Origin of the sequence: Rhizobium cauense, from assembly GCF_019511525.1 — a bacterium.
GTDB lineage: Bacteria > Pseudomonadota > Alphaproteobacteria > Rhizobiales > Rhizobiaceae > Rhizobium > Rhizobium cauense.
The window spans coordinates 1-54,550 of record NZ_JAEUAT010000016.1 but is presented as its reverse complement, the minus strand read 5'-3'; the positions used below and the strand labels follow the sequence as shown (position 1 = coordinate 54,550).

At 57.3% G+C, this 54,550-nt stretch carries 58 protein-coding genes and 10 pseudogenes (1 of these 68 cut by a window edge); 43 read left to right on the top strand and 25 right to left on the bottom strand.

Annotation, left to right across the window (positions count from 1 at the left end):
* Together JNB88_RS24675 and JNB88_RS24670 are read left to right on the top strand one after the other, a co-directional pair.
* Positions 1-650 carry the 3' portion of an ABC transporter ATP-binding protein gene (locus JNB88_RS24675; RefSeq protein WP_220357822.1) on the top strand. It extends 169 nt beyond the left edge of the window, so only the last 650 of its 819 coding nucleotides appear in the window; its start codon lies beyond the left edge, outside the window; it ends in the stop codon at positions 648-650.
* Positions 647-1,558, top strand: a complete 912-nt coding sequence (locus JNB88_RS24670; protein ID WP_220357737.1) for an ABC transporter ATP-binding protein — start codon at positions 647-649, stop codon at positions 1,556-1,558. Before JNB88_RS24675 ends, JNB88_RS24670 begins: the two co-directional genes overlap by 4 nt.
* 36 nt (positions 1,559-1,594) lie before the next feature.
* On the opposite strand, the gene JNB88_RS24665 is transcribed toward JNB88_RS24670, so the two are convergent.
* Both JNB88_RS24665 and JNB88_RS24660 read right to left on the bottom strand, forming a co-directional pair.
* On the bottom strand, positions 1,595-3,478 hold the full coding sequence (locus JNB88_RS24665; RefSeq protein ID WP_220357735.1) for a PAS domain-containing sensor histidine kinase: 1,884 nt from the start codon (positions 3,476-3,478) through the stop codon (positions 1,595-1,597).
* Positions 3,479-3,978: 500 nt separating this feature from the next.
* Complete coding sequence (locus JNB88_RS24660; RefSeq protein WP_220357734.1) at positions 3,979-4,251, bottom strand: hypothetical protein; 273 nt, start codon at positions 4,249-4,251, stop codon at positions 3,979-3,981.
* 166 nt (positions 4,252-4,417) lie between these two features.
* On the opposite strand from JNB88_RS24660, the gene JNB88_RS24655 reads away from it, so the two are divergent.
* Positions 4,418-4,810: a response regulator gene (locus JNB88_RS24655; RefSeq protein ID WP_220357821.1), complete on the top strand. Its 393-nt coding sequence runs from the start codon at positions 4,418-4,420 to the stop codon at positions 4,808-4,810.
* Positions 4,811-5,100: 290 nt separating this feature from the next.
* Here the strand turns inward: JNB88_RS24655 and JNB88_RS24650 are convergent, their stop codons facing one another.
* The 3 genes and pseudogenes from JNB88_RS24650 to JNB88_RS24640 all read right to left on the bottom strand — a co-directional run bounded on the left by JNB88_RS24650 (position 5,101) and on the right by JNB88_RS24640 (position 6,212).
* Positions 5,101-5,355 (bottom strand): hypothetical protein, encoded by a 255-nt coding sequence (locus tag JNB88_RS24650; protein ID WP_223217313.1) that lies wholly within the window; start codon positions 5,353-5,355, stop codon positions 5,101-5,103.
* Positions 5,356-5,381: 26 nt separating this feature from the next.
* Positions 5,382-5,584: pseudogene (locus JNB88_RS24645) on the bottom strand (trypsin-like serine protease); the annotation flags it as partial.
* The gene (locus tag JNB88_RS24640) at positions 5,535-6,212 is read right to left on the bottom strand and encodes an adenylate/guanylate cyclase domain-containing protein (RefSeq protein ID WP_220357733.1); all 678 of its coding nucleotides are present in this window, start codon (positions 6,210-6,212) and stop codon (positions 5,535-5,537) included. The gene JNB88_RS24640 and the pseudogene JNB88_RS24645, both read right to left, overlap by 50 nt.
* An 86-nt stretch (positions 6,213-6,298) precedes the next feature.
* On the opposite strand from JNB88_RS24640, the gene JNB88_RS24635 reads away from it, so the two are divergent.
* Positions 6,299-7,657 (top strand): FAD/NAD(P)-binding protein, encoded by a 1,359-nt coding sequence (locus JNB88_RS24635; protein WP_220357820.1) that lies wholly within the window; start codon positions 6,299-6,301, stop codon positions 7,655-7,657.
* 55 nt (positions 7,658-7,712) lie between these two features.
* Here JNB88_RS24635 and JNB88_RS34220 read toward each other — a convergent pair whose 3' ends face one another.
* Both JNB88_RS34220 and JNB88_RS24630 read right to left on the bottom strand, forming a co-directional pair.
* Positions 7,713-7,838, bottom strand: a complete 126-nt coding sequence (locus JNB88_RS34220) for a hypothetical protein (RefSeq protein WP_262928091.1) — start codon at positions 7,836-7,838, stop codon at positions 7,713-7,715.
* A 61-nt stretch (positions 7,839-7,899) separates the two neighbouring features.
* A complete protein-coding gene (locus tag JNB88_RS24630; protein WP_220357732.1) occupies positions 7,900-8,253 on the bottom strand; it encodes a cupin domain-containing protein in 354 nt (117 codons plus the stop codon).
* A 74-nt stretch (positions 8,254-8,327) separates the two neighbouring features.
* On the opposite strand from JNB88_RS24630, the gene JNB88_RS24625 reads away from it, so the two are divergent.
* Genes JNB88_RS24625 through JNB88_RS24615 form a run of 3 tightly spaced genes read left to right on the top strand, consistent with a single transcriptional unit; the run spans position 8,328 to position 10,305 of the window.
* Positions 8,328-8,600: a hypothetical protein gene (locus JNB88_RS24625; protein WP_220357731.1), complete on the top strand. Its 273-nt coding sequence runs from the start codon at positions 8,328-8,330 to the stop codon at positions 8,598-8,600.
* Positions 8,601-8,651: 51 nt separating this feature from the next.
* Positions 8,652-9,245 carry a DUF6088 family protein gene (locus tag JNB88_RS24620; protein ID WP_220357730.1) on the top strand — a complete coding sequence of 198 codons (594 nt, stop codon included), beginning with the start codon at positions 8,652-8,654 and terminating at the stop codon, positions 9,243-9,245.
* Complete coding sequence (locus JNB88_RS24615) at positions 9,238-10,305, top strand: nucleotidyl transferase AbiEii/AbiGii toxin family protein (protein WP_220357729.1); 1,068 nt, start codon at positions 9,238-9,240, stop codon at positions 10,303-10,305. Before JNB88_RS24620 ends, JNB88_RS24615 begins: the two co-directional genes overlap by 8 nt.
* 230 nt (positions 10,306-10,535) lie before the next feature.
* Here JNB88_RS24615 and JNB88_RS33810 read toward each other — a convergent pair.
* The 5 genes and pseudogenes from JNB88_RS33810 to JNB88_RS24595 form a co-directional block, all read right to left on the bottom strand.
* A pseudogene (locus JNB88_RS33810) lies at positions 10,536-11,091 on the bottom strand (hypothetical protein); the annotation flags it as partial.
* 311 nt (positions 11,092-11,402) lie between these two features.
* Complete coding sequence (locus JNB88_RS24610; protein WP_220357728.1) at positions 11,403-11,567, bottom strand: hypothetical protein; 165 nt, start codon at positions 11,565-11,567, stop codon at positions 11,403-11,405.
* A complete protein-coding gene (gene xth, locus JNB88_RS24605) occupies positions 11,564-12,364 on the bottom strand; it encodes an exodeoxyribonuclease III (protein WP_220357727.1) in 801 nt (266 codons plus the stop codon). The genes JNB88_RS24610 and xth overlap by 4 nt, the downstream gene beginning before the upstream one ends.
* 3 nt (positions 12,365-12,367) lie before the next feature.
* On the bottom strand, positions 12,368-12,541 hold the full coding sequence (locus JNB88_RS24600; RefSeq protein ID WP_220357726.1) for a DUF3606 domain-containing protein: 174 nt from the start codon (positions 12,539-12,541) through the stop codon (positions 12,368-12,370).
* Positions 12,542-12,604: 63 nt separating this feature from the next.
* On the bottom strand, positions 12,605-12,775 hold the full coding sequence (locus JNB88_RS24595) for a hypothetical protein (protein WP_220357725.1): 171 nt from the start codon (positions 12,773-12,775) through the stop codon (positions 12,605-12,607).
* A 90-nt stretch (positions 12,776-12,865) separates the two neighbouring features.
* Between JNB88_RS24595 and JNB88_RS24590 the strand changes: the two are divergent.
* From JNB88_RS24590 to JNB88_RS33805, 4 genes and pseudogenes are all read left to right on the top strand, one after another.
* A pseudogene (locus JNB88_RS24590) lies at positions 12,866-13,131 on the top strand (Lrp/AsnC ligand binding domain-containing protein); the annotation flags it as partial.
* Positions 13,132-13,279: 148 nt separating this feature from the next.
* Positions 13,280-13,558, top strand: a complete 279-nt coding sequence (locus JNB88_RS24585; RefSeq protein WP_220357723.1) for a hypothetical protein — start codon at positions 13,280-13,282, stop codon at positions 13,556-13,558.
* A 268-nt stretch (positions 13,559-13,826) separates the two neighbouring features.
* A complete protein-coding gene (locus JNB88_RS24580; RefSeq protein ID WP_220357722.1) occupies positions 13,827-14,144 on the top strand; it encodes a hypothetical protein in 318 nt (105 codons plus the stop codon).
* A 241-nt stretch (positions 14,145-14,385) separates the two neighbouring features.
* A pseudogene (locus tag JNB88_RS33805) lies at positions 14,386-14,516 on the top strand (amino acid ABC transporter permease); the annotation flags it as partial.
* Positions 14,517-14,927: 411 nt separating this feature from the next.
* Here JNB88_RS33805 and JNB88_RS24575 read toward each other — a convergent pair.
* The 6 genes from JNB88_RS24575 to JNB88_RS24550 all read right to left on the bottom strand — a co-directional run bounded on the left by JNB88_RS24575 (position 14,928) and on the right by JNB88_RS24550 (position 22,529).
* Positions 14,928-16,157 (bottom strand): GNAT family N-acetyltransferase, encoded by a 1,230-nt coding sequence (locus tag JNB88_RS24575; protein WP_220357720.1) that lies wholly within the window; start codon positions 16,155-16,157, stop codon positions 14,928-14,930.
* An 87-nt stretch (positions 16,158-16,244) separates the two neighbouring features.
* Positions 16,245-17,378 (bottom strand): LLM class flavin-dependent oxidoreductase, encoded by a 1,134-nt coding sequence (locus JNB88_RS24570; RefSeq protein ID WP_338111031.1) that lies wholly within the window; start codon positions 17,376-17,378, stop codon positions 16,245-16,247.
* A gap of 69 nt (positions 17,379-17,447) precedes the next feature.
* Positions 17,448-19,097 carry a dipeptide ABC transporter ATP-binding protein gene (locus JNB88_RS24565; protein WP_220357718.1) on the bottom strand — a complete coding sequence of 550 codons (1,650 nt, stop codon included), beginning with the start codon at positions 19,095-19,097 and terminating at the stop codon, positions 17,448-17,450.
* A complete protein-coding gene (locus JNB88_RS24560; protein ID WP_220357717.1) occupies positions 19,094-19,933 on the bottom strand; it encodes an ABC transporter permease in 840 nt (279 codons plus the stop codon). The genes JNB88_RS24565 and JNB88_RS24560 overlap by 4 nt, the downstream gene beginning before the upstream one ends.
* A complete protein-coding gene (locus JNB88_RS24555) occupies positions 19,930-20,943 on the bottom strand; it encodes an ABC transporter permease (protein WP_220357716.1) in 1,014 nt (337 codons plus the stop codon). The genes JNB88_RS24560 and JNB88_RS24555 overlap by 4 nt, the downstream gene beginning before the upstream one ends.
* Before the next feature lie 5 nt (positions 20,944-20,948).
* On the bottom strand, positions 20,949-22,529 hold the full coding sequence (locus JNB88_RS24550; RefSeq protein WP_338111030.1) for an ABC transporter substrate-binding protein: 1,581 nt from the start codon (positions 22,527-22,529) through the stop codon (positions 20,949-20,951).
* Between the two features lie 308 nt (positions 22,530-22,837).
* Between JNB88_RS24550 and JNB88_RS24545 the strand changes: the two genes are divergently transcribed.
* From JNB88_RS24545 to JNB88_RS24515, 7 genes are read left to right on the top strand one after another with little or no spacing between them, the layout of a single operon-like run.
* Entirely contained in the window at positions 22,838-24,592 is a 1,755-nt protein-coding gene (locus tag JNB88_RS24545) for an ABC transporter substrate-binding protein (protein WP_220357713.1), read from the top strand.
* Between the two features lie 4 nt (positions 24,593-24,596).
* Positions 24,597-26,210: a dipeptide ABC transporter ATP-binding protein gene (locus tag JNB88_RS24540; RefSeq protein WP_220357711.1), complete on the top strand. Its 1,614-nt coding sequence runs from the start codon at positions 24,597-24,599 to the stop codon at positions 26,208-26,210.
* Positions 26,200-27,132, top strand: a complete 933-nt coding sequence (locus JNB88_RS24535; RefSeq protein ID WP_223217312.1) for an ABC transporter permease — start codon at positions 26,200-26,202, stop codon at positions 27,130-27,132. Before JNB88_RS24540 ends, JNB88_RS24535 begins: the two co-directional genes overlap by 11 nt.
* A 3-nt stretch (positions 27,133-27,135) precedes the next feature.
* The gene (locus JNB88_RS34430; RefSeq protein WP_220357709.1) at positions 27,136-28,125 is read left to right on the top strand and encodes an ABC transporter permease; all 990 of its coding nucleotides are present in this window, start codon (positions 27,136-27,138) and stop codon (positions 28,123-28,125) included.
* Positions 28,126-28,168: 43 nt separating this feature from the next.
* The gene (locus JNB88_RS24525; protein ID WP_220357708.1) at positions 28,169-29,419 is read left to right on the top strand and encodes an acyl-CoA dehydrogenase family protein; all 1,251 of its coding nucleotides are present in this window, start codon (positions 28,169-28,171) and stop codon (positions 29,417-29,419) included.
* A gap of 11 nt (positions 29,420-29,430) precedes the next feature.
* Positions 29,431-30,351, top strand: a complete 921-nt coding sequence (locus JNB88_RS24520) for an LLM class oxidoreductase (RefSeq protein WP_220357707.1) — start codon at positions 29,431-29,433, stop codon at positions 30,349-30,351.
* Positions 30,352-30,371: 20 nt separating this feature from the next.
* A complete protein-coding gene (locus JNB88_RS24515; RefSeq protein WP_220357706.1) occupies positions 30,372-31,661 on the top strand; it encodes an NtaA/DmoA family FMN-dependent monooxygenase in 1,290 nt (429 codons plus the stop codon).
* 460 nt (positions 31,662-32,121) lie between these two features.
* Here the strand turns inward: JNB88_RS24515 and JNB88_RS24510 are convergent, their stop codons facing one another.
* Positions 32,122-32,445 (bottom strand): hypothetical protein, encoded by a 324-nt coding sequence (locus JNB88_RS24510; RefSeq protein WP_223217311.1) that lies wholly within the window; start codon positions 32,443-32,445, stop codon positions 32,122-32,124.
* Positions 32,446-33,062: 617 nt separating this feature from the next.
* On the opposite strand from JNB88_RS24510, the gene JNB88_RS24505 reads away from it, so the two are divergent.
* From JNB88_RS24505 to JNB88_RS24490, 4 genes and pseudogenes are all read left to right on the top strand, one after another.
* Positions 33,063-33,236 (top strand): hypothetical protein, encoded by a 174-nt coding sequence (locus JNB88_RS24505; RefSeq protein ID WP_220357704.1) that lies wholly within the window; start codon positions 33,063-33,065, stop codon positions 33,234-33,236.
* Positions 33,237-33,246: 10 nt separating this feature from the next.
* A complete protein-coding gene (locus JNB88_RS24500) occupies positions 33,247-33,864 on the top strand; it encodes an ATPase (protein WP_220357702.1) in 618 nt (205 codons plus the stop codon).
* Positions 33,865-34,222: 358 nt separating this feature from the next.
* Positions 34,223-34,531 carry a type II toxin-antitoxin system RelB/DinJ family antitoxin gene (locus JNB88_RS24495; protein ID WP_220357701.1) on the top strand — a complete coding sequence of 103 codons (309 nt, stop codon included), beginning with the start codon at positions 34,223-34,225 and terminating at the stop codon, positions 34,529-34,531.
* A pseudogene (locus JNB88_RS24490) lies at positions 34,528-34,822 on the top strand (type II toxin-antitoxin system RelE/ParE family toxin). Before JNB88_RS24495 ends, JNB88_RS24490 begins: the two are co-directional and overlap by 4 nt.
* 106 nt (positions 34,823-34,928) lie before the next feature.
* On the opposite strand, the gene JNB88_RS24485 reads toward JNB88_RS24490, so the two are convergent.
* Positions 34,929-35,546 (bottom strand): TetR/AcrR family transcriptional regulator, encoded by a 618-nt coding sequence (locus JNB88_RS24485; protein WP_220357700.1) that lies wholly within the window; start codon positions 35,544-35,546, stop codon positions 34,929-34,931.
* An 87-nt stretch (positions 35,547-35,633) separates the two neighbouring features.
* Between JNB88_RS24485 and JNB88_RS24480 the strand changes: the two genes are divergently transcribed.
* On the top strand, positions 35,634-36,407 hold the full coding sequence (locus JNB88_RS24480; protein WP_220357698.1) for an SDR family oxidoreductase: 774 nt from the start codon (positions 35,634-35,636) through the stop codon (positions 36,405-36,407).
* 329 nt (positions 36,408-36,736) lie between these two features.
* On the opposite strand, the gene JNB88_RS34670 is transcribed toward JNB88_RS24480, so the two are convergent.
* Complete coding sequence (locus tag JNB88_RS34670) at positions 36,737-37,102, bottom strand: LysR substrate-binding domain-containing protein (protein ID WP_420832214.1); 366 nt, start codon at positions 37,100-37,102, stop codon at positions 36,737-36,739.
* Here JNB88_RS34670 and JNB88_RS34665 point away from each other — a divergent pair.
* The 9 genes and pseudogenes from JNB88_RS34665 to JNB88_RS24440 all read left to right on the top strand — a co-directional run.
* Positions 37,086-37,298: pseudogene (locus JNB88_RS34665) on the top strand (UvrD-helicase domain-containing protein); the annotation flags it as partial. The gene JNB88_RS34670 and the pseudogene JNB88_RS34665 sit on opposite strands and share 17 nt — an antisense overlap.
* A gap of 40 nt (positions 37,299-37,338) precedes the next feature.
* Positions 37,339-37,434: pseudogene (locus JNB88_RS33795) on the top strand (short-chain dehydrogenase/reductase); the annotation flags it as partial.
* A gap of 276 nt (positions 37,435-37,710) precedes the next feature.
* Positions 37,711-38,301, top strand: coding sequence for a TetR/AcrR family transcriptional regulator (locus tag JNB88_RS24470; protein WP_220357695.1), 591 nt, complete (start codon positions 37,711-37,713; stop codon positions 38,299-38,301).
* Between the two features lie 66 nt (positions 38,302-38,367).
* Entirely contained in the window at positions 38,368-38,994 is a 627-nt protein-coding gene (locus JNB88_RS24465) for a hypothetical protein (protein WP_220357694.1), read from the top strand.
* A gap of 109 nt (positions 38,995-39,103) precedes the next feature.
* Complete coding sequence (locus tag JNB88_RS24460) at positions 39,104-39,958, top strand: cytochrome b/b6 domain-containing protein (RefSeq protein ID WP_220357692.1); 855 nt, start codon at positions 39,104-39,106, stop codon at positions 39,956-39,958.
* Positions 39,955-40,731, top strand: coding sequence for a molybdopterin-binding protein (locus JNB88_RS24455; RefSeq protein ID WP_220357691.1), 777 nt, complete (start codon positions 39,955-39,957; stop codon positions 40,729-40,731). Before JNB88_RS24460 ends, JNB88_RS24455 begins: the two co-directional genes overlap by 4 nt.
* 35 nt (positions 40,732-40,766) lie before the next feature.
* The gene (locus JNB88_RS24450) at positions 40,767-41,096 is read left to right on the top strand and encodes a hypothetical protein (RefSeq protein ID WP_220357690.1); all 330 of its coding nucleotides are present in this window, start codon (positions 40,767-40,769) and stop codon (positions 41,094-41,096) included.
* 51 nt (positions 41,097-41,147) lie between these two features.
* Positions 41,148-41,738: a DUF308 domain-containing protein gene (locus JNB88_RS24445; RefSeq protein WP_220357689.1), complete on the top strand. Its 591-nt coding sequence runs from the start codon at positions 41,148-41,150 to the stop codon at positions 41,736-41,738.
* A gap of 26 nt (positions 41,739-41,764) precedes the next feature.
* A complete protein-coding gene (locus JNB88_RS24440; protein WP_220357688.1) occupies positions 41,765-42,061 on the top strand; it encodes a chorismate mutase in 297 nt (98 codons plus the stop codon).
* Between the two features lie 61 nt (positions 42,062-42,122).
* Here the strand turns inward: JNB88_RS24440 and JNB88_RS24435 are convergent, their stop codons facing one another.
* Positions 42,123-42,986, bottom strand: coding sequence for a LysR family transcriptional regulator (locus JNB88_RS24435; RefSeq protein ID WP_220357687.1), 864 nt, complete (start codon positions 42,984-42,986; stop codon positions 42,123-42,125).
* Between the two features lie 109 nt (positions 42,987-43,095).
* On the opposite strand from JNB88_RS24435, the gene JNB88_RS24430 reads away from it, so the two are divergent.
* The 10 genes and pseudogenes from JNB88_RS24430 (at position 43,096) to JNB88_RS24390 (ending at position 49,342) form a co-directional block, all read left to right on the top strand.
* A complete protein-coding gene (locus tag JNB88_RS24430; RefSeq protein ID WP_220357685.1) occupies positions 43,096-43,920 on the top strand; it encodes an oxidoreductase in 825 nt (274 codons plus the stop codon).
* 48 nt (positions 43,921-43,968) lie between these two features.
* Entirely contained in the window at positions 43,969-44,817 is an 849-nt protein-coding gene (locus JNB88_RS24425; protein ID WP_220357684.1) for an alpha/beta fold hydrolase, read from the top strand.
* A gap of 65 nt (positions 44,818-44,882) precedes the next feature.
* Positions 44,883-45,407, top strand: a complete 525-nt coding sequence (locus tag JNB88_RS24420; protein WP_220357683.1) for a VOC family protein — start codon at positions 44,883-44,885, stop codon at positions 45,405-45,407.
* Positions 45,404-46,138, top strand: a complete 735-nt coding sequence (locus tag JNB88_RS24415) for a L,D-transpeptidase (RefSeq protein WP_220357681.1) — start codon at positions 45,404-45,406, stop codon at positions 46,136-46,138. The genes JNB88_RS24420 and JNB88_RS24415 overlap by 4 nt, the downstream gene beginning before the upstream one ends.
* A gap of 109 nt (positions 46,139-46,247) precedes the next feature.
* Positions 46,248-47,006 carry an alpha/beta fold hydrolase gene (locus JNB88_RS24410; protein WP_220357680.1) on the top strand — a complete coding sequence of 253 codons (759 nt, stop codon included), beginning with the start codon at positions 46,248-46,250 and terminating at the stop codon, positions 47,004-47,006.
* Positions 47,007-47,248: 242 nt separating this feature from the next.
* Positions 47,249-47,638, top strand: coding sequence for a RidA family protein (locus JNB88_RS24405; RefSeq protein ID WP_220357679.1), 390 nt, complete (start codon positions 47,249-47,251; stop codon positions 47,636-47,638).
* A 192-nt stretch (positions 47,639-47,830) separates the two neighbouring features.
* Positions 47,831-48,139 (top strand): type II toxin-antitoxin system RelB/DinJ family antitoxin, encoded by a 309-nt coding sequence (locus JNB88_RS24400; RefSeq protein ID WP_220357678.1) that lies wholly within the window; start codon positions 47,831-47,833, stop codon positions 48,137-48,139.
* On the top strand, positions 48,136-48,429 hold the full coding sequence (locus JNB88_RS24395) for a type II toxin-antitoxin system RelE/ParE family toxin (protein WP_220357676.1): 294 nt from the start codon (positions 48,136-48,138) through the stop codon (positions 48,427-48,429). The genes JNB88_RS24400 and JNB88_RS24395 overlap by 4 nt, the downstream gene beginning before the upstream one ends.
* A gap of 67 nt (positions 48,430-48,496) precedes the next feature.
* A pseudogene (locus JNB88_RS34425) lies at positions 48,497-48,623 on the top strand (short-chain dehydrogenase/reductase); the annotation flags it as partial.
* A 458-nt stretch (positions 48,624-49,081) separates the two neighbouring features.
* Positions 49,082-49,342 carry a YfjD family protein gene (locus tag JNB88_RS24390; protein ID WP_220357675.1) on the top strand — a complete coding sequence of 87 codons (261 nt, stop codon included), beginning with the start codon at positions 49,082-49,084 and terminating at the stop codon, positions 49,340-49,342.
* Between the two features lie 146 nt (positions 49,343-49,488).
* Here the strand turns inward: JNB88_RS24390 and JNB88_RS33790 are convergent.
* From JNB88_RS33790 to JNB88_RS24375, 3 genes and pseudogenes are all read right to left on the bottom strand, one after another.
* A pseudogene (locus tag JNB88_RS33790) lies at positions 49,489-49,815 on the bottom strand (N-6 DNA methylase); the annotation flags it as partial.
* A gap of 1 nt (position 49,816) precedes the next feature.
* Positions 49,817-50,041: pseudogene (locus tag JNB88_RS33785) on the bottom strand (DUF1419 domain-containing protein); the annotation flags it as partial.
* Between the two features lie 590 nt (positions 50,042-50,631).
* On the bottom strand, positions 50,632-53,142 hold the full coding sequence (locus JNB88_RS24375) for a glycogen/starch/alpha-glucan phosphorylase (RefSeq protein WP_220357672.1): 2,511 nt from the start codon (positions 53,140-53,142) through the stop codon (positions 50,632-50,634).
* Between the two features lie 930 nt (positions 53,143-54,072).
* Between JNB88_RS24375 and JNB88_RS24370 the strand changes: the two genes are divergently transcribed.
* Positions 54,073-54,550 (top strand): phosphoketolase family protein (locus JNB88_RS24370; protein WP_476705533.1); only part of this gene is annotated, 478 nt, incomplete at its 3' end.

Sequence of the window (54,550 nt, the reverse complement as noted above, 5' to 3'; positions counted from 1 at the left end):
AACTGCTGCCCAAGAACGCGCGCTCGGCCGGGCGGATATCGGTGAACGGTGCTGAAATATTGACCAATAGCAGGCGATCGATGGAGGACATTCGGGGCGCCAAGGTTGGAATGGTGTTCCAAGAGCCGATGTCATCACTTAATCCGGTTCTGACTGTGGCGCGGCAAATGACAGAGGGACTAAAGCGACATAGATCGCTGGGCGGAAAGGCGGCCACTAGAGCAGCGATAGCCGCATTGTCTGATGTGGGGGTCAAAGAACCCGATCGCATTATGCAGCTTTTTCCACATCAGCTCTCGGGCGGCTTGCGACAGCGTGTTTTGCTTGCCGCGGCGATCGCTTTGCGCCCAGCCATACTTTTGGCCGATGAGCCGACGACAGCCCTTGACGTGACAGTTCAAGCACAAGTCTTAGATCTTCTAGTCGAACTTAAAATGGCGTCGAATATGGGAATTCTTCTCATTTCGCATGACATCGGTGTAGTCGCTGAAGTAGCCGACCGCGTGGCCGTCATGAAGGGGGGACGCATTTTAGAGGTTGGACCTGTTGAAGATGTCCTGCGCACTCCTCAACATGAATACACAAGAACGTTGCTTGCCTCATATCTCACGCCAGAGAGAGCTCTTGCGTTACGCAGCGCCTCAAGATGACGCCATTAGCGGTTCCCTTGCAACCTGTACTTAGAACGACAACGATCACGAAGGTCTTCCAGCGCTTCGGCGGACCGTTCGTTGCTCTTCATAAAGTTTCTTTGGCGCTAAATGCTGGCGAAACCCTAGGAATCATAGGCGAGAGCGGCGCAGGAAAAACGACATTCGGCCGTATAGCTGTGGGTCTCGAGAATCCTACGAGCGGCGCTATCTACATTGGTGGCGAGCGAATGGACGCATTGCGCGCCGGTGAACGGCGCCGCCGCTTCCTTCAATGTCAAATGATTTTTCAGGACCCGTTCTCCTCCCTGAACCCTCGTTTGAAAATAGGCAGGCAAATTGGGGAGGCAATTTTCGTCCGCGGAGTCACCGATTGGCAGGAAATCGGCCATGAGGTAGGCAATCTCCTTGAAAGGGTAGGACTGAGGCGAGAGCACGCAGATCGGTACCCCAACGAATTTTCTGGTGGCCAGCGCCAACGCATTGCAATTGCTCGAGCTCTTGCCCCTTCGCCCATGCTCCTTGTCGCAGACGAACCAGTTTCCGCACTTGACGTCCGGATTCAAGGTCAAATCCTGGAGTTGATAGAGGATATAAGAAAAGCATTGTCGTTGTCTTGTATCCTCATATCACACGACCTGTCTGTCGTCGCGCGGCTTTGTGACCGAGTCGCCGTCATACACAAAGGTAGAATTGTCGAGCTAGGGCCAACCTCGTCCCTGATCGAGCGGCCGCAACATCCGCAAACAAAAAATATCATCGATGCAGTGCCCCGTTTAGGGCGCAGGCGGTTGGGAAGTAGAAGAACTCTCGAGATAGTACCCGAGTGCGATATTGAGGATGATTTGGTAGAGGCTTTTAACGGGCATTTCGTGTTAGAGAGTGTTGCAAAATCGCCGATGAAATAGCTGTGGTTTGCTCATGTAACACCCGAACTTTGTCTATCAGCCCCCTTCACTGAAGAGTTCGCTTTGATCGCCGGCGCCTTCGCTCATGCCATCCAAGCCGGGCAGAGTAAAACTGACTACAGTTCCCCTTGCACCCGTCAGTTCTGCCCAGAGGCGACCGCCATGCGCGTCTATGATCGAGCGACAAATAGCCAGTCCCAAGCCCTTTCCATCTGGCTTCGTGGTAAAAAACGCTTCGAAAATCCGATCAGGATTTGAGATGCCTTCGCCTACGTCGTGAACCTCGACGATTGCTCCATCTTTTCCGAACGGCCGCGAAGCGATCAGCAGCGATTTCGTCTGGCCTAGGAGTGGTTTCATCGCATCGATAGCATTCCGAATCAAATTGACCATCACTTGCTGGATCTGAACGCCGTCAACAAGAAGAGTTGGCAACGCCTCAAGACGAACCTCCAGGACGACGCCTTCGGATACTATCAGGTCGTTCATAAGCTCGAGCACCTCGGCAATAACCTCGTTTAGATTGGTGGGCGATCGAGGAATCGTATCTTGTGTGAAAAGCGCGTGGATCCGTCCGACGACCTCGGCGGCGCTTCGTGCATTTCGGACGACTCGATCAAGGGTAGCTCGCGCTCGCTCAATATTTGGCGGCTCGGTGAGCAGCCATCGCTGCGAAGCTTCGCTGCCGGTTACTGCCGCTGCAAGCGGTTGGTTAAGTTCATGAGCGATCGAGGCAGACAGTTCGGATACGGTAGCAAGTTGAGAGGCACGAGAAAGCCTTTCCCGCGCAGCGTTCAATGCCTCTTGAGCTCGGATTTCGTCGTCAATGTCGATGGTCGCTCCGTACCACCGCACGATACGACCATCCTCATCGCGTAGCGGCTCAGCTCTCACATCCACCCACCGATAGACGCCGCTATGTGTGTGCCTCCTGTATCGCATCGCGTACGGCTCTCCCGTCTGGAGCGAGTGAGCTAGGCTCTCCATTGCTGTCTGTTTCTCGTCCGGATGAACCTCGTTCCAGCCCATCGGCTGGAGCTCAGCACCATCGACAGTTCGCCCAAAATCGGCTTCGAAACGTCTGTTGAGGTAAGAAATGGAGCCGTCGGGGGTAAGGCTCCAAATCGGGGTCGGTACAGTGTCGATGAGAAGCTGCAACTCGCGCTCCCGAGCCGCCAGAGCCTCCTCGGCTTTTTTTCGATCATCGATGTCGATCGAAGTAAGATAACGTTTGACGACATTGCCTTCGTCGTCCTTGGCGACGGTTGTACGGGTCAGGAACCACCTAAAGAGACCGTCGGGTCTGCGGACCCGGTGCTCAAGGTAGTAGTTTGACCCTTCGGCGATCGAGGATTTTCGCCTCTCCAGCATTGTCACATAGTCTTCCGGATGGTGAAAAACTGATGGATCTGTGTTCAGTTGAGCGATCAGGCTCTCGGCGCTCTCGTAGCCATCCTGAATCCAATATCCGTTTGTGAATAAAACGCGTCCAGCTGGATCCATCATAAGGACCAGAACCGGGATGTTGCTAAGCATCGCCTCAAGGTCGCGACCAACTTGGCGGCCGGCGGCCTCGGCCTTGGTACGCTCCGCGGTCTCGCGTGCAAGCGTTTCGCTGAGGTCCGCCAGTTCTTGCTCCCGCGCCCTGAGAGTTTCTTCGGCTTTCTCCACATGATGGGTGTCGGCTGACATGACGCATCGCCTGTCGAGGCAATTGTCGGCGCCTGCACAACGTTTTCCAGTGTAATCGTAAAGGATGACCACGAACGCAAACGAAAATAGCTTCCACGCGTTTGCCGCAAATGCGGAGATCCAATGGTTCTGCGCTAAAGCGACATCAGCAACTGTGAAGATGGCCGCCATGAGTGCACTCAAGATCAGAATGCCCGTACCAAGATGATGAGAGATGTTATTCAGCATGGTCTGAGGTCGTGAGAACGATGCTTGGAACGAAGACGGCGTTTAGGCGTCCTTCGTTGGCCACTACGATGATATCCGAACACGAAGATGTCGAACTCGGTTCTTGAGGGGAATTACAATGGCCCACGCAGTGTCCGCCTGGTTCGCCGATCTGATGCAGCCACGCGGAAAAGAATTGCTCCTCATGCCGAACAGCGCGCAGACATTTTTAAATAATAGGATGCCTCGTCCTCGATCCCAGCGATCATCTCCTCGTACTCACGAATATGATCGGACTCCGGCGTCGAGCTCCTAAGCGTCTGGAGGTGTAATACTGCCAGGCTGTAAGACTCACACATCTCGGCAATGTTTTGTCGATGGGGTGCCAACCTTCGAAGTTGGGGAACCTGCATCGACAGGAGTGCCCAGCCGTGGGCAATGTGATCTATCTTGGCTTCCATTCTACACCCGGCAAAACGAAGAGACAGTATCGAAAAAGTTCGATCGATCCAACCTATCTCTTAGGTTGGTATCCCCGGTATCAACCGCTCGAGTTCGCCGGCATCGGTCGAGTCTGTTACTACGACATTGCGCGTCACCTCCCAGCATTCGAACGGCGGAAACTCGGGAAATGATCGGATCGGTTCGTTCCATGCCCCGTTCGCCGTCAGGATTGTCCGCGCTTCTTTCATCAGGAAAAGTTGACCTGCAAGCTCTGGAAAGATCTGGATCGCGAACAGGGGTACGACGTCGGCGAGCTCGTTCTCGACACGACAAGCTTGTAGTAGATGCATCAAGGACCGGGATCGGATCGACAACGATCATTTAAGCGATTATTGATAAGGATTATCGCCTGCCTATGTTCTTTTGCATCGAAAACGACTTGCAAAGGCCGCGAGACGGCGAAGAACGTGCGAATATTGAGGAAGGATGACGAAGTTGGCTCCAGTCAATGCTCTTATGGGGCCTGCCGATGACAATCCTGTCGAGCCTGCGGTCGTCGCAGTGGTAGATGACGATCCGCGGGTCCTCGAAGCGCTTCAAGACCTTTTGGAGGCTGTTGGACTGAACGTCAGACTCTATACATCCGCAGAGGCCTTGCTTGAATCTGATGGGTTGGTCGGCATCGACTGCCTGATCACGGATATTGGCTTGCCAATAATGGACGGTTCTGAACTCAAGCGCGTTGCAAAAAACGAGCGGCCGGAGCTACCGGTGTTGCTTATTACGGGACGACACGAATTGGCAAAAAGGCAACTGAGCCGCGGACAGCCTTCTGAAGAACTCTTTCGCAAGCCTTTCGCCAGCGAAGAGCTGCTAGCGGCGGTTTTTCGCTCAATTCGTCGAGCTTAAATCGCCCGTCTTTGCAACGAGCCAGAGTTCGAATAACCGTAGGATCGGAAGCCAAGGTAGGTCCGCTCGTAGCGCCTGCTGATCGGATGGGCGAGGAACTGCCCGCAGGCCTGCGAGAATGGGGTAACCGCGTTCGTCCATTATAACGAAGTCGAGCCTGACCATTGGCTTCAACGCAACCCGGCAAACCGCGCTTCCCACAGCCGTGGAAACCCGGTTTCGCGTTAAAAACGCAACAGCCAACAAACCGCCCAGACGTTCCATAATTGAACCTACGCCGCAATGTGGTGTTATAATACCGGCGGGATCAGCTGCATTGCGATGAGATGCTCAGAAGAAATCACCTCCGCCATCGAGAGTAATGCTCCCACTGCATCTTTAATCTTGCCGCCGCGCAGTATTTTGAGACCCGTTCGACCGCCCTCGCATTCCTGCAAAAGAAACCGGTAGACCGCCCAAGGGTGCCCCTCCAAAGCCTCAAATAGTTGCGGGAGGCCGCCAAGCAGTTGGCCGTCATTTCCAATCTGCCATTTCGGGAAACGCACCGCTCGCTTCGCTCCTTCGAGTCCAACCTTGCTCGGTACGGCGAAGCCGATATCAATGTTGCCGCCAGCCGGATCGCAGAGTTGATCCCTGCAAGCCTTCCGTCAAAACCAACGGGCTGCCCGAGTTGCCTGGATTAATCGAAGCGTCCGTCTGGATAAAATCTTCATAACCTTCGCGGCTAAGACCGCTTCGGCCAAGTGCGCTGACGATCCCCGATATAACAGTCTGCCGCCGTGATCCAGTCGGCGCTTTCTATTTGGCCGACCAGATTGGCAATGATCATCTTCACGATGTCGTCTTGGATGGCGAAGACGTCGTCCGCCGTTCGGCGGTACTTTTCCGACCACAGCAGCCGCTCGGTATCGGATTGGATCATGCGCACAGACACGGCCAAGTCGCTGCCGGACTGACGCATGTCTCCGGAAGCGAGGTAGTTGGCGCCGAGCCTACGTCCGAGGTCTCTTAGATCCTGGGACTTGTCCCGAATCGCAAATGCGGAAGATGCGGCAATCACAGAAAGACTTCTAAATCTTGCAAGTCCGGAGATGACGTCCTCCGTAAAACCGTCGACTCGTAGCTCGTCTGTGTCGGCACTTGCACAACGGAAGGGGAGGACGGCAACGACGCTTTGGAGCGAGCGCTCTCGTGCCGGTGCTTTGGGCCAGTGCCATACCCGAACGGGTTTTGGAATGTTCTTGAGCTGGACCGCACCTCCATCCACGAAATGCTCGCGCAGATCTGCCGGAGTTTCGGAATAGGTTGTGTCCGAGATGCAAATCCCGCCGGACAGTGCCTGAGCTTCCAATCGTGCCGCGATGTTAACTCCATCCCCGAAGACGTCATCGTCGATCGTCATCTGACCTCTGTAGCCTTGACTCCAAGTGACGCTTGCTCCAACTGCTTGATCAGGCAATCGTCTGGGTGGTGCAACTGGAGAACGCTTTGGTCTATGATGTCATTGTCGTCGGCTCCGGGTTTTCCGCAATCGCCGTCACGTGCAATCTCATTCAACGCCTTCCTGCTAAAGCAACTATTGCGATCGTTGGCGACGACCCCGGCTTTGGTCGTGGAACCGCATATAGAACAGAGCTCTATCTGCATCGGCTCAATGTTCCAGCCGGCCGTATGAGCCTGTTTCCTGACCGCCCGGAAAGTTTTGTCGAATGGCTGAATAGCCGTGGAAGCCCATTGTCGGAGGGAGATTTCGCGTCGCGCAACGACTATGGTCTCTATCTGCGCGATACGCTGGCCGCGCTGCTTCGAAAGCGGGATGACCGCTGCCGCGTGGATTTCGTCAAGGCGAAGGCGACTGGTTGCGTTGAACGTTATGGTGCGTCTCTTGGCTTTCTTCTTGGCAATGGTGACGAGATCGCAGGCAAGAACGTCGTGCTTTGCCTGGGTGTCGGAAACGCAGGTTTGCCGGTCGATCCAGTGGGCGAACCTGCTCCGGGGCGATCGAGAATCGTCAGAAATCCGTGGCGGCTTTCATGGTTGCGGCGTGTTGCCGCCACCGACAAAGTCGTCATCCTCGGCTCCGGTCTGACCATGATCGATCAGGTACTTGCTCTTCGGACATTTGGGCATCGCGGCAGCATCGATGTCCTGTCGCGCCGGGGGCTTGCGCCTCTTGGCCACGCAAGAACCGTGATAACTCCAATCAAGATCGACGTGCACACGCTACCGAAGACGATCAGCGCTATCCTGAACGTCCTTCGCGAGAAGGCAGATCGTTCGGAAGACTGGCGCGCGGTGATGGACGGGCTTCGTCCCGTTACCCAGGAGCTTTGGAAGCGATTGTCGCATGACGAGCGGTCGAGATTTTTGCGTCATGCGCTTCCCTGGTGGAGTATTCATCGCCATCGCGTCGCTCCAGACGTTTTTGACAAATTCGACGGCCTGATCCGGGACGATGTTGTTCGGTTTCATGCCGGTTTCTTGAAATCGATCGAGTTAAGGGGAGTCGCTGGCGTGGTAGCCCGCTACCGGGCTCGAGGGACACGGAAAATTGCGGAGATCGGCGCTGACTGGTTGATCAACTGCACGGGAATGGAACGCGCAGGGATCGGCCACTCTCCGTTGCTGAAGGAAATGATGAGGCTGAACCTGATCGCAACGGATCCGCTTGGCCTCGGGATTCAGGTGGATGCTCATTCCAGCGTCGTTACACCTATCGGCAAGGCGCCGGGGCGCGTCTTTGCCGTCGGAGCGCTGACGGCCGGACAGTACTGGGAAATAACAGCAGTCCCGGACATCAGGGTGCAGGCAAGAGCGGTCGCCGAGGGCATCGCACGATCGATGTGACCGGCGAACCACGTCTTACCGACCCGTTGCGGCCGCCTTGTCCTGCGTGGGTTCATCAGCCATCGAACTGGATGATCGCGAGCCCGCCATTGTTGTCAGTCACATAGATCAGTCCCGACGCGTCGACGAAGACGTCGGCCGACTCGGTGATCTTTGGACGTCGCGCGCGCCGATCCGTCATTCGAGCCGGTGCGGCCGGAACGAATGCGCCAGGTTCGACCGGTCGATAGGGTGGTCTTTTTTCATCTGTCGCGCGCCTCGGCCCAGTGCGGATAGGTCACGAAAGCCGTTGTCGCAGCCTCTCCCTCGGTGGTGATGGTGACGGATTGGCCCTTCGGCATGTAAACGATATCGCCGGGTCCCGCGGTAACTGTTCCGTCGCTGGTGGATACGGACAATCGGCCCTCAAGGACGATCATCGTGTCGTCGACGGCCATCGTTTCGGTCAGCGACTGACCGGGTGCGTACCGCCCATAGCCGATCGAGACAGGGCCACCGTTTCTCTCGTCCACCAGGTTTCCGACATAGATGTCGGCGTCCTGTCCCGGCGATTTGACGAGTTCCGCGTCCGAAATGCTGAACTTTTGGACCTTCATCTACGACCTCCCGTGTTTCCAGCTGAGATAGTACAAGATCCAGTGACGCCAACCATGATGCCATGGAGAAAGATATGACTGAGAAGACCTGCTCCGCGCCGACGCCTGAACAGCGGAAGTACCTTGAGATCCGCGATGCGGCCGAGCGTTCGATGTTAGACAAGGTCTTCAAGGCAATCGACGTCGCGGCTGCCGAGGTCGCAGACGGTTTCAAGGAGGCGGTCTGGAATTCGAGCCGACCGGCAGGGAGTGTTTACGGTTCAGCAGCTGACCTTCGTCCGGTTGTGCGGGTGCAGATAAGTACAAGAGAGCAAGCTTGCACCCACTTGAATGTCAGAAAAATATAGCCTATTTTCTGACACATGAAGACGATTGTCGCCTCTGTTCCCGATCGGATCATGAAGCGCGTACGGGGGACCGGACGCGGAAGCGTTTACACGCCTAGTGACTTTCTCGATGTTGCAACCCGCTCAGCGGTCGATCAGGCTCTCTCGCGGCTGGTGAAGTCTGGCAAGCTGCGCCGGCTTGCCCGTGGTCTTTACGACTACCCCAAAATCCACTCCCAGCTTGGCCCGTTGTCACCTGCTCCGGACGATGTCGCTCAAGCTCTCGCTCGTGAGACAGGCTCGCAAGTGCAGATCGCAGGGGCTCGCGCTGCGAATGTCCTCGGCCTCACCACCCAGGTTCCGGCAAAGAGCACCTATCTTACCGATGGGCCATCTCGTCGGGTCGTGCTTGGCAAACGCGTCGTTGATCTTCGGCATGCCTCGCCGAAACATCTCATTGCGCCAGGAAGTCCGGCTGGCACGGTGGTCCAAGCGCTGCGTCATGTCGGCCAGGTTCGCGCGGCCGACGTCGCTCAGGCGGCTGCTCATAGATTGTCACCGAGTGACAAGCGGGCGCTCGCGACTTCCGCGTACCAGGCCCCTGCATGGATGCGGCCAACTCTCGTGTCGATCGCAAACGCGGGGGCGCCGGGCGTCGATGGATAAAGTAGCGAAGCTTGATGCGAAGGATCGCGCCGCCCTCTTCGGTGAAACCGGAGCGATGCGCGGCGTCGCGGAAACGATCATCGAGAAGGACTTCTGGGTCTGCTGGACGTTGCGGCGCCTCTTTTCGTTGACCGGCAAAGACGCCGCCACTCTTGTCTTCAAAGGCGGAACGTCCCTCTCGAAGGCCTATGGCGCCATTCGCCGTTTTTCGGAGGACATTGATCTGTCCTTCGACCGTGCCGATCTCGGCTACACCGGGGATCGCGATCCGGAGACGGAGGGCATCAGCAGGAAAAAGGCCCGACAACTGATCGACGATCTCGTGACCGATGTCGAGCGACACATCGCCGACAAACTGCTGCCGGCGCTTCGAGGCGCCATCACCGACCAACTCGGCGCTCCAGAGACGGGCAAGTGGACCTTGGAAATCGAACCCACTGACTCGCAGACGATCAATTTCCATTACCCGACCGTGCTGCCCTCGTCTGAATATGAAGGCATGGCTTACATCACGCCTCGCGTGAAGCTTGAGCTTGGCGCCCGCGGCGATCCCTGGCCAACGGAGAAGAAGACGATCCGGCCCTATGCCGCGGACAACTTTCCCAACTTCTTTGAGGACGCCGACAGCGAGGTCACGGTCTTGTCTGCGCGCCGCACCTTCTGGGAAAAGGCAACCGCGCTTCACGCGGAAGCGCATCGGCCGAAAAAGTCTCCGACACCGCAATATTTTTCGCGTCACTATCACGACCTCGCCATGCTCCTCGAGACCGCCGAAGGTCAGGAGGCAGCGAGAGACTTTGACCTCCTTGCGCAGGTCGCAAATCACAAGAACATATTTTTCCGCTCGGCTTGGGCACACTACGACACCGCCAAGCCTGGAACACTGCGACTGATGCCGGACGAAGCACGTATCAAAGACCTTCGGGCTGACTACAAAGCGATGGCGCCGATGATGTTTGATGAAACGCCCCCTGGCTTTGACGCCATCCTTGCGAAGATTGATGCTCTGCAGACGGCGATTGGAAGTGCCGGTTCAAACGACGCAGAAGCCGGCGCCTGATTGATATCCGCTAGGCCGTCGAGCCAAGCGGATATCCTGATTTTACTAACTGACGCGTATGATCAGCTTCCCGAAATTCCTGCCCTGCAGGAGGCCGAGGCGCAATTTCAAAATGTCGGCGGCGAGGACGACGGTTCTTCTTGAACCCTTCGGAGCGCTACACTTTCTGTGTGCGAAAGATGCGCATAACGCACCGCATTCAGCCTTTTTGGACATATCCGTCTCCATGTGCGGTAGAGCTGCCAGTATGTGTCGCCAAACCGCCGCATGTGATAGACTAATGCGTCCTGAAAGCTTGCCGGATCTTCTGTAGCTTCGAATAGCGGTTCTGGAAAAGGACTGATCGGCTTCGGTGCAGGTCCACGCTGTGCGAAAGCTGAGTGAGCAGTATGTCGCCTTCGCCGACGCGATGCGGCTTTCTGGTTGAGGAGGCGGTGGTTGTCTTTTTGTCTTGATCTGATTTCGTTGAGCGAAGGGTCCGGTTCCGAGTTTTTGGGTCTTCGACAGCGGGCGGTGCGCCTAGCCATCGGATGATAGCATCCAAGCCTGGCCGCATCTTCCTTTTCAGTTCTGTCGTCAACTCGGCTTCGATCCCACATGCCTGACCGATCGTCGTCCAGTCGATATGGCCATTCAGGAGCGGGGGCGATTTTCTATAGATGATCAAACTGACAAGGTAGGGCCGAATATTCTCCAGTACCCTTTTGGAATCGGCGAGATACGCGGCTCGCAGAATTCTAATATCTTTCGTTGAAAATGACGTGATGACAGGTCGTTTTTGGTCATGCTCTTTCCGTTTCTCTCGGCGCTAATGCCGAGGGCGAGCGGGAATATGAAGTGAGCTTTAAGAAAGGATTTATCGGGTCTGACACCGTGAATGCTGTGTCCGCGTTGATTAAGCGCGCTTATCTAAGTCTGTCGCTTAATTAAGTGAAAGACGTCTTGCTTAAATAACGACCGGGTCTGGTAATGGGTCAAGTCAGATTCCCAACCCAAAAATCGCTTGGGTGTCCGCTCCCTTGGAAAAAACACGAGTAAGGTTTGAATATCTGTTGGGCACAGCGGAGGCTGGCGCCATAGCTCACAGAGCCAGCCGATCAAACAGCTTCCGGGTCCGGGTCGCGATCCAGCGCGACCTTGAGGTTACCAACCTCTTCGATGATGGCGTCGAAGACGTCTTTCTGTTTCGCTCCTGCGACGACGAACTTGTCGACGAAGTCTTCCAGCTTGTCGCGCAGGCGCGCTCTCCAGTCATCGGTCATCGCTTCCTCCTCTTCTTGACGGGCTTATCGCTGAGTTCGATCCACACCGGGGCATGGTCGCTGGTGCTCTCCCAGCCTCGGACGTGCTTGTCGACCTCCGCATTAGACAACCTTTCGGCAGCCTCTGAACTCAGAAGGAAATGGTCGATCCGCAGCCCGGCGTCGCGTGCGTATGCGTTCCTGAAATAGTCCCAAAATGTATAGATGCGCTCGTCCGGATGCAGATGACGAAGGGCGTCCGTCCAGCCCTGGTCGACAAGCTTCTTGTAAGCCTCCCGCACCTCGATGCGGAACAGGGCGTCGTCCGTCCACCGCTCCGGCTTGTAAACGTCCAGCTCGGTCGGCATGACGTTGTAGTCGCCCGCGAGGATGACAGGCACCTCCAGTTCGAGCAGCTCAGCCGCATAGTCCTGTAGACGCTTGAACCAGCGAAGCTTGTAATCGAACTTCGGGCCTGGATAAGGATTTCCGTTCGGCAGGTACAGGCCACCGATGACGATTCCGTCGACGATCGCCTCGATATAGCGGCTGTGCTCGTCTTCCGGTTCGCCCGGAAGCCCCTTCCGCGTGAGATGAGGCTCCCGCCCCTTCGCAAGGATGGCTACGCCGTTCCACGATTTCTGGCCCTGCCACACCGCGCCGTAACCTGCGGCTTCAACCGCCTTGGTCGGGAATTTCTCTTGCGGTGCCTTAAGCTCCTGCAGGCAGACGACGTCCGGCTGGGCCCCCCCCAACCATCGCAGGAGGATTTCGAGCCGGCCGTTGACGCCGTTTACATTGTAGGTCGCAAGCTTCACGGCCTAGTGCCGGATCTCCGCTTCGACCTTCTTGCGCGAATTCCCGGCGCTCTTCACGGCCTTCTTGACCGTATCTTTCGAGACGCCTTCCTTTTTGGCTTCGTAGCGGACTTCGTGATCCTGACCGCCGGCGACCTTAGCGCGATCCTGCGCTCTGCCTCGTGACGTGGTGGCCATGTAAATACCTCCTGATGATGTCGATCCTCCGAAAACGGGCGTCGAATCAAGAAGTTCCATGACCTACGGCGCGAGGCACTCCTCGCAGATGCCGCAGCCGTCGTCGTCCAGGAAGGATTGCGTGCGCCCACAACAAAGACAGGTACACGCGCCCTCGCGACTGGCGTCGTCGTGCTCCGGCGGCAGGATTTCGATTTCGGTGGTGGCTTTCAGCTCCAGGATGTCGTCTTCCATCTCGAGTGCTCCAGGTTGGAGGACCCCTTGGAGATGGTGAGGCTTTCGATCGAAACAAGAAGGCCCTTCTCTTCCGCGACGATTGCCGGTAGAACCGGTTCGCACTCAACCGAGCTGCTCCGGCGCTTGTCCGATGTCGTTGCAAGCTTTCCTGAAGTCGTTGAGTTCTACCGAATGAGTGGAGAAATTGACTACCTGATGCGGGTGGTCGTGCCGGTGTCCATGTATACAATGCTTTCTATGAACGCCTGCTCGCGAAGGTCCAGATTCGCGCTGTTGCATCCGCCTTCGCCATGGAAACCATAAAATACACCACGAGCCTGCCGCTAGACCATCTGCCGCTCGCCCGGAATTAGGGCGACGGAGGTCGGGAGGGTTGTCTTTTCAGTCACGCCAGTTTGCAGCGGAACGCTTTCTAAGCGGCGCGCGCTATTTGAAGTTATGTTTCTATAGTCTACAAACTTAATAGTCTATTCTGGGTCTCGCAGTATTAAGGAGATTGAGATGAGCGCCTCAAGGCATTTCGCGCGGCTTTCTCGCATTCGTGACCAGCTGGAAGCCCAGCTTTTGATGCACGAAGCTCGAGACTGCTTCGACGAGTACGATCATGACGGCGGCCTTGAAGCTGAACTGCGCGAGCGCATCACTGAAATCGGCAATGAGATCTCAAGTATCTGCCGCCGACTTGAATATCGCGACGGGCATCTCCAACGAAATTCCCGATATAAACCAGGTCTAATTCAACGCGCCCTGTCATCTTTGGCGGGTCTCACGAGCCACTAGCACACCGACAAGTATTTGAAAGGAAAGAGCGATGTTGCGATCACTAGCGGCCTGGCTTTGGCGGAGGCCTAAGAAGATTGAAGACCCCATACACCGGGAACCAAGCCGACAACCGGTCTATTCCAGTGAAGATGACCAATATCTGGCAAGGTCTTATGAGCTCTATTATTGGGGCGCGGTGCCAGGCCCGTGGTACTAGCCTTAGCGATGTATGAACTCAGTTAAGCCGACACTTTGGAGTACAGTATCTGGAGGAGGCAATGTCGATATGAGAGACGCTAATCACACGTTGACAGCCGCTGAGCTCATAAAAATATCTACCGAGTCACCGGCGATGGATGCCAGGCAGCGACGCCTAATCATTACTCGCTTGGTTCACGCGCTCCTTGAACATGTCGAGCTACTGGATGATGCTTCTTCACAAAGCTCAGGTGTTGCTCATCTCGGCAAGACGCTTCTGATTATGGCCGACAGCGTGGCGACTGCCGATGATATCACGTTCTCTACGGTGCTTTTGGAGGCGGCGCTTCTCGTGCGGAAGCTTGATGCCGTGACCGCACGCAGAGTGCCTTTCCTGCCGAATTAGTTTAAGCTAACCTCTCGCGACCTGGTGCTATCAGTGTCGTTGGCAGGTTTGTTCTGAGACTAGGCTAATCCCAGGCTGATGTTCGATCTCGTTCAACAGGCGGCTGGATTCGCATCCGACATGGACATCGTCATTCCGGTCCCCCGGCACGTTTTCGGCTGACGACGGTCTCGCCGATCGAATGTGTTTGCCTGTCGGCCCGCAGATTCGATCGCGATGCAGGCGACAAAATGGAAGGCTTCGCGTCACTGCGGTCCTGAACTTCTATTATCTGGAGGCCTTCCTGGTTGCGGGGGTCATCTACATGGTGATCGCCTATGCGGTGACGCAGATCGCCCACCGAACGGAGCGGCGTTAAGGGTGCGCACTTAGGTCAAAGGCGCCCGGAGCAGATCTGGCCCGAGGTCAGTTCATAGCGTCTGAACAGCTTTGCGGGAGTCGAAAATTGGTTCGCCTCGGTTTTCCGCGCTCGGCCGCGCTGTTTTTCGTGCGAGCGCAGCGGAAAGCAACTCTATGAGTGTGCCATAACTCTCAGCACCCGAAACGCGATATCGCCGCCAAAGCGCCTCCGGTGAGAAGAGAGCGGTCGACCATGTGACAACGGCCAGCGGCGACTTACGCACGCTGGGCAACCGAGCCCCCAAATCCGCACGATCATACATCGTCCGACGTCTGATCACGTCCTGCCCGACTTTCAATCAGGTGAGCTTTGATGTCGAGTTTGAGGAACGGGAAGCGCCTCGCTAGCACCTGTTCGGGCAAATAGGCTAACCACTTTCAAAGCTAGAACGAAATGCCGGAATGGGGTCTCGTTCCAGGCACACCAAACGCCTCGTCCAGGGCGCCAATGCCCAGCCTATCTGCGTCGATCCGACCCGCGGCCGCGAGAGCGGCCGCTGACTGCGCGCCGAAGACAAGTTCTGCAATAGCCTGTATCGACAATTCCAATGCAGGCCGCTCTTCGCTGCGCACGGCACCCTTACCCGAAAGAGACCAAACCCCGGTGTTGTCAGGAAGGATCGGGTCGGTGATTTGGAAGACCACTCGACTATCGCGCCCATATGTCCGGCCGTTGAGAAATTTTTCCAAGTCCAGTGGTCTGATCCAGCTCTCATCGCGAAGCTCCGAGATCTGCACGGCCCTTGGGTTGTCGATAAGAAGCTGCAACGGGTCATCGATAGGGCGTGAGGGTAAGATGACCTTGTGGAGGATATCCTGAGAAAGAAGGTGCTCCATCAATCCCCGCCAAGCAACGTCGTCATGGGCAACCAGATCGTCTACGATTACCGTTCGCTGAGCTGACGTGAACCAGTTTTCCGATGGTTGAACGTGAAACCTCAAATACCCACGCTCTGCTCCTTCGGCTCCGATGACGACGGCATGATGCGGTGTCGATCCCTGTGTCGTGCGAAACTTCTGGATTTCCCACCAGGCATCCCAGCGAGTCAGCGTGGCGGCACGTGGTACCGGCGACGAGTTTGCTATCCTCTTGAAGAGTTCGAAGTTCTCCAGAGCGTCGACGCGCCTCACATCACCCCGATGAACTGGGTTGAGCCTTCCTCCGTTCGTAAGGTCAATCTCTTGGCGAACCGACCAGGATGCGATGCCGTATCCATATCGGCCGTATATCCTGGCGTCCGAAGCGCGAAGGCCTGCGACAACGAAGCCGCTTGCGCGGGCTTGGCGGAGTTGCTCGGTCAGAAGTCTTCTCGCGATTCCGCGCCTTGCGTGCGTGGGTGACACGCCGACATGAGTCACTCCCAAGTGACTGACGCGATTGCCGCCTGGCAGTACGACAGATGATCCGTATCCGTTCACGACGCCTTGGAGTTCGTCGTCGACAAATCCTCCAATCGGGGAGCCACCCTCAAGATAGGCATGTTCGGCCTCGGTGCTTGCGCGGCCGATATCGCCGATACCAAGCATTGACTGTCGGAACTTGGCGAAGGCTTCTCGGCGCCCTTCGGTGTGAGCGAGCGATCGAACTTCGAATTTCAACAATTGGTCAGTCATTATAGGCCTTTGAAAGTCATACGGAAATCGAGAACCATGATGGGAAGACGCCGTGATGGACAACGGAAGCGGCTTATTTCTTGGTGGCTACACTGGAGCGAGGCGCCCCCGGGACTTCAAAAGGGCGGCTGCGCCTTCTCCGAAATGCCATGCTTCCTCGAGATGAGGCTGACCCGAGAGGATAAAGTGATCGAAGCCAGCGTTGTGATAGGCTTCAATGAGATCCGCTACCTGTTCATGGCTTCCCACCAAGGCTGTTCCAGCCCCTCCACGCACGAGGCCGTAGCCGGACCACACGCCCGGATGGATTTGAAGATCGCGCGCAGATTTCGGCAAAGCGTCGCGGTCTGCATGCAGGGCGGACATATTGCGCTGACCGACGGATTCCGATTTCGAAGCGAGACCCCGGGCCTTCGCGACCTGTTCAGGAGAAATCCAGGACAGAAGCTTGTCGGCAACCGCCCACGCTTCGCTCTCGGTATCTCGTGAGATCACATGCAGGCGAACACCGAACTTTAGATCACGTCCTTTGGCTGCAGCCTGCGCTTTCAGCTTCGCGATGTTGTCGGCCTCGAGATCCGGCTGACGCCCCCATACGAGATAGACATCTGCGTGGGATGTCGCGACCTCGGTCGCCGCGCTGCTGGCGCCGCCGAAGAAGATCGCGGGCAGAATGAAGGGAGCTGCGTTGATGCGAGCCTCGCGGATGTCATAGTGCTTCCCTTTGAAGGAGAAGGGCTCCTGCTGGCTTTCGTCCGTCACGCCTCGAAGAACCTGAATGAACTCCGCGGTCCGTTCATACCGCGCATCGTGGTCGAGATGGTCGCCGAAGCGGGCCTGTTCGAAGCGATCGCCGCCGGTCACGACGTTAAGCAGAAGTCGGCCGTCGGTAATCCGTTGGAACGTTGCTGCCTGATGCGCGACGAGCGTTGGCGAAATCAGACCAGGACGAAATGCCACAAGGAATTTCAGTCGCGTCGTCTCGCGCGATAGCGCCGCCGTCGCGATCCACGCATCTTCGCACCATGTTCCAGTTGGTGTCAGAACGGCGTGGAAGGGTTGGGCTTCCGCCGCACGAGCCACCTCGCCGAGATAGGACAGCGTGGGCGGCCTGAAGCCTCCGGCAAAGCCGATGATATGGCTGTCATTTCCAGACCCTGTCAACCCGCGACTGTCGCCGTTCGTTGGGAGATACCAGTGAAGATTGATGCGTCCGCTCACCGTTTCATCTCCGCGAGTAATTGCGCATTGAAGGGGCCAGGATCAGCGAGGTCGCCAAGTCTTTTATTGTCATGCAAAATCTCGTTGTGCAAAGGATTCGGCTCGTAGCTTGATCGAGTGCCTCCCGGGGATGGAGGCGATCAGTTTTCGAGCGTAGGTGGATTTTGGATTGCTGATGATTTCGCCCGCAGGACCGACTTCGACGATCTTGCCGCCCTGCATGACGGCAATAGTATCCGAAATCGAGGCAGCGACGCGCAGGTCATGGGTGATGAAGAGCACGGAGAGGCCAAGGTCACGCTGGAGTTCGGACAACAGCTTCAGGACCTGGGCCTGAACCGAGACATCCAGCGCTGATACGGGTTCGTCAGCGACCAGCAGCCTCGGTTCAAGCATGAGCGCTCGGGCCAGGGCGATACGTTGGCGTTGTCCGCCCGAGAATGCATGCGGCCTGCGATCGGCTGCACTTGGATCGATCCCGACGCGGCCAAGCAGTTCTCTCATACGCACTTCGGCAGTGTCCTTGGTGAGACCGCAATTGATCGCAGCCTCGGTGAGGACGCGGCGAACGGTGTGGCGCGGGTTCAGAGACGACTGCGGATCCTGGAACACCATTTGGATCAGGGGTCGGCGCGCGCGGATAAAAAGATCTCTGGCGCGGACGATCTCTTCGTTCATGAAGCGGAACTGCCCTTCGTCCCGTTCCAAGAGGCCAGTTATGACCTGACCCAGCGTCGACTTGCCCGACCCGCTTTCCCCGACAAGCGACAGGGTTTCGCCTTGCCGCAGCACCAGGTTGACCCCGTTGAGCGCGGGAACTGCCTGACGCGCATTTCCAAAAACTCGGCGCGGGGCCTTGTGGCGCTTGCAGATATTACTGAGCTCGAGGATAGCGGACGTATTGACTGCGTCTCGGTGCGGAGTCGATGTGAGGTCTGGTACCGCCGACAGCAGTCTACGCGTATACGGGTGTCCGGGCGAGGCAAGCAGCTCTCTCGAGATACCCGTCTCCACGATCTGGCCGTCCTGCATGACAACGATAAGGTCTGCGATATCGCGCACCACGCCAAAGTCGTGGGTGATGAAGAGCACTGCAAGACCGCGTTCCGCCCGCAGTTCAAGGATCAGCTTCAAGATCTCCGATTGCGTCGTGACGTCCAGCGCAGTGGTCGGTTCGTCGGCAATCAGGAGCTCGGGGTCGCAGGCGATTGCGATTGCAATCGCCACTCTCTGGCGTTGTCCGCCGGATAGCTCATGCGGATACCTTTGAACGATCGTTTCGGGATGCGGGAGATGCATGGATGCAAACAGCGATGTGATCTCGTCCGCGGCTCCCGAACGGCCGTGGGCCTGCAATGTCTCTCGGACCTGCCTGCCTACGGTCAACAGTGGGTTGAGCGCCGTCATGGGCTCCTGGAACACATATCCAATTCGTGCGCCGCGGAGCCGACGCAGGCGAGGTTCGCTCAGTGCCAGCACATTCTCGCCATCGAACGTCAGCGAGCCGCTGACAACCCTCAACGAGTCGCTCGGAAGAAGGCCAGCGACCGCCGAGGCCAGCACAGACTTGCCAGAACCGCTTTCGCCGACAATGCAGACGATCTGGCCTCGTTCGACGCTTAACGTTGCGTTGGAAACGGCGAGCGGTCTGTCTGCGCCCTTCGGAAGGGCGATATCAAGCTTGTCGATCGATACAAGCGACGTCGAGCCGCGCGTCATGCTTGACCCCTTCCGGTGCGCTTCGGATCGAGCCAGCGTTCCAGCCCGTCTCCGACCAAGTTGAAGGCGAGCACGGTGAGGAATATCGCAAGGCCAGGCAAAGTGGATAGCCACCAGTTTACGCTGAAAGACGTCCGACCGGAGCCGAGCAGGAAGCCCCAGGAGACGGAGTCGCGGGTTCCCAGCCCCAGGAAGCTGATGCCGGATTCGATCATCACGGCGCCTGCGACCAGCAGCGATCCCTGTACTATGACCTGCGGCAGGACGTTTGGCAGCACGTGAGAAACGGCAATCCGCAGATGTGACAGCCCGCTTACTCTTGCCGCACTGACCCAGTCACGGCGGCGGATGGACAAGACCTCGGCGCGAACGATCCGGACGATCGGCGGCCATGAGATCAGGGCGATGGCAAACACGACCGTCCAGCGTGTTGGGGAGAGGATCGCGACGACCATGATCGTCAGCAGGAACCCTGGAATGGTCTGAAAGAACTCGGTGACACGAATGATCACCTCATCGACGAACTCACCGAAGTATCCTGACACCAACCCCAAAGTGGCACCAAAAGTGACTGCAAATGCAACAACACTGATCGCCACTGAAAGCGTTGCGCGGCTGCCATGGACGAGCCCTGCGGCAAGATCCCGCCCCAGCATGTCCGTCCCGGCGGGAAAACCAGGGGAGAGGGGCGGCAGGTTTGGCCGGGCCACCATCCGCCACGGATTATCGGGATATAACACGTCTGCGAAAACAACGAGCACTGCCAAGGTTGCAAGAATAAGAAAGCCGAGGAGCACGGGAGGCCTCAGCAAAGGATGGCTCTGCCGCAAGATCATGCCGTTCCCTCCCTGTCGAGGCGCGGGTCGATGATCCGATAGGTCGCGTCGGCGACTAGGTTTGCGAGGATTACGCCACAGGACGATACGATGAACACCGCCAGAAGGACGTTGTAGTCCCGGCTTGCCAATGCGTCGAAGGCCAGTCTTCCGATGCCTGGCCACGCGAACACCGTTTCGACGAGTATCGAGCCGCCGATAAGCTGACCCGCCTGCAGGGCTGCGAGCGTGATGGTCGGTAGCAAGGCATTTCGAAGCAGGTGATCCTGCCAGATGCGCCAGGACGAGAGGCCCTTTGCACGCGCCGTTCGGATAAAGTCCATGCTTGAGACCTGGAGGAGAGTGGTGCGGGCCACCCTCGCATGGACCGACATGTGAAACAGTCCGAGTGTCAGGACTGGTAAAATCATGTGGGACACGCGATCCCAAAAGGCAGCCCAACCACCTTTTGCGGCAATGGCGGCGGTCTCTATCCCGTACGACGGAAGCCAGCCGAGTTTGACTGCAAAAATGATGATGAAAACGAGACCAACCCAGAACAGCGGCATGGCGAAGAAAGCAACCGATATCGTCGTGATCAATCCATCGATCACCGATCCCGGCCTCCTTGACGCCAGAGCACCAAGTGTCACACCGAGCACGACGGAGAATACGAACCCACTCAGCGTCAGAAGCAGTGTCGCCGGGACCTTCTCGAGGACGATATGGATGACCGGGCGCTGGTCCCGATAGGAGAGACCGAAGTCCAGTGTTGCGATGCTCTGGAGATACCGCCACAGCTGAAGGTATACAGGACCATCCAATCCGAGATGCCGACGCAATTCGTCGACGAACGCCGGATCGCTTCCTCCCTGATCGCCAGCCAGTATCAGCGCTGGATCACCAGGCGCGAGCCGGAGCAACAGGAAGCTGAACACGACAACGCAAAGCAGCGTCAGAAAGGCCTTGAGAAGCCGCAGCCCAGCACTGGACGCTGCCAATCGGCTCCGCGGCGACGTAAACTGCGCCATCAGCACTACTTCTTCAACCAGACGGAGGCAAAGTTGTCATCGGTTCCGAGTGCCGTTGTGATGAGGTCCTGAACCTTATTGCGATAGAGCGTCGGAAACACGATGTCGTGGGTCCACACCATCGGCACGTCCCGTGACAGGATTTGCTGAACCTTCGAGTAGATCTCTTTGCGCTTGGCAACATCCAGTTCGTGAGCCCCCTGGTCGAGGAGCGTATCGACCTCCGGATTGGAGTAACCGTTGACGTTGCCACCCGTGCTGCCAGCGTTGTCGCCCTTCACGGTTTTGTACGCATAGGAAATTCCGATCCCCGGATCTGCCGTGGTGTAGACGAAGTTCTGAGCAAGGTCATAATCGAAGCGTGTGAGGCGCTTGAACCATCCAGCCACGTCGACGGACTGGATTTCGACCTTTACGCCAACGGCGGCCAGAGCCTCCCGCAGGTATTCCGCCTGCCGCGACCAAATTTCACCGTAGGGAAGTGGCACCAGCTTCACGGTGAATCTCGTCCCGTCAGTGCCGACCTTGTATCCAGCATCGTCGAGCAGGGCGGCCGCCTTCTGCGGGTCGTAAGGATACGTCGTCTCGACACTGGTATCCTTGTAGGCCGACAGGCGCGAGAAGGCGCCGTTGATCGGCTTGCCGTATCCCGCGAAGATCGTGTTTATGATGAAATCTCGGTCGATTGCCTGTGTGATTGCCTGTCGGACCTTCTGATTTGCAAGGATGGGATTTCGGTTGTTGAGATGAACGTAGCCGATCGGCTGCAGGAACTCCCAGCCTTCCTCGCTCGTCTTCACGCCATCCAGGGCCGATAGCCGCGGAATATCGAAATTCTCCACGTCGCCGGACCGAAGAACGTCAACCTGGCCTGTCTCGAAGGCGATCGATCGCGAATTGGCATCCGGCACAATCTGGAAGTCGATTTCGTCTAGGTACGGCTTGCCTTCATCCCAGTATTTGTCGTTCCGGACGAGGCGAATGATGCTGCCTTTCTTCCACTCGGCGAATTTAAAAGGTCCGGTTCCAATAAACTCGCGGTTCGCTGGCGCATTGCGGTAGTCCGTCACGCCGACATATTTGTGTGCAGGCACGATCGCGACGTTGAGAGACCACAAGAACGCCGGGTAGGGCGCTTTCAGAACGAATACGACCGTCAGATCGTCCGGTGTTTCAATGCGGTCTATCTCTGCTCGCAGATCTTTCGAACGTGCATGCTGAACCGGAAGGAAGTCGCCGAGGCTGAACGCGACGTCCTTCGATGTGAATGGCTCGCCGTCATGCCAGGTGACACCGGGGCGAAGCCTGAAGGTATATGTCTTGCCGTCTGCGGAAATGTCCCAGCTCACCGCCAGTCGCGGAATGGGCTTTATGTCCTTTGCGGAATAGCCGAGCAGGGAATCGTAGATCTTGTCACCTACGAACGTCGCAGGGCCGAGGCGATTGATCCCCGGGTTCAGGGATATCGGTTCGGGCTGGACGATCAAATTGAGCGTGCCGCCCCGTTCCGCCGCAAATGCTATCGACGTAAGCGTCGACGCAACCAGTGCTCCGGCAATGCCAAGCGCATATGATTTCCAACTCACCTTAGTCACCACAGACCCTCAAATGTCTACAATTTTTGTAGATATGCTATAGAATCGAGACGAGGGTGCAGTGGTTTTGTTCCAATTTCAGCCCGTTCAGTAAAATACTCTCTTGAACAAGTGTTTTGGTGCGCCGGACCGTGGGCTCGCGAGGAAGCTGAGGAGGCCTAAGCGGAAGTGTATTCTGCCAAACACGAGTAGCGCAGGCAGATTTTTTTCCGGCGCATCGATGTTTGGAAGTTTGGGACATTCTCGGACGTTGATAAATCGATAAATCTTATAGACATTATCAACTAAGGCACCGGAAAATGAAACTTCGTTCTCACCGCTTGGCTAGCCGACTCTTCGCATCGGGGCTCGCGATCACCGCAGCGCTCGGATCGCAAGCTACTGCAAGTGAACCGCAGTATGGCGGCACCTTGCGCATTGCTTCCCTTCAGGATTTGGACGCATTCGACCCGCTGACGGGGTACAGCACCGATTCATGGGAAATCCTGCGCGCTGTCACTCGCCAGCTTGTCACCTATCCGGGCTCGCCGAAGGATATCAAAGACGACACGAAGCTGGTGCCAGATCTGGCGAAATCGTGGGATGTGACCGACGACGGAAGGACCTATACCTTCCATCTGAAGGACGACGTCTTCTATTCCGGCCCGATAGATCGCAAGATCGTTGCTGGCGACTTCGTATACGACATTAAGCGCTTCTGCGATCCCAACAAGCAGGTTGCCGCGATCAACTACTTCAATCTCGCGATCTCCGGCTTTAAGGCCTATTGCCAGGAGTTCGCCAAGGTGCCGACGGGCGATCTGGCTGCGAGCAAGGCATTCATCGACGGTCACGAGATTGCGGGTGTGAGCGCACCTGACGACAAGACACTCGTCATCAAGTCGGACACCAAGAACTACGATTTTCTCAATATTCTCTCGATGAACTTCGTGTCCCCGTTGCCGCCCGAGGTGGCATCAAAATATTTCCCTGACTCCGCCGAGTTTCGGAAGAACTTCCCGTCGAGTGGCCCCTACTATGTCGACTCCTATCAGGATGGGCAGAAGCTCGTTCTGAAGAAGGCCAAAAACTTCAAGCCGGAGACCGACGAAGCCCGCAAGGCGTACGTCGACGAAATCGTCGTCGATTTCACGGCAAACAGCGAAGACAGCATCGTCCAGAAGATTGAAGCGGGCGAGGCGGACCTTTCCCTTTATCTCGATACGCCCCCGCGCAGCGCCATCAAGCGCTTCCAGACGCAGAAGGACGCGCAACTACATTCCTCCAATAGCGGCGCGGCTAACTTCATAACCTTCAATGCGCGCCCGGAGGCTCAGAGTGACGGGGCGAATGCTCTTCGCAAGCCGGAGGTACGTCAGGCGCTGACTTATGCGGTCAACCGTGCGCACCTTGTTCAGGTTCAGGGTGGTCCAATTGCCGCGGTCCCATTGTCGCAGATCATCACCTCTACCATTCTTGGCTACGAAAAGTTCGACCCATATCCGACCGAGGGCAACAAGGGCGACAAAGCAAAGGCGAAAGAACTTCTTGCGAGGGCAGGCTACCCCAACGGCGTGAAGCTTGACGCAATTTACCGCACGACCGCCCAGTTCGAGGCCATTGCAGTCGCCGTAAAAGAGGATGTGGCTCCCGCTGGCATCGAGCTGAACCTGATCCCGATCCCGCCGACACAGTGGTATGCGTTCATCCAGGACGCCAAGAGCAGATGGGACATTTCGCTCGGCGGGCAGTTCGCTCCTGACTGGCAGGGCCCGAGCACCCGCATGCTTCTCGGCGGCTGGCTGAACTCGGATGCGTCCCCCTGCGGCACCGGAAACGTGAATTCGATCTGCTACAGCAACGCCGAGCTCAACAAGCTTGCCGCTGAAGCGTTCCCGTCAGACGACCCGGCGCCGATCTGGGCGAAAGCCGACAAGATCGTCTCCGCAGACCTGCCGTGGATCCCTCTGTTCGAGAAGCGCAAGATTGCGATCACATCGGATCGCATCACGCACTGGGCATGGTCGTCGCTGGCCGTTCAGGCCGACATCACGAACATTGCAGTAAAGAACTGATCTGATGAGCGTCTTTTCCGTTCGTGATTTAAGGGTTCGCTTCGGAGCCGTAGAGGCGGTACGAGGCGTATCGTTCGATGCCGAGGCGGGAAGGACGCTCGCAATCGTCGGTGAATCAGGATCTGGCAAAAGTGCCAGCCTTCTCGGTGCGGCAGGCCTTCTGCCTCGCTTTGCATCAGTCGAGGGCAACGTGCTCTATCGCGGCAGGCAAATCCTTGGAGCGCCTTCGGCTGTATTGCGCAGAATCTGGGGGGCGGAGATTGGCTTCATTTTCCAGGACCCATTGAGCAATCTCCATCCCCTGAAGACGATCGGGGACCAGATAGGCGAAGCCGTGTCTGCGCACCGCGCCGTTGATAGGAAGGAGAAGCGTGAGCGGATACTCGAGCTTCTCAACGATGTCGAAATCTCCAACCCCGGAAACCGTCTCGGTGACTATCCACGCCATCTGTCCGGTGGAATGCGCCAACGTGTCATGATTGCCATGGCGATCGCGTCAAACCCCGGTCTTATCATCGCGGATGAACCAACGACGGCCCTGGATGTGACCGTGCAGGCGTCCATTCTCGATCTGTTGCGGCGATTGCAAGAGCGGCACAAGACTGCTCTGGTGTTCGTCAGCCATGACCTTGCCGTAGTCTCCGACATTGCAGACGAAGTCGCAGTAATGCGCGATGGGGTTGTAGTCGAGCGTGCGGGATCGGATGCAATCTATTCAGCACCCAAACATTCCTACACGCGAGAACTGCTTGGAGCAGCGCGACTTGACGGACCGCGAACCTACACGCAGTCGGCTTCAGTCGGCTCTCGGGAGCCCCTCCTCGAAGTCGAGGCTTTAGGTCGCTCGTTTGTTTCGGATCAAACAGTGCTTGAAGATGTGTCGTTTTCGATAGGCAAGGCGGAAATTTTGGGGCTGGTGGGTGAATCCGGATCCGGCAAGTCGACCATCGGTCGCCTGATCGCAGGGCTTGATCGCCCAGATCACGGCACGATTTCTCTGGGAGGCAATCGGTATTCACGAGCGGGGCGCCCGGCGAACCTCAGCGGAGAACTTCGCAAAAAAATCCAGGTCGTGTTCCAGGACCCATATGCGAGCCTCAATCCCCGAAGATCCGTCGAGGCTATTCTTTCCGACCCTTACGTAATAGCAGGCGAACGTGACCGCACTCGGTTGAAGACACTGGTCCGCCAACTGCTGGCGGAGGTCGAGCTTCCGCAGACCGTGCTATCTCGCCTGGCCTCTCAGCTGTCTGGAGGTCAGCGACAACGCCTGTCGATCGCCAGAGCCATTGCCCTGAGACCGTCGCTCGTCATCGCAGACGAACCTGTATCTGCGCTCGACATCACCACACAGGCCAAGATCGTAGACCTACTTCGTCGTCTCCGAGACCGCCTCGGCGTTTCATTCCTGTTCATTTCTCATGACCTGGGTGTCATTGGCGAACTCTGCGATCGCGTTATCGTGCTGGAAAAGGGGCGCATCGTGGAGTCGGGTCCGGCCAGAAGGATATTCGAGCGCGCCGAGCACGAATACACGAAGAGACTTCTCGCGTCCATGCCGGGCCGCAAGCGGAAGATCGACGACACCAATGCGAAGGCGGCGGCCTATGTCGGTTGATGTCTTTGACGTGACGGCTGACCGCCGCTTGGTGCCTCAGTTCGCGGTCTTGGCCTGGCGCGAGCGGAGCGTCCGCGTTGGGGTTGTCATCGTCGGATCGGTGCTGGTGGCGGCTTTGCTTGCACCGCTCGTCGCGTACTTTTTGGGACATGGGCCAATGGACCAGTTCCCGGATCTTGCGCTTGATGAAATGGGTATCCCAATCGGACCGTCATTGTCATTTCCCTTGGGAGCCGACGGGAACGGACGAGATGTCTTCGTACGAACCCTCTATGGCGCGCAGATATCCCTGCTGGTTGGAGTTCCGGCAACGACTGCTGCGATGATCATAGGGACACTGATCGGAATGATCAGCGGGTTCCTCGCGGGTCGGGTAGACCGTATGATCAGCCAGGCGATCGACGTCGCAATGTCGTTTCCTTTTGTCGTAACCGCCTTGAGCCTTCTGTCACTGAACAGAGGCGATCAGGGAATTCCGCTGATCTCCCCTGTCCTTGTTGTCATCCTTGTCATTGCCCTGTTTTCCTGGACATACTTCGCCCGTCTCACACGCGCGATGGTGCTGGAAATGCGATCCGGTCCCATGGTCGAGGCCTCTTTCGTCATCGGCGCGTCGAAGGCGCGCATCATCTTCGTGGACATCCTTCCGAACATCCTTCCAACGCTGCTGGTGTACTGGGCGGTGCAACTTCCAGCCAACATTGTGGCCGAGGCAACGCTGTCCTTCCTGGGTGTCGGGATCCAGGCCCCAGTGCCCAGCTGGGGCAACATGATCGCCGAGGCCCAGCGGACTTCCCTTTATCAAGATCAGCCCTGGTTCCTGGCCGGACCCGGTCTTGCGTTGTTCCTCACCGTGGTCGGCTTCAATACGCTGAGCTCGGGGTTGAGGTCCGTACTCGATCCGCATCAGAGGCGCTCCTAAGCCGTGACAAAGAATATCGTCTCAACCGTGCTACGGTCGGCTTCGACCCTATTGATCGTGCTGGTACTTTCCTTCTTCATCACCAGGATTGCCTATCGCAACCCGGCAGCGATGCTCGCTCCCAGGAACGCGACGCAGGAAACGATCGATGGCGTGGCGCGGGCCCTGCGCCTCAATGAACCCTGGTACGCTCAACTCTGGTACTACCTTTTCCGCGGCCCGGATATCCAGGGAGCTCCAATGGGACTGCTGCACTGGCCGCCTGCCCTCGGCTACTCCTTCCGCAAGCAGGCGCCTGTCACAGACCTCATTCTTTCCAAGGCGCCCGTTACGATTTCTCTGGCGCTAGGTGCGATGGTCATCTGGATGGCGATCTCGATCATCTCTGGCGTAGTGGGCGCACGATGGCAGGGGCGACTTGTTGATCATGTGCTTGCCTTTTTCGCCTATGTCGGGCTGTCGGTGCCGACCTTCCTCAGTGGAATCCTGATCTCCTATTTCTTCTTCTTCCAACTCACGAACCACGGCTTCGCCTGGTTCCCGAGCAGTGGATATGTTCCGCTATTTGAAGACCCGCTCGAATGGGCAAGGCATCTGGTCTTGCCGTGGGCGACGCTGGCGATCGCCGAAATCGGCATATTCCAGCGGATCGTCCGGGCAGGCATGTTGGACGTCCTCGGTCAGGACTACATTCGCACGGCCCGCGCAAAGGGACTTCGTGAGAGCACGATCTATCTGTCGCACGCTTTGAAGTCGGCACTGAATCCGATCATCACACTGGCCGGTCTCGAACTGGCCGTCATCATGGGCGGCGCGATCGTCACGGAAACCATATTTGGGCTCGATGGCGTCGGTCGCATGGCGATAACCGCCGCTTTGGATGGGGATTTTCCGCTTGTGATCGGAACGACCATCTTTGCTGCGTCGGTCTTCGTTGTCTGCACCATGATTGTTGATCTCGTCGCCCAGTGGCGGGACCCCGCAAGATCGTAATCCCGCTGAAATTTCACGCATAATTACTAGAATGGAGAATTACATGACCGCAGTGGATGCACCACTTTCCCTAACCTACCTGCGCCCGGCGACAGCAAGGGAAGAAGTGCTGGTCGAACGGTTCCAGCCGATCTTCGATCGTATTGCCGCGGGAAATGTCGAGCGCGAGCGCAACCGAACCTTTCCTTTCGAACAGGTACAATGGCTGAAGGACGCCGACTTTGCCCTTGTGCGAGTTCCAGAGGGGCTTGGTGGCTTTGGTGCTTCGCTCGAACAGACCTTCTACCTGCTGGCCCTCCTTGCGGAAGCCGATGCAAACGTTGCCCATGTCTGGCGCAATCATCTCGCCTTCGTCGAAGACCGCCTGAACGCACGACCCTCTGAAGCGAACGAACGATGGTTCCAACGCTTTCGAGACCGCGAGTTCGTCGGCGGCGGCTGGACCGAGGCAAACAACGGAACCTACGCGACAATCAAGACCGTCGTAACCCGAGAGGACGATCATTATAAAATCACCGGCGCAAAGTTTTACGCGACCGGAAGTCTATACGCAGACTGGCTCGACGTGATCGGCAAGGGTGAGGACGGCTCGCTGATCACAACCCTCGTCAACCGCCACCAGCCGGGCGTAGAATTGACCGACGACTGGCCAGGTTTCGGGCAACGCACCACAGCGAGCGGCAGCGCCATCTACAAGGATGCTATTGCTCACGAAGGAGACGTGTTCCCCGCAAGCGAGCGGGTCGTTTACCAAGGGCATTTCTACCAGACTGCACTGCTCGCGGTACTGACAGGCATCACCCGGGCAGTCCAGCGTGATGGAATAGCGGCTCTCAAGTCTCGCGGCCGCAATTATCCACAAGGTCTCGATCCAGTCCCCGCGCTTGACCCGCAATTGCTGCAAGTGATCGGCGAGGTTTCGGTAAGGGTTTTTTCCGCCGAGGCCGCCCTGCGTCGCGCTGCCAGTTCTCTCGACCTAATCGCAGCAGCGCATGCGGCGGGCGACGTCGCCCTGCGCGATCAACGGGCGACCGCAGGGGAAGTGGCTGTGTCGCAAGCACAACTCTCGATAATTGACGGGGTCCTCTATGCTGCCACACACGTCTTCAATGCCCTTGGCGCTTCAGCAACGTCCGAAGACACGGCATTGGACCGTCACTGGCGCAACGCGCGCACACTCGCCTCACACAACCCCGTCGCTTACAAGGCTCGGATTCTCGGCGACTACCTTGTCAACGACAAATCCCCGGTCTCAAGCATTGCGCGGCTCGGTCGTGGCGGCCAAGGAAACTAGGGAGACGTGAAATGACGAAGCCCTATCTTGCCCTCGGGCTCGCAGGACCACATCTGGTCGAACTCACGTCAAGCCGCGCACTCCTCGCGCGATGGGACGCCCTGGAGGTCGCGTTCAGCGTCCTGGGTATCGACCGCATCGATGGCAGCGCACCGGCGTCGGTTACCTTGACCAGTTCAGCGGTCGGCGCGACTCTTGCGGGAGCAACCAAGAACGGTCGGTTTCTGATAACTGCGACGCCGCAGCGCGACCATCCATATAATATTGCGCGGCGCGTGGCGTCGCTTGGGCATTTGTCTGGGGGGCGCAGCGGCCTGCTTGTTGGCGTTCGCGATGCCTACGCGCCAGTCGGGCCAGCGGAAGCTACAGCGTGGGGCGGGGCAGGGCTCGCCCGCGGTGCTGCACTCAACGCTCAGACGGCCTACGACGCTGCTCGGGCGGTGAGAGCACTCGAACAGAGCTGGCCCCATGACTCGATTATCGGAGATAGGGAAACGGGCATTCTTATTCAGTCCGACCGCATCGTCCATGTGGACATCGACAACAGCTTCTCGATTGCAGGGCCGTTGAATGCACCTGAGCCCGCAACGGGAGCGTCTGTGATAGGTTGGTACGACGGGCAAGATGACCATCCTGCGATAAGCGATGGCGACCCGATCGATCTGATGATTGGTGCCTCGGGATCCGTCGCCGTCATGTCGATGGGCGACAAGCCACCGCTTGATGGCTTTTCGGGTGTCTTGCTTCGCGCAAATGCCGATCAATCGATCAGTGATCTGTTCGACGCGGTTGAGGGCCTACTTGCGGAAGACTTCGCTCCGACCCCGCTTGGCGGCTCGCTGCGTTCGGCGCTCGACCTCTCGCACCCAAAACCACTGCCGTCCACTGCACGATCAGCTTTCCCGGCGCCAAAGCCCCATGTGGCACTTTAGCCCCAACGAAGAGACAACAGATGACAAACAAACGATCCGGTCACGTGCTGCTTGGGATCAACGTTCTCGTTCTTGGCTATCTGCCGGCGGCTTGGAAGACGCCTCTGTTGAACAAGGATTCGTTCATCGACCCCACCTACTGGGAAAACATTGGTCGCACCGCAGAACGCGGAACCCTCGATGCGCTGTTTCTTGCCGACGGGCCATTGCTTGGCGACCCCGCTTACGACGCCAACCCGATCCGGCTTGAGCCCTCCGTAAACTGGGGACATGTGGCCGCGGCAACTTCACATGTCGGGCTGGTTGCGACGGCATCGTCTACCTTCAATGATCCCTTCGAACTCGCCGAGCGCTTCCTTTCGTGGGACCATCAGACCGGCGGACGAGCCGCTTGGAACGTGGTTACAACCCGTAACATTCCCGCGGCACGGAATTTCGGGCTGCCTGATATTCCTGACCGTGACGACCGCTATGGCCGGGGGAGCGAATTCGTCGACGTCGTGAGGGCGCTGTGGGGATCGGCTGCAACGGGCAAAGATATACGTCACCATGGCGAGTTCTTCGATATCGAAGGCCGCCTGCGCGTTCCGGTGTCCAAACAGGGTCACCCTATCATCTTCCAGGCGGGTGGTTCGTCACAAGGACGCGAACTCGCAGGGCGCGTCGCTGAAGGCGTTTTCACAGCCGAACTCACCAAGAATCAGGCCATCGAGCACTACCGCCTCGTGAAGAGGTTCGCTCAAGACAACGGTCGGTCCCCCGACGACATCAAGATCCTCCCCGGCCTTCTTCTAAGTCTGGGGAGCACTGAAGAGGAGGCACGACGTCGAAGCGACGAACTCCACGACGCGGGTCCGGCATCATACTCTATCGGCTGGCTGTCGCAGGCGATCGGCTACGACGCTTCAAAACTCGAACTCGACGAGCCTTTTCCCGAAGAGGTTCTTGGCCCCATAAAGGACACCCAGAAGTTCAACGGCAGCATTGGTTTCCGCGAGTCCATCGTCACGCAGATCCGCAAAACCAACCCGACGGTACGGGAATATCTCAAACAGACCCGATATACCGGCTCGGGTCACGCCGGATTTGTCGGCACGCCGGAACAGCTCGCAGATCATATCGAGGATTGGTTTCATGCTGGAGCAATTGATGGGTTCAACCTGCAGCCAGATCGTTTGATAGACGGCCTGGCCGTGGTTGTCGATGAGTTGGTGCCTATCCTGCGCAAGCGGGGGCTATATCGTCATGAGTACGAGACTGAAACGCTGCGCGATCATTTCCGTGCCGCATCGCCCACGCCTCTTTTCTGAAGTTTGGCTTTGGGTCAGAAATGCCAAAGCGAGAAATCGGGGCGTAAGTCCGTATAGATGCCTTTCTTAGCGTTCGGCCACGGCCGGACGCGTTTGGGTTGTCTAATGGAAACCGTGTTGTCTTTAGGTCGTTCAGCGTCAGGTTTCATCGTGAACATCTCTGGGGCCTCTGGAATGTTGGCGCTCAATCAAATCCGGGCTCACCGTTTCGTGGAGGACCCATCAGCACGCGATCTGGTGCTGGCGCCTAATGACGGGAGTCCTCGCTGCAGGTAGCAGCTCGTAGTGATAAGGCTCAATTTCAAAAGCGCAAAGAAGCCCGATACGAGCACGCGCTTTGGTTCGCAGCGAGCGACATTATCTGGATAATTGTCATTCAATGTACGAGTTCCATAATTTCGCCGACGCCGCAATGTGGTGTTACCATACCGGCGGAGCCAGCTGCCTTGCGATGAGATGCTCAGAAGAAATCACCTCTGCCAATCGAGCGTGCTGCTCCCACCGCATCTTTAATCCTGCCGCCGCGCAGCATTTCGAGACCCGTTCGACCGCCCTCGCATTCCTGCAAAAGAAACCGGTAGACCGCCCAAGGGTGCCCATCCAAAGCCTCAAATAGTTGCGGGAGGCCGCCAAGCAGTTGGCCGTCATTTCCAATCTGCCATTTCGGGAAACGCACGCCTCGCTTCGCTCCTTCGAGCCCGAGAACCTCGAGACGCTTGCGTTTTTTGTTCACCGTCTCGCGTGTGGAGCCGATCTCAGCGGCAAACTCGTCTGCAGACAACATCTCGGGCTGCTTAAGGATATCAGCGACACGTTCCCTCCCGTGCTGTTTTGCGGCCGCGAGGGCTATATCCAGCGGGTCCGTTTGTGGTTTGATCTCCTCGTATCGCGGGAGAAACCCTCTTGAGAATGATTGACGGGGAGATGGTTCCACCCGGCGTAAGACGGCTTCCCTGTCGAATCGTAACTAGGCAGTCAGCTTGACTGACGCGTGTGTAGTCGATGAGTTCAAATCGAAACAGTCGCATCGAGTAAGTGCTCAACCGAACCTTTGCATATCCCTAATACAACCTACGCTGCACAACACACCTCAAGTCAAATTTTCCAGTTACTTAGAGGGTCTGATGGGCAGGTCGCAGGTTCGGATACTTTCACGGCGGATAAGGCTATATGGACGTATCGCTTGTACTTTGGCGTTTTCCCTGAGCAAAGTGGGGCCGGTTTGCTCTAGCTGAAATCGACTTTATCGAACAAACCCCGACAAATGCCGGAGCTTGGACTGAGGCTGTCTCCTTTCGGCCGTTGCGTTCAGTGCTGCTGTCGGTGGCACCTTGCACAAGCTATATTTGCAGCCGACGGCCTGTCGCATTATGTTATGGAAAAATGGAAAGGAGATCGCTGATGCTTTTGCAGAAATACCGCGAGAACAAGCAAGCCTTGAAGCAGATCGGCCGGGAGGCCATCGCCGAGAGCCGCCGTATGGGCCTAACGATCACTGCCAAGGATCGGCAGAACGAGGCGAAGGATGAGGCCCAGCATGAGCGCAAGGAACGTGCTCCGGCTACCGTGAGGTAGCAATCGCTTCATGCCCGAGTTGTCGTGTATCCTCCTCGCAGGGCCGAACGGCTCCGGCAAAACTTCCGCCTTCGCGAAGCTGAAGCTCGAGGGTGTTTGGATCAACGCGGACGAGATCGCCAAAGCGATGCTGGCCGCCGATAACAGATCGACTGAAATCCAAGCTGGTCGAGCGGCTCTCCTGAAAATTGACGAGATGATCGACACCAGGCAGTCTTTTATTTTCGAGACGACGCTGAGCAGCAACCAATCGTTGAGAATGATGCGGGCTGCCAAGGCGGCCGGGTTCAAGGTCGGCCTGTACTATGTTGCTTTGGATTCCGTTGAGACAAACGTCGAGCGCGTTAGACAGCGTGTCCTCAAGGGCGGTCACGACATCCCGGAGGAAAACATCCGCAGGCGGCATGATGGATCCTTCGAGAAGCTGACCGAAGCGCTCAGGATCGCAGACGAAGTTTTGTTGATCGACAACTCAGGGATAGAACCGCACGAGGTCTTCGCCATTAACGGCGGCGTGGTCCAGTCCTTCGACATCGATGACAACCAAGCGCTGCACAAGCTCTTTGAGGCCAAGGTCTGCGAAGCGTACCATCTCATGCGAGCGCTGGAAGGCTTTGAGAGCAGGTAATTGAGGAGGGATAGGCTACCTCCGGTTGACGGACCTTTAAATATCTCGCCAACTTTCCGACCGCGCACCGCGAAGTTCGGCGAGCTGCCCTCATGAGGCTTGCCGAAAGGAAAATCTACCCGGCGGGGGTTCCAGGTCCAGGATGAGAATGATAATCGGCGGCGATGATCGCTGGAGGTCCATAAATTGGCCTTATGCGACGAAGTATGTCTTTTAAGGAATTTAAGCTATCTGAACGACCTGCCGCCGGTTCGATTCCCTTCAAGAGCTTAAAAGTGCTTCGAGCGGAATATCGATACTCTGGTCTGGAAATCGTCATGCAAATGCATTACATTGTCATGGAATGTGGGAGATAGTCATGGCCGCAAACGCTCTTGTACAAACACGTATTGATTCCGAAGTCCGTGACCGTGCTTCCGCCGTGCTTGAAAGCATGGGCCTTACTGTATCTGATGCGGTTCGTATCATGCTCACCCGGACTGCTAACGAGGGCGCGCTGCCTCTTGAACTACTTTCTGGCAGTGAAGCACATGACGCCTGGTTTCGGACCAAGGTGCTCGAAGCGTTGAACGATACTCGACCGGATTTATCGGACGACGAGGTCGAGGCGCACCTTGCCACACGTCGAGCGGCGGCCCGCCTTAAAGCTGGTGTGCCAGAAACGTGAAACTGACTTGGTCTGCGTTTGCGTTTTCGGATCGCGACGCTATTTTTCACGTACATCGAGGCAGATAATCCTCCGGCAGCTATACTGATCGATGAACGGATAGTCGCCGCCGCCCGTCGCTTGCTCGATTTTCCTGCCAGTGGGCGCGTGGGTAGAATTGCCGGGACACGCGAACATGTCATCAATGGTACGCCTTATGTCGCCGCCTATGCGATCACCGAGACAACAGTTCGAATTCTTCGCGTACTCCATGGCGCGCAGGAATGGCCAGAACAGCTGCCGCTAAGCTGATGATCGCGTTCGCCCCTGGGCGACGGTTCGATTCCAGTCAAGAGCATGGCAATCAAACGCGTCGGGTCAACAAGTGCAATTGGAGTGGCGTTGGACCGGCTCGTAATCAGGTGATAATCTTTCCGGGCCACGCCGCCAGTGCGAGGTCGATCATCCGTTTCAACAGGGCATTGCAGGCGCCGTCGCAAGCCTGGGCGGACATGCCCTGGATAATCGCACCATAGAAGCGCGCGAGAGTGTCCGTGTCGGTTGCCGAAGGTAGCTCGTCTTCCTCAACGGCACGGTCGAAGCGAGCTTTAAGGGTCTGTATCGACGCCTCACGCAAGCCTGCTGTCATCCGCGCAACGGACGCATTTTCTTCCGCATGCTGTAAGACGGCGGTCGAAACCATGCAGCCGGGAGGTTTGTCAGGCTGCGTGTCTCCGTCAGCGATGTCGTAAAGATAGAGGCGCAGGGCCTCATAAACAGGAAGACTCGATTGGAGGATTTCCGACCGGCGGCCGTTTTCACGGGACACGCTGAAGTCGAGGGCCTGACGGTACAATTCTTCCTTTGATCCGAACATCGAGTAGAGGGTCGGCGGATTGATCCCCATAGCCTTCGTAAGATCTGCGGTCGATGTTCCCTCATAGCCGCGTTCCCAGAATAGCCGTGCCGCAATGTCGAGTCCGACATCGCGATCGAGCAGACGCGGTCTGCCACGTTTGCGGGCTGGTTGATCCATTAAAATAGCGATCCCTATTAAATGTTGACAGCTGCCTGCTGCTCCTTATTATAGAGATCACTATTTAATTAATCAACGGAGTGATCCATGTCGAAGAGACTCGCAAACAAGATAGCCCTCATCACTGGAAGTTCGCGCGGTATTGGCCGCGCGGCTGCACTTGCGTTTGCGAGGGAAGGTGCTGCGCTCATCGGCGTGCACTACACCGCAAACGCAGATGCAGCTCGTGCCACCGTCAGGGAGATCGAAGCGCTCGGCGTCAAGGCCGTGGCGGTGAATGCTGATCTTAGGCAGGGTAAGGATGCAGCCGACAGCCTCTGGGCGCAGTTCACCGAAGCGGCGCGTAGCGAGGCGGGCTCGTCCTTTCTCGACATTCTCGTGAACAATGCCGGTATCGCGCCGGCATTGCCGTTGAAGCAGACAAGTGAAGTTGCGTTCGACGAGGTGATGACGATCAACTACAAGGCGCCTTTCTTCCTGATCCAGGCAGTCGCCGACCACATTCGCGACAATGGCCGCATCATCAATGTCTCGACCGGGTTTACACGGATCGCGGCGCCGACGCATCCGGCCTACGCGGCCTCCAAGGGGGCGCTGGAGACACTGACATTGGCGCTGGCGCCCGAATTTGCCGCTCGCGGAATTACGGTCAATGCCGTCCTGCCGGGTGTCACGGAAACGGATATGAATGCCGAATGGTTGGCATCTCCGGATGCACGCGCCGGCGCCGAAGCCCTTTCGGTCTTTTCACGCGTCGGAAAGGCCGAGGATGTCGCCGACGTCATCGCCTTCCTCGCATCGAACGGTGCGCGCTGGACGACGGGGCAGATGATCGATGCGACCGGCGGCGCCCGGATCTAAGAGGCCTCGTTCTTTCGTCTCCACAGCTCTTCAAAAATGCGGCAGAGCATGACGAGTCCGTTAAGTTCCCCCTCAGTTCGTGACCCACGGGCGAGCTCAGCGAGAGCGGCCGTGGGTTCATCGCATCAGTCTGCGGTGCTGGAAAATTCTCATCCCACTGGTTGAGACGCCGTTCGCAGCCGGAGTGATGGAAACACGCTCCGCGACTTCTTTTGCGTCTAAGCAAGTAACAGCCTCCAGCCATTTGCGTTTGTCCTGGGCGAGTGGCCAATGCGGGCCTCTTCGCGGGCTATCTTCATCAAGCGATCCGGCCCGTTCGCCTCGCCTTGTCAGATGTGCCGAAGTATCCCGTCATTAAAGCCGCAAACCTGCGGCCATGAGGTCAATGAATTGTCGAACCCTTGCATCGAGAAGCCGGCGGTCGGGATAGATGGCGCTGATTCGACAGTCTCCGTCGGTATTTCCGGCAGGATGTGAACGAAACGGCCTGACTGGATCTCTTCGCCAACCAGAAAGTTCGGCATCAGGGCAATGCCGAGGTCGCGCCCGACAGCGCTATGCAGAGCTTCCCCGCTATCCAGTCGTAGTCGGCTTCTGATTTGCGCTGAAATCCAATTCCCATCAGCATTTTTGAAGCGCCATTGTTGTGGTCCCTCGGCTGCTGAAGGAGAGGCACGAGTGACCGGTAAGTTCATCAGGGCTCCGTGGCTCGCCGTGCGATTCGATATAACGTGCAATCCCTCGATTCCCGTGCTGCTTGGATCTCTATTCCGCTACATCCTCGTTGACGAATATCAGGACACCGAAGAGATCCAATACGCAATTGTTGCCGCCAATCTAAGGGGATCGGCCGGAAACACGAGAACGTTTATCGTCGGGGATCCCAACCATGCAATATACGGTTCCTTGGGCGGCTATGCGATGACTCGGCGCCGCGAACGCTGCCCTGAACAAGGCGGAGGACCTGAAGGCGAACGTCCTTGCCTGGGAAGCTTTGTCTCGTTCCGCCGATTTCCCGGCGAACTGAACTGTCGTCATTTGATTCTGGCCAGTGGATGCGGCGCGAAAGTCCTCACACGGCCACTATCTCCCCGGAAGGTGCTCGGGCGTGCTTGGCGCCGCGGGCCGATTCTGCTCCGAATGTTGGCGGTCGGGAGCCACGATCGGTGCAGTTGGCCGGTATAGATTGCCAGAACCAGCGAGACACCAGCAACGACGAAAGCTCCTCCCGCCTCCACGGACCGCTGACGCAAACCCGAAATTTGATATTGACGATCTGCCTACTAGAAGGTAGACAGGCTGCATGAGCAATCTTTCTACCACCTCCGACGACATTCTGGCCTCCACCCGGCACCTTCTGATAAGCGGCGGCTACAATGGCTTCAGCTACGCCGATATCTCGGAGATCGTCGGTATCCGCAAAGCAAGCATTCATCATCATTTTCCCAGCAAGGTCGATCTGGTGCGTGAGCTGGTCAAGCGTTATCGGGAGGATGGCCAGGCAAGCGTGGGAGTCCTTGAGCAGAAGGTTCCGAATGCTCTGGACATCCTCAAGGCTTATGCAAATCACTGGGCTGCATGCATTGAGGATGCCAGTAGACCCTACTGTGTCTGTGCTATGCTCGCCAGTGAACTGCCATCCCTCCCCACGGAAGTCGCAACCGAGGTTACGAACTTTTTTCGCTTCATCTCCTCGTGGCTGGCTTCGGTAATGGAGCGCGGTTCCAAGCAGGGCGAACTGAGCCTAACCAGTGCGCCGCATGTTGAAGCCGAAACATTTCTGGCAACCGTCTACGGGGCAATGCTTTCGGCGAGAGCCAATGGGAAGCCGGAAGTGTTCTCAATGATACTCGAACCTGCCCTCAATCGTCTCACGCCGACGGTTTCTCACTAGTCCTGCGTGGCAAGGCTACTCGGGCCCGTCGCGTCCATCGAAACTACCAACTAGTAGGAAGAATAAATGAGAAATCTTTTCCCAACCTTGGCCCTCGGGCTGACCAGCATCCTTTCTGTAACTGTCCTTTCGACACCCGCATTTGCCGCGGATAAGAAAGCCGCGCCGATCCATGTCAGCGGCAGCATCGTCGATTACCAGGGGTCAACGATCAAAGTGAGGACCCGCGAAGGAGAGACCGTCGACGTCGCTCTTGCCGACGACTGGAAAATCGCCAGCGTTGCCAACGCAAACGTGACCGACATCAAGCCGGGCGATTTCGTGGGTATCGCATCACTGCCAAAGGCCGACGGCGGCGATGGCGCGCTTGAGGTCCTCATTTTCCCGCCGGCAATGAAAGGCACAGGCGAGGGGAGCTACGGTTGGGATCTAAAGCCGGACAGCAGCATGACCAATGCGACGGTCGCGGATGCCGTTAAAGGCGTCGATGGCCGGACTGTCACCGTGACCTATCACGGCAAGGAAAAGAAGATCGCCATTCCGGACGGGACACCGGTCGTGACCATTGCCGCGGCCACCAACGATGATCTCGTTCCCGGCGCCGTTGTCTTCATCACCGCCGAAAAGGCTGAGACAGGACCGATCGCCCACCAGGTGGTCGTCGGCAAGAACGGCGTGGTTCCACCCATGTGAGGACCACGCCGTCACTGGCCGGAGCAGCCGCCTTACTGCTCCGGCCAGTGACGAAAGATCGACGCTGCTTGGACTGCAGCCGTGAAATGCACAGATGAAAGACGCTGAGATGAGCGCAGACGCTTCCAATGACAATGTTCAATATCCTCGGACGATCTTTATCCGCCGCCACTCCGTTGTGACTCGGCTTACGCACTGGCTGAACGTGCTTTGCCTGAGCTTCCTTCTTTTGAGCGGGCTTCAGATCTTCAATGCCCACCCGGAGCTTTATTGGGGTCATTATGGCGCGAACGGCGACCCCGCCGTCCTGACAATCGGCTCCGACGACGATGCAGGCACGCCAAGCGGCTTCGTGCGTGTCGCAGGGCTACAGTTTCCTACAACTGGCGTCTTGGGTGTTTCCAATGTTGATGGGGAGCCGACCGCGCGAGCTTTCCCGTCCTGGGCAACAATCCCGTCGTTTCAGGATCTTGCGGCCGGCCGTCGCTGGCATTTCTTCTTTGCCTGGCTGTTTGTGATCAATGGTATTCTCTACCTGGGATTCAGCCTGCTGAGCGGACATTTCAGGCGAGACCTGGCGCCAAAGGTGCACGAACTCTCGCCTCGCCATCTCGGCCGCGAGGTTCTCGACCACGCTCGTCTCCGCTTCCCGGACGGGGAGAAGGCTAAGCACTACAACGCGCTTCAAAAGCTTACCTATCTGGCGGTCATTGTCGTTATGCTGCCGCTGATGGTGACCACAGGCTTGACAATGTCACCCGGGATTGACGCTGCTTTCCCCGTACTCATAGAGGTCTTCGGTGGACGCCAGTCGGCGCGTACCATCCATTTCATCACAGCGTCGGCGCTGGTCATCTTCGTTGTCGTGCATGTGGCAATGGTGGTCCTGTCCGGAACATGGAACAACATCCGCTCGATGATCACCGGACGCTATGCGATCCATGAAAAGGGGCCACAATCATGAGCAAGCTTCTCACCCGACGCCGCTTCCTCATCGGCGGCACGCTTGGCGCCAGCGCCCTGACCCTTTCCGGGTGTGACCTGCTGGAACAGAACGCCGACGTCGCCAATGTCCTTCGCTCAGCCGAGCACCTGACCATGAAGGCACAGAGACTGCTTCAGGGGCGCGATGCGCTGGCGCGTGAGTTTGACGAAAAGGACATTTCTCCCTCTTTCCGTGTCAATGGAACGAGTGCTCCCGACAGCGATGAATATGCGGAACTGCTGGAAGGTCACTTTGCAAACTGGCGACTGAAGATCGACGGTCTTGTTGATCGGCCTCGAGAGATTTCGCTCCTAGATCTGAAGGCGCTTCCCTCCCGCACCCAGATCACCCGCCATGACTGCGTGGAGGGATGGAGTGCTATCGGCAAATGGAAAGGCGTTCCGCTCGCCCATCTATTGCGCCTCACCGGGGTCAAGCCGACGGCGCGCTACGTTGTATTGTATTGTGCCGACGAGCTCGAAAAGACGCTCGATGGCAGCGGTCGCTACTATGAGAGCATTGATCTCATCGATGCGGTCCACCCTCAAACCATCCTCGCCTACCAGATGAACGGCCAGGATCTTAGCGTCGGCCACGGCGCGCCCTTGCGCCTGAGGGTCGAGCGACAGCTCGGCTACAAACAGGCAAAATACATCATGCGCATCGAGCTGGTCGACAGCTTCGCCGGGCTGTGGGGTGGGAACGGCGGCTATTGGGAAGACCGTGGCTACGAGTGGTACGCCGGGATCTGAGGCAATCAAAGCGGTGAACCAGAGGAAAACAATCCATGAGCCGACGGAAAGTCCAGAAAGTGATGCCGATTTCAGCAATTGCGCCTTCAAGACAGGTCGAAATCAACCAAACCAGTTCGATCCTCTCCGATCCTGACGGCCGATGGGCGGCGAGGCGGCAGGAGGCGATCAGCGATGCCTTCGAGAAAAGCATGCGCCTCAAGGGTGCCCACGGCCGCGGGGCAAAGGTTTCCTCTCACGACGGCCCGCGTGACCTCGATAGGTCCAAGAAGTCAACCGGGAAACGCTCCGGCGAAAGCGATCGGATCGGCCGTACTGAATGGGACGAGAACGCCCCCTTCGGCAAGCATGTCGGCTTCATCTGACGACCCTAGCGCGAACCATCAATCAACCAGTTCAGAAAGTGGAAGAAAACAATGTCGAACAACCAGACCTCCCGTGCCCCGCGCGGCAACGACCAGTGGCTTAAGAAGTACTACTTTACCAGAGCGGCCTTCTCAGTGATGTGGGTCGCGACTGCATTGACTGCCGGACGACATTCCTTCGCGGTGGCTGCCGCACTGCTGATCATGTACCCCGCTTGGGATGCAATCGCCAACGTTATCGATGCCGTCAGGAGCGGTGGTCTTGCCGCCAACCGGAGCCAAGCGATCAACGTCGCAGCGAGCTCGGTTATGACGATAGCCGTGATCGTGGCATTGACAATGAACATGAACTGGGTTCTCGGCGCTTTCGGTCTATGGGCGATCTTTTCGGGGCTGTTGCAGCTTGGAACTGCCGTGCGGCGTTGGAGAACGAGTGGAGGTCAGTGGGCGATGATTTTGAGCGGTGGCCAATCCTCTGTGGCTGGCGCTTTCTTCATCTTTCAAGCGCAAATGCCTCAGGAGCCTTCTATCGCAACCGTTGCGGGCTACGCTGGCGTCGGCGCATTCTACTTCCTGGTTTCGGCAATTTGGCTGACGATCGCCCTGTCGCGTCGCAGTATGCATCCATCTCATAAGCTCTAATATGAAACCACTTGGAAGATATTCAAATGATGACAGATGATGTGGCAGAGCAACTCGCTTCCTACCGGACGACCATCGACAATCTGGATTCAGCTCTCCTCTATATTCTGGCCGAACGCTTTCGCTGTACCGAGCAAGTCGGCCACTTGAAAGCTAAGCAGGCGTTGCCGGCGATCGATAATGAGCGAGAGCGACGCCAATTGGATCGACTGATGAGTATCGCCAATGATGCTGGCCTCAGTCGGCACTTTGTCGAAGGGCTGATGACAATGATCGTGGGCGCTGTGGTGGAGCGGCACAGGGAGATAGCGGCCAGGAAGTAAGTTGTTTGTCGCGGCTGACCGCAGCCGTGGATCGGCGGGGGATCGATCTTCTTCGCGCGTCTTACCATGCAGGGGCATTTGTGATGTGGTCCGAGACGGTCGAGATAAACGCCCGAAGACGCTGAAGACGTCGCAGGTCCCGGTGATATCCCATCCAGATGTCTCGCGCCGGCGGGGGCTTGGGTAGTTCAAGTCTGCGGATACCCGGGATTTGATTGCCCACTGCGCGGGGCAGGACGGCGATCCCGACCCCCTGCCTGCACATTCGCCCCTGGACGTTTCGGTTGTTTGATCGCAGGACGGGTCTCGCGTTCGGGAAACTCTCGGCGAGCCAGGCTATGTCGGGGAACTGCCCGGTCGAAGTATCGTGCGTGATCAGCCGGAAACCAGTCCCGTCGCCATATTTAGGGTCAGGCGACTCCTCGGCGATGTAGACGCCGTATTCGAGCCTTAAGAGCCGCCGTTGAATGACATCGGCAGTGTCGAACGGAACGATGCGAAAGGCGACGTCGGCCTCCCTCTGGGCGAGGTTGAACAGGCGAGTGCCGGTAAGGACCTCGACTTCTACATTGGGGTAGGCTTTCGAGAAATCTGCCAGCATGGGAGGCAGGACATAAGCCCCGAACCAGTCTGCTGATGAGATGCGCAGATTGCCTTTGAGGTTTTGCTCCTGCCCGGCAAGCCGGCGCTCCATGGCAAGCGCGCCTTCTTCCATCTGCTCTGCCAGGGCGATGATCCCATGGCCCTCCTCGGTCAGCACGAGACCGTCCGCGGTCCGCTGGAAGAGTGTGTGGCCGATCGCCTCCTCAAGGGTACGCAGCCGTCTGCCGACGGTCGGATGGCTTGTATGAAGAGCACGCGCAGCGCCGCCGAGCGTGCCGGATCGCGCTATTGCAAGGAAGATTTTTACGTCACTCCACTCCACCGCAAAGCCCCTTACAAAAGTGAACAGTGAAAATACAAAACTGTCACTTCAAGTACAAATATAAACATCTAGATTCAAGTCATCTTCTGAAAACAAGCGGAGAAACGTCATGAGAACATGGTTGATCACAGGCTGCTCGAGCGGCTTCGGACAACGGCTCGCGATTGCTGCAGCACAGCGGGGTGATCAGGTTGTTGCTACTGCCCGCAACGTCAACTCGATCGAAGAAATGGCTCGGCGATTCGACGGCCGTATGATCACCTTGCCGCTCGACGTGACAGATACGGCGGCGGCCAAAGCCGCGGTCGCAAAGGCCGTCGAGATATTTGGGGGTTTTGACGTGCTGGTGAACAATGCCGGCTACGGACTGTTTGGGGCGCTTGAGGAGGGCACGCCCGAAGAATATCGACCGATGTTCGAGGTGAACGTTTTCGGTCTTATCGAAACCACCAGGGCAGCCTTGCCTGCACTGCGACGTTCGGGCGGTGTGATCGTCAACATGTCTTCTGGCGCAGGGATCGCGGGCAGCGGCGGCGCAGCATATTACAATGCAGCCAAGTTTGCGGTTGAAGGGGTTTCCGAAGCACTCTCCGGCGAGCTGAAGCCGTTCGGCATCCGCGTGCTGATCGTCGAGCCTGGGCCATTTCGCACCGATTTCCTCGGCCGTTCGATCACGATAGCGGCCAACGAGATGCCGGAATACGCTGAGAGTTCGCGCAGGCACTATCGCGAAACCAACGACGGCAATCAGGCGGGCGATCCCGATAAGGCGATCGCGGTGATCCTGCAGGCAGTCGATGCGGATAACGCTCCGCTTCATCTACCGCTCGGTCCCGCTGCGCATTCAATCGCTGAGGGAAAGCTGGCTTCGTTTCGCCGTGATATCGACACCTGGCGCGACATCTCGATCGCGACCGATTTCGATCAGCCCTGATCTGGCCGCGAGTTCTGTTTGAACCTCACGTCGATTGGAAAAGTCATCATGATCGCAACCATACAAGGTTTTACCCAGCAACTGGTGCCGGTGAATGGCATCAAGATCAATGCCGTCACGGGCGGCTCTGGTCCCCCGATCCTTCTGCTTCACGGTTGGCCGGAAACCTGGTGGGAATGGCACCACGTCATGCCGCTGCTGGCCGAGCAGTTCAGCGTGGTGGCGATTGATCTACGCGGTGCGGGTTTTTCCGACTGCCCGCTTGACGGCTACGACAAGGCGACGATGGCGCGCGACGCGCACGAGGTCATGATTGCCCTTGGGCATGAACGCTACGCCGTGTGTGGCCATGACATCGGCGGAATGATCGCATTGCCGCAGGCCGCTATCTATCGAGATTCGGTTACTCACCTGGCCGTCCTCGATGTTCCGCTTCCTGGCTGGAGCCAATGGGAGGCGACGACGGCAAAGATCTGGCACTTCGCGTTCCATGCTAATCGGGATCTGCCGGAACGTCTGATTTATGGCCGCGAATATGACTATGTTTCGGCGTTCATGGCGGAGCGGTTTTACGATCACAGCACCTTCCATCCTGAAGACATCGAGATCTACGCGAAAGCGATGGCACTTCCGGGTCGCACGCGCGGTGGCATGGAGTGGTACCGCACACTGACCGCCGACCATGCGGCCGCGCTCGAGTACAAAAAGCGACCGCTTGACATACCCGTTTTAGGTCTCGGCGGGGAGCAGCGTTTCGGTGCGCATATGGTCCCGATGCTCAAGGAGTTCGCTAGCAATGTGACAGGCGGCGCGGTTGCGCGGTGCAGCCACTATGTGGCGGACGAGCGCCCGCATGAAGTGGCCGCTGCTCTCATCGATTTCCTCAAGGCCAAGTGAACTCTGCAATCCGGGCAAATTGAGTCCGATCGCGTTCATCGATTCAACAAAAAAGGAAAACTGTCATGACTGCAATTCGCGGCGTCAATCACATCGGCATTACAGTGCCCGATATCGAGGCAGCAAAATCGTTCCTGGTGGAAGCCTTTGGCGGCCAGGTGATCTACCAATCGTTCGGGCCTCAGGATCCGGCCAGGCAGGGACCCGAGTTCGAGCGGGCCACTGGTGCTTACCCGGGAACGGTTGTGCGTGCGCAGGCGATGGTCAAGATCGGAACCGGGCCTGACATCGAGCTCTTCGAAATGCACGGCCTCAGACAAGCGCAACCGGTTACACCGAGCGACTTCGGCATTACGCATTTTGGTATCTATACCGACGACATCGACGCATCGGTAGAGCGCTTTGAGAAGGCCGGCGGAACAGCCCTGACGGCACCACGCGCTATTCCCTACGCAACCGAAAAAGGTCTTGGAAACAAGGTCTGCTATTGCCGCACGCCGTGGGGCACGATGATTGAGTTTATCACAACGCCCGATCGCATGGCCTATCATGACCAGACGGATCTGCGCAGATGGCAGGACGAGGAATGAGCGTTAGCATTGATACCTCGTTATCCCGCCGCAGCCTCCTGTCGCTTTCGGCAATGGCTGCAGCCTCTACCCTGGCGGGGTGCGTCTCCACCGCCAGCACGGGCCGGATGATGGGGCGACAGTCGGCGCCTCTCCAGGATCCGATCGGCCCCGTCCACATCGCTCCTGCGCCGACAGATGCCGAACTGGCTGTCATGTATGGTCCTATCGAGGATGGCGGCTTTCTGATCCCGGCGGTTCCCTACAAGCAGATCGATCCGCGCTACTATCGTCAGCAGGTCCTCGACCCGAGTGGCGAGGCGCCCGGCACGATCGTCGTCGACACCCCCTCCCGCTTCCTCTATCTCGTCCAGCCGGGCGGGGCCGCGATGCGCTATGATGTCGGCATCGGCCGCGAGGGCTTTGCCTGGCAGGGCAACGGCGTCACTCAGTGGCGTCAGGAATGGCCCCGCTGGAAGCCGCCGAACGAGATGGTCGCCCGCCAGCCGGAATTGTCCAAATATTCGATCGAGAATGGCGGCATGGAGCCGGGCCTGAAAAACCCGCTGGGGGCGCGTGCGCTCTACATCTTCTCCGGTGGCCAGGACACACTCTATCGTCTGCACGGCAACCCGCAATGGCGCTCGATCGGCAAGGCCGTTTCGTCCGGTTGCGTGCGGCTGCTCAACCAGGACATTATCGACCTCTATGAACGCGTGCCGATCAAGGCGCCAATTGTCGTCAAGCAGTAAGCGCAAGCGATCACGTTCGTCTCTCCTCGGATAGGGGGAGAGACATGTCCTTCAGGCGATTTCAAAGCCTCAATTATTCCACGCACAAAACTCAAGGGAACAACCGACCATGTCGAACTTCAGTAAAGCGGCCCTTGGCCTTATTGCCGCGCTTTTGTCTTCCGCTGCTCTAACAGCCCCAGCCTTAGCGGACGCGCGCAACATCGTGCTTGTCCATGGCGCGCTCGTGGATGGTTCGGGCTGGCGCAGCGTCTATGACATCCTGACCCGCGACGGCTACGATGTCAGCGTTGTCCAGCAGCCACTGACGAGCCTGGATCAGGACATTGCAGCCACGAAGAGCGTGCTTGATCAGCAGGACGGGGACGTCGTTCTCGTCGGCCACAGCTATGGGGGCACGATCATCACGGCAGCAGGTGATGATCCCAAGGTCAAGGCACTTGTCTATGTTGCGGCACTGCAGCCAGAAAAGGGCGAAAGCACCGCACAACTGCTTCAATCGATGCCGTCACCCACCAACGATATCAAGCCGACAAAGGATGGCTTTCTGCTTATCGACCCGGCAAAGTTCGCGGCTGATTTCGGGGCGGATCTGCCCAAGGATCTGGGCGAGTTCATGGCCCGGTCTCAGATGCCTGTTGCCGTTGCTGCCACTGGTGCGCTGGTGCCTGTTGCCGCCTGGCACGACAAGCCTAGCTACGGGATTGTTGCGAAAGACGACATGACGATCAATCCGGACCTTGAGCGCTGGATGTACAAGCGTGGCGGTTCAACGGTGACAGAGGTAGAGGGCAGCCACGCTATCTACATCTCGCAGGCGGCTGCGGTCGCAAAGGTTATCGAGGAAGCAGCCAAAGCTGCCAAGTAGCAGCGGCATGCATTATGCAAAAGGCGCGTGTCTCGATCAACATGCTAGCTGCGCCACGTTCGGGACGTGACGCAGCTTTTTTTGAGACACGTACCGGCGCCCGGGAAAGAGCCGTGCCGGCGGGCGAAGGAAGTACTGTCCGACATCGCTGGCCGTTTGTACTTTTTCATCCAACGGCGCTTGAAAATTCGCGACGCTTGTATCAGTGCCGCTAGCAACCAGCAAAGATTGCGAGGACCACTATGGATCGAGAGATCATTATACCCGACGAGATGCAGGAGATCGTCAGCCGAGCAGGCTATGCTCCCGCGGTTAAAGTCGGAGACACAATCTACGTCGTCGGCCAAGTTGGGCGGACCAAGGATCTCAAGATTATTCACGATCCTTCAGAGCAATTCAGAGCTATGTGGGACAATTTACGGATTGTCCTCGAAGCCGCTCATTGCACGTTCGATGACATCGTGGAAATGACAAGCTATCACGTCGAAATGTCCGAGCACATGGACGTGTTCCGGACTGTCAAAAACGAGGTGTTTCCGAAGGGAACCTATGCGTGGACCCGGATAGGTGTCTCTGAGCTCGCGCACCAGGGACTCCTCGCTGAGGTGAAATGTGTTGCCGTAAAGCGATGATGGTACCTATGTGTCACGAACGAACCTCTCCACGCTCAGCATAAAAGTTACAGCAGCTTAGTGTATCGGAGCGGTGGATATTGGTTCGATTCCCTTCAAGAGCTTAAAAGTGCTTCGAGCGGAATATCGATACTCTGGTCTGGAAATCGTCATGCAAATGCATTACATTGTCATGGAATGTGGGAGATAGTCATGGCCGCAAACGCTCTTGTACAAACACGTATTGATTCCGAAGTCCGGGACCGTGCTTCCGCCGTGCTTGAAAGCATGGGCCTTACTGTATCTGATGCGGTTCGTATCATGCTCACCCGGACTGCTAACGAGGGCGCGCTGCCTCTTGAACTACTTTCTGGCAGTGAAGCACATGACGCCTGGTTTCGGACCAAGGTGCTCGAAGCGTTGAACGATACTCGACCGGATTTATCGGACGACGAGGTCGAGGCGCACTTTGCCACACGTCGAGCGGCGGCCCGCCTTAAAGCTGGTGTGCCAGAAACGTGAAACTGACTTGGTCTGCGTTTGCGTTGTCGGATCGCGACGCTATTTTCACGTACATCGAGGCAGATAATCCTCCGGCAGCTATACTGATCGATGAACGGATAGTCGCCGCCGCCCATCGCTTGCTCGATTTTCCTGCCAGTGGGCGCGTGGGTAGAATTGCCGGGACACGCGAACATGTCATCAATGGTACGCCTTATGTCGCCGCCTATGCGATCACCGAGACAACAGTTCGTATTCTTCGCGTACTCCATGGCGCGCAGGAATGGCCAGAACAGCTGCCGCTAAGCTGATGATCGCGTTCGCCCAGGGGCGACGGTTCGATTCCAGTCAAGGCGATTATTTGCAAAGCCCCATGGACGGCCTTCGCACCATCTTCCGCTCGGCAATGACGCCGCGAACGCCGCCCTGAACAAGGCGGAGGACCTGAAGGCGAACGTTCCTTGCCTGGGAAGCTTTGTCTCGTTTCGCCGATTTCCCGGCGAACTGGGGGTTCGGCCGCAGCTTCTTTATCATTGATCTGATTCCTTTGGCGGAGAACGCGGAGGGATGTTTCGAGGGTTTCGGCCGCCGCGACCTGTGGGCATGGGTGATGCAGTTTGCCCCCTGGGGTTAGACGATCTTTTCCTACACCGCCATGAATGCGCGAGGTCGTAACTGCCCGTGCTTCGTCGACCGAGCGGAAAGGACGACGCCCCCATTCGAACGATCGGATTTATGCTGAAACCATTTTGGTTCCAGTGAGTTTCGGGCGCGGACAGCAGTGGAACTCATATAGTTCACACCGATGTTGCTGCGTCTGGAATCTGCGACGTTCCGACATGGTCGCGCAGAGAATTCTGAAGATAGCCTATTATCATCCGATGTGGGCTGAGGAGATGTCTCATCTGAAGAACACTCTGAGGCTCAACAACTCAGAGGCCTGTGAATAAAGCGGAGTAACCCATGAACTATATTTGGCTTTTCGTCGTTTCCGGTGGCGCAGCAATTCTCGGCATTGCGCTTGCTTTCGGAATGATCAAGCAAGATGGGAAGCGTTCTGTCGCGGCGATCGGAGGAGCTTTCGTCGTTGCTGGTGTCTCGCTGGTTCTGGCAATCTATACCTCCTCAAGGCCAACTGCACCGATCGTGGCTCCCGACCGCCAACATTCGGAGCAGGATCGGCCCGCGGCCCCAAGCACGCCCGAGCACCTTCCGGGGAGATAGTGGCCGTGTGAGGACTATCGCGCCGTATCCACTGGCCAGAATCAAATGACGACAGTTAACTGCTGCTTCCGACTCCCTCATGAGACACGGCGGCGGTAGTCAGTCGATACTCGATGAGCGGGGAGACCGCGAAGGGTACGCAGAATTGCCGGCACACCGAGCCGGAACCGATAGGCCGAGAAGCCATGGGACTTCTCGAGATTGATTGTGCCGAGATCGGAAAAGATCATTTGGGCGGCGCCTGGCGGATCAAAGTCCTTGCCGTCGGGGCGACGATAGATGGCCTCGCCGGTCTCCTGCCATATCCGGTGTGCATTGCGGACGAGCTGATTGGGTTTGCTATCCGCCTCGTTCTCGGCCGACGGCAGGACGAAGCGCAGGTCGATTGCCGCATGGCGGCCATCGAGCATCTGCTGGTAGGTCTTGAACAGTGCCGTCGTCTTGGTCGTCAGGATCTGCCGGCGCCCGGTCGAGTTCGCGCAGCGCGAAGATAGGACCGCGCATCCACAATGGCGGCAAGATATCCAGCATGTAGTCGTAGAGTGTCTCGTCAATCCCGAACCATTCGCCGCTATAAAGCGGTGCAGCATCGATCTGCCACCGATCAGGTCACTGGTTATGGCGATCAAAAAGCCGGAACATTTGCGGGCGCGTTTCGGCGCCATCGAAGATCTTGGCGGTACGGGCAGGGGTGTTCATGGCGGTCTCCTTCAGGGTTTCTGGACCTGGCGATAGAAACTCATCATCTTCTTTTCAGTCCCTCAACGCGCTGGCGGCGTTCTTCGGAAACTGATGGAGGGAATCAGTGATCGACAGGATTAATGATAGGGAGCGGGCCGAGCTTCTCCAATGGATGGTGCAGAGTGATGTCATGCTTGAACTCCTCGACCTTCTCGTTTTAGAGGTTGAGAGATGGAGAAGCCGCGGCCAATTATGCGCAACCGGCTCCTAAAACTGCGCGCAGTGGTGGCCGAGATTAGCAATACGGGCGCGTATCTCTTGGCCGGGGCAAAACTATGGAGTTGATGATCGTTCTTGGTCCGCCATCCAGCCAGCAAAGAAGCCCACGAAAATCGCGGTAAACCACTAATTTCTCCCTCAGTCATCGGATCTCCAATCTTACTGGGCCAACGAGCATGACTGCTGCGAGAGCCATGAGCCAGCACCCGCCTCAGGGAATGGCCCCCATTAGGAGGGTGGGGCACTGATCGCGAGAGGCGTGCCGCCGCTGCCAGCCGACAGCAACTCGGTAGAACTGGATTCTTGTGGCCCGTCTTAACGTCACGCCGCTAAGCCGTTGGCACCGGACATGGAGTTACCTCCCAGATGTCTTGGGCATATTCGGCGATCGTGCGATCGCTCGAGAACCTCCCCGATGCCGCGACGTTTAGGATCGCCTTGCGGCTCCAAGCTTCCGGTTTCCGATAAAGTGATTGAAGATGGGAGTCTGCATCCATGTAGGAGGTGAAATCGCCCAGATGCATGTAGGTATCGCCGCCGACCAGAAGTATGTTGCGCAGCGCGTCGGTGACTGCCGGCTCATTTCGCGAGAATTCTCCTGAGAAGATCAGGTCGAGGACAGCGCGTATCTCTGGCTCGTTCTCATAGTGCCAGCCGGGGCTATACCAGCCGCGGCTCTTTGCCACCTGGTCTGCGGTCAGCCCAAACAGGAAGAAGTTTTCCTCGCCCGCGGCTTGGGCCATTTCGATCGTTGCGCCGTCACGCGTGCCGAGGGTCAACGCCCCATTCATCATGAACTTCATGTTGCTCGTGCCGCTTGCCTCGTATCCCGCGGTTGATATCTGATTGGATACGTCGCTGGCAGGAATGAGCTGCTCGGCGAGTGACACGCAGTAATCGGGCAGGAATAGTAGCCGAAGGCGACCCCGCACCAACGGATCGCCGTCGATCGTGGCGGCGAGATTGTTCAAGAACTTTATGATCATTTTTGCCGCGTGGTAGGCGGGAGCCGCCTTGCCTGCGAAGAAGAAGGTGCGCGGCGGCATATCGAGACTGGGATTCTGCCGCAGCCGGTGGTACAGGGCGACGACCCGCAGCCCATTCAGGAGCTGTCGCTTGTATTCGTGGATGCGCTTCACCTGGCTATCGAAAATCGTGTCAGGATCAACCTGAACACCCGCCTGCGCCTTGAGCCAATCGGCAAAACGGACTTTAGCCTTGCGTTTTGCGGTTTGGACGGCGGAAATGAACCCGCTGTCATCGGCAAGCGACCTCAGACGTTCGAGGTCCGTCGCGTTCGTTATCCATTGGTCGCCGATAGCTTCAGAGATGCATTCGGCAAGACCCGGATTTGACAGCAATAGCCAGCGGCGGGGCGTGACGCCGTTCGTCTTGTTGTTGAAACGGTCAGGATAGAGTTCTGCGAGATCACTGACAGTGACGTTTCTGAGCAGCTTCGAGTGTATCTCCGCGACACCGTTGGTGCTGTGTGAGCCGACTATTGCGAGGTGAGCCATCCGCACCAAGTTACTGCCTTGCTCGACAATGGCTATGCGCTCGATGCGGCCATTGTCGCCCGGCCAGCGGGTTTGCACCTCTTCCCGCAAGCGGCGATCGATTTCCAGGATGATTTCCAAGTGCCGTGGAAGCATCAACTCAAACCAGCGCAGCGGCCACTTTTCCAGCGCTTCGGGGAGGAGTGTGTGGTTTGTGTAGGCGAGGGTCCTTTTCGTGAGGTCCCATGAACGCTCCCAGTCAAGTTTTGCCCTATCCAGGAGGATGTGCATGAGCTCCGCGACGGCGAGACTGGGATGGGTGTCATTGAGCTGAATAGCCACCTTCGTCGGCAGATTATCCCAATTGCTGTTGCTTTTTTGGAAGCGTCGAACCAGGTCGCCCAACGAGCACGCTACAAGAAAATATTCCTGCACGAAGCGAAGGCCCTGTCCCATGCTCGTGGAATCATCCGGATAAAGAACACGTGTCACGGTTTCCGCTGTCAGCCGTTCGGCCAGCGCGCCAACAAAGTCACCTGCGCTGAATTCCTGGAAATCGAATACGTGGGGAGTTGCGGAAGCCCATAGCCGCAACGTGTTTATCGTTTTTCCGCCGTAGCCGACGACAGGCCTGTCGTAAGGAATTCCGAGCAAACTCGAAGGCACGCCGGCAATCGCTCTCAGGCTTCCGCCGCGCACTTCGAAAGAACATCCAAGCTCGACCGGTACTGCCAGGTGAGGTCGGGCAACTTCCCACGGATCGGGTCTGCGCAACCAATTGTCCGGTTGTTCGCGTTGCCAGCCATCGACAATCGACTGCTTGAAAATCCCGTACTCATAACGCAAGCCATAGCCCATTCCAGGCAATTGCATCGTCGCCATGGACTCCAGAAAGCATGCTGCCAAGCGTCCAAGACCACCATTGCCGAGCCCGGCGTCTGGCTCTTCGGAAAGCAAGGCCAATTCGTCCAGCTGATGTCTTTGAAAAAAGCGATCCGCAAGAGGGCCGAGCCCCAGGTTGACAACGTTGTTGCTAAGGGAGCGGCCGATCAAGAACTCCATGGAGAGATAATAGACGCGCTTGGGGTTCTCGCGATCATAGACCTCTTCTATCTTTTCCCAGCGCTGGGAAAGAATATCCCGAACGGAGCGTGCGACTGCCTCATACCGCTCACGATTTCCTATCTCGCTCGATGCAAGAACGTTGTCGAACAGAAGATGACGTTCGTACAACGCGTTGCTGCTGCCGCTTAGCTTGAGGGGGCCGCAATCATATTTCGGGGGAATTGAGTCCGTCGCCTCCAATTCAGGAGCTTGGGCTGATGTTTCCTGGTCGTCCGCCATTCCATACCTCCGAACCTGTTAGTCACCATTTTCGGGATTGGTTTACGTGCCAACGCAGTGCCGGCGATCGGACACTCTGTTTGCGAAGGTATTTCAACGGTCTCAGTCACGTAAAACACGACCGCCCATCATGGCGTCTTTCAGGCGCTGCAACATCAATTTAGCGTCCTGAGCGTGTTGCAAGAAGCTTTTGAGGTGGGACGGGTGCCGGGTTGATGGTGCCTGAAACCAACGAAAGAGGGAAGTATGTTACCGTAAACGACGCGCAGACAACGGAGTCGCGCTTCGTAAACAACTGGGCTAACGCCAGCAATTCGGCTGCAGCAGCCCTTAATCCAAAAGCTTTGATGCACGAATTTTGGTCGTACTTCGTCATTCACGACTAACCAAGTCGGTCTGGGATGTCCATTGTTGGAAAGCTGTGAGAGGTGGTGGTTGCGCACTAGCCGTCTCATGTACTCGAACAAAAGCTACGCGGCCTCCACGGAGAGCTACGGTGGCGGCACATCTACGGCGTGGTGGTACAATCAGCGTTGTATCTATTCACTCGGTGGCCTGAGCCCCTGGGATACTGCAGGAACCTCGGAATTGTAGCATAGTCAGTCCAAATATTCGTCCGCACCTCCGTTTATTTTTTCTATCGCCCGGCATCACGTCGGGTGCCCCGGGTTCGAGGACGGTGATCCACATTCGTGGGAAGGCGGTAGCCGCAACAGTGGCTTGAGAGCTCCCGCGCAAGTGAGACGTAAGTGGCAAACAGGCAGCCTGACGCCCGTCAAGATACGCCGATAGAGGCTACAGGATGCTACGGGCTTCACTCACGCAAGAGATGCTAGCATGTAGCCTGAAAATGCGTTCGTGGAGGCTGGGATTTGTGTGTTACGGCCGCAAGCATGAAAGATATGATGACAAGTCGACAGGAGGCTGACAATGACGAACGCCGCTCTTTCAACCGACGACTATCAGGCAACAGCTACTCCGCTGGGGGCCGAGGAACTCCGATTGATGGACGCCTATTGGCGGGCATCAAACTATCTCTCGGTCGGACAGATTTACCTGCTCGACAACCCACTCCTAAAGAAACCGCTCAAGCGCGAGCATATCAAGCCGAGGCTGCTGGGCCACTGGGGCACAACTCCGGGGCTGAACATGCTTTATGTGCATCTCAACCGTGTCATCAAGCGCGATGATCTGAACATGATCTACGTGATTGGTCCCGGTCATGGCGGGCCAGCGCTGGTCGCGCATGCCTACCTTGAAGGCACCTACAGCGAAGTCTATCCGAATATCGGTCAGGACGTCGAAGGCATACAGCGGCTGTTCAAGCAGTTCAGCTTTCCCGGCGGCATTCCGAGCCACGTCGCCCCGGAAACGCCTGGAAGTATCCATGAAGGCGGCGAGCTCGGCT

Bases quoted from the DNA above. Each gene is read 5' to 3' on its own strand.
- JNB88_RS24670 (WP_220357737.1), top strand. From the start codon at position 647: ATGACGCCATTAGCGGTTCCCTTGCAACCTGTACTTAGAACGACAACG.
- JNB88_RS24665 (WP_220357735.1), bottom strand. From the start codon at position 3,478: ATGCTGAATAACATCTCTCATCATCTTGGTACGGGCATTCTGATCTTG.
- JNB88_RS24660 (WP_220357734.1), bottom strand. From the start codon at position 4,251: ATGCATCTACTACAAGCTTGTCGTGTCGAGAACGAGCTCGCCGACGTC.
- JNB88_RS24655 (WP_220357821.1), top strand. From the start codon at position 4,418: ATGGGGCCTGCCGATGACAATCCTGTCGAGCCTGCGGTCGTCGCAGTG.
- JNB88_RS24640 (WP_220357733.1), bottom strand. From the start codon at position 6,212: ATGACGATCGACGATGACGTCTTCGGGGATGGAGTTAACATCGCGGCA.
- JNB88_RS34220 (WP_262928091.1), bottom strand. From the start codon at position 7,838: ATGACGGATCGGCGCGCGCGACGTCCAAAGATCACCGAGTCGGCCGAC.
- JNB88_RS24630 (WP_220357732.1), bottom strand. From the start codon at position 8,253: ATGAAGGTCCAAAAGTTCAGCATTTCGGACGCGGAACTCGTCAAATCG.
- JNB88_RS24625 (WP_220357731.1), top strand. From the start codon at position 8,328: ATGACTGAGAAGACCTGCTCCGCGCCGACGCCTGAACAGCGGAAGTAC.
- JNB88_RS24620 (WP_220357730.1), top strand. From the start codon at position 8,652: ATGAAGCGCGTACGGGGGACCGGACGCGGAAGCGTTTACACGCCTAGT.
- JNB88_RS24615 (WP_220357729.1), top strand. From the start codon at position 9,238: ATGGATAAAGTAGCGAAGCTTGATGCGAAGGATCGCGCCGCCCTCTTC.
- JNB88_RS24610 (WP_220357728.1), bottom strand. From the start codon at position 11,567: ATGACCGATGACTGGAGAGCGCGCCTGCGCGACAAGCTGGAAGACTTC.
- JNB88_RS24600 (WP_220357726.1), bottom strand. From the start codon at position 12,541: ATGGCCACCACGTCACGAGGCAGAGCGCAGGATCGCGCTAAGGTCGCC.
- JNB88_RS24595 (WP_220357725.1), bottom strand. From the start codon at position 12,775: ATGGAAGACGACATCCTGGAGCTGAAAGCCACCACCGAAATCGAAATC.
- JNB88_RS24585 (WP_220357723.1), top strand. From the start codon at position 13,280: ATGAGCGCCTCAAGGCATTTCGCGCGGCTTTCTCGCATTCGTGACCAG.
- JNB88_RS24580 (WP_220357722.1), top strand. From the start codon at position 13,827: ATGAGAGACGCTAATCACACGTTGACAGCCGCTGAGCTCATAAAAATA.
- JNB88_RS24575 (WP_220357720.1), bottom strand. From the start codon at position 16,157: ATGACTGACCAATTGTTGAAATTCGAAGTTCGATCGCTCGCTCACACC.
- JNB88_RS24565 (WP_220357718.1), bottom strand. From the start codon at position 19,097: ATGACGCGCGGCTCGACGTCGCTTGTATCGATCGACAAGCTTGATATC.
- JNB88_RS24560 (WP_220357717.1), bottom strand. From the start codon at position 19,933: ATGATCTTGCGGCAGAGCCATCCTTTGCTGAGGCCTCCCGTGCTCCTC.
- JNB88_RS24555 (WP_220357716.1), bottom strand. From the start codon at position 20,943: ATGGCGCAGTTTACGTCGCCGCGGAGCCGATTGGCAGCGTCCAGTGCT.
- JNB88_RS24545 (WP_220357713.1), top strand. From the start codon at position 22,838: ATGAAACTTCGTTCTCACCGCTTGGCTAGCCGACTCTTCGCATCGGGG.
- JNB88_RS24540 (WP_220357711.1), top strand. From the start codon at position 24,597: ATGAGCGTCTTTTCCGTTCGTGATTTAAGGGTTCGCTTCGGAGCCGTA.
- JNB88_RS24535 (WP_223217312.1), top strand. From the start codon at position 26,200: ATGTCGGTTGATGTCTTTGACGTGACGGCTGACCGCCGCTTGGTGCCT.
- JNB88_RS24525 (WP_220357708.1), top strand. From the start codon at position 28,169: ATGACCGCAGTGGATGCACCACTTTCCCTAACCTACCTGCGCCCGGCG.
- JNB88_RS24520 (WP_220357707.1), top strand. From the start codon at position 29,431: ATGACGAAGCCCTATCTTGCCCTCGGGCTCGCAGGACCACATCTGGTC.
- JNB88_RS24515 (WP_220357706.1), top strand. From the start codon at position 30,372: ATGACAAACAAACGATCCGGTCACGTGCTGCTTGGGATCAACGTTCTC.
- JNB88_RS24510 (WP_223217311.1), bottom strand. From the start codon at position 32,445: ATGTTGTCTGCAGACGAGTTTGCCGCTGAGATCGGCTCCACACGCGAG.
- JNB88_RS24505 (WP_220357704.1), top strand. From the start codon at position 33,063: ATGCTTTTGCAGAAATACCGCGAGAACAAGCAAGCCTTGAAGCAGATC.
- JNB88_RS24500 (WP_220357702.1), top strand. From the start codon at position 33,247: ATGCCCGAGTTGTCGTGTATCCTCCTCGCAGGGCCGAACGGCTCCGGC.
- JNB88_RS24495 (WP_220357701.1), top strand. From the start codon at position 34,223: ATGGCCGCAAACGCTCTTGTACAAACACGTATTGATTCCGAAGTCCGT.
- JNB88_RS24485 (WP_220357700.1), bottom strand. From the start codon at position 35,546: ATGGATCAACCAGCCCGCAAACGTGGCAGACCGCGTCTGCTCGATCGC.
- JNB88_RS24480 (WP_220357698.1), top strand. From the start codon at position 35,634: ATGTCGAAGAGACTCGCAAACAAGATAGCCCTCATCACTGGAAGTTCG.
- JNB88_RS34670 (WP_420832214.1), bottom strand. From the start codon at position 37,102: ATGAACTTACCGGTCACTCGTGCCTCTCCTTCAGCAGCCGAGGGACCA.
- JNB88_RS24470 (WP_220357695.1), top strand. From the start codon at position 37,711: ATGAGCAATCTTTCTACCACCTCCGACGACATTCTGGCCTCCACCCGG.
- JNB88_RS24465 (WP_220357694.1), top strand. From the start codon at position 38,368: ATGAGAAATCTTTTCCCAACCTTGGCCCTCGGGCTGACCAGCATCCTT.
- JNB88_RS24460 (WP_220357692.1), top strand. From the start codon at position 39,104: ATGAGCGCAGACGCTTCCAATGACAATGTTCAATATCCTCGGACGATC.
- JNB88_RS24455 (WP_220357691.1), top strand. From the start codon at position 39,955: ATGAGCAAGCTTCTCACCCGACGCCGCTTCCTCATCGGCGGCACGCTT.
- JNB88_RS24450 (WP_220357690.1), top strand. From the start codon at position 40,767: ATGAGCCGACGGAAAGTCCAGAAAGTGATGCCGATTTCAGCAATTGCG.
- JNB88_RS24445 (WP_220357689.1), top strand. From the start codon at position 41,148: ATGTCGAACAACCAGACCTCCCGTGCCCCGCGCGGCAACGACCAGTGG.
- JNB88_RS24440 (WP_220357688.1), top strand. From the start codon at position 41,765: ATGATGACAGATGATGTGGCAGAGCAACTCGCTTCCTACCGGACGACC.
- JNB88_RS24430 (WP_220357685.1), top strand. From the start codon at position 43,096: ATGAGAACATGGTTGATCACAGGCTGCTCGAGCGGCTTCGGACAACGG.
- JNB88_RS24425 (WP_220357684.1), top strand. From the start codon at position 43,969: ATGATCGCAACCATACAAGGTTTTACCCAGCAACTGGTGCCGGTGAAT.
- JNB88_RS24420 (WP_220357683.1), top strand. From the start codon at position 44,883: ATGACTGCAATTCGCGGCGTCAATCACATCGGCATTACAGTGCCCGAT.
- JNB88_RS24415 (WP_220357681.1), top strand. From the start codon at position 45,404: ATGAGCGTTAGCATTGATACCTCGTTATCCCGCCGCAGCCTCCTGTCG.
- JNB88_RS24410 (WP_220357680.1), top strand. From the start codon at position 46,248: ATGTCGAACTTCAGTAAAGCGGCCCTTGGCCTTATTGCCGCGCTTTTG.
- JNB88_RS24405 (WP_220357679.1), top strand. From the start codon at position 47,249: ATGGATCGAGAGATCATTATACCCGACGAGATGCAGGAGATCGTCAGC.
- JNB88_RS24400 (WP_220357678.1), top strand. From the start codon at position 47,831: ATGGCCGCAAACGCTCTTGTACAAACACGTATTGATTCCGAAGTCCGG.
- JNB88_RS24390 (WP_220357675.1), top strand. From the start codon at position 49,082: ATGAACTATATTTGGCTTTTCGTCGTTTCCGGTGGCGCAGCAATTCTC.
- JNB88_RS24375 (WP_220357672.1), bottom strand. From the start codon at position 53,142: ATGGCGGACGACCAGGAAACATCAGCCCAAGCTCCTGAATTGGAGGCG.